The organism is Streptomyces sp. PA03-3a, assembly GCF_033792735.1.
Lineage (GTDB): Bacteria > Actinomycetota > Actinomycetes > Streptomycetales > Streptomycetaceae > Actinacidiphila.
Genome location: NZ_JARAVM010000006.1, coordinates 1 through 55,939, shown reverse-complemented (window position 1 = coordinate 55,939; position 55,939 = coordinate 1). Strand labels below are relative to the sequence as shown.

Sequence of the window (55,939 nt, the reverse complement as noted above, 5' to 3'; positions counted from 1 at the left end):
CGCGACCCCCCTGCGCGGCCTGGACAGCGACGCCGCCTACCTGGGCGACTACCTCAGGACGATCAAGGGTCCGGTGGTCCTGGTCGGCCACTCCTACGGCGGCGCCGTCATCACCGGTGCGGCCACCGGCAACGCCGACGTCAAGGCCCTCGTCTACGTCGCCGCATTCGCTCCCGACAAGGGCGAGAGCATCGCCGACCTGGTGGGCAGGTTCCCCGGCAGCCACCTCAGCGACGACCCGAACGCCCCCGTGCCGACCGCCCTGAACGCCGTCCCCTTCACGCAGGCGGACGGCGGCACCGGCGTCGACCTCTACATCAAGCCCGACAAGTTCCGCGACGTCTTCCTGAGCGACCGCGTCAGCAGGAGCAAGGCCGCCGTACTCGCCGCCACGCAGCGCCCCATCACCGCGCAGGCGGTCGGCGAGCCCTCCGCGGAGGCTCCGGCCTGGAAGACCATCCCCTCCTGGTACCTCGTCGCCCGCGGCGACCGGACGATACCCGCGGCGGCCGAGCGGTTCATGGCGGCGCGCGCCCACGCCCGCACCTCCGAGGCCGACGGCCCGCACGCCGTCCACGTGACCGACCCCGGGGTCGTGACGCGCCTCATCGAGGAGGCCGCGGCGGCCACGCGCTGACCCACCCGCTGTCCCGGTGTCCTTCCTATGGGGGAGGCCGGGCCGCGGAGGCCTGGACGCCTCGCGTGGCGCCCGAATCAGGCGGCGGCCACGAGCGCGGCGACGCAGTGCTCCAGGACGGCACGCGCGGCCCGGGCATCGCCCAGGTGGTCGGCCACCATCGCGCGTCCCGCATGGCCGCCATGGCGTCGGCCGACTGCGAGGGATCGGATCTCCCGAGCCGCCGGAAAGCCTCCCGCAGCACCTCGCGGAACCAGGCGCGGTGCCGCAGCACCGCCAGGTCGACCGGACTCTCGCGGTCCTCCCAGGGCCAGGTGCCATGTGTCCGGCGGCGTCGCGGAGTTCGGCTCCAGGCCTGGCACCGGCTCCAGCCGTCCCTCGCGCAGTTCGGACAGAAGGCGCTGGGCAGCGAGGGAAGGGTAGTTCCAGGTAGCCGCGATCGTCACCACCGAAGAAGGCGGGCCGCAGCGCCTCGCGCGGCTCCGCGTCGCGGGCAAGGCGCTCGGGCAGGTCGGGGGGGTTGGCGATGAGGTCGCGCCCGAAGCCCACGGCGTCGACGGTGCCGTTCTCGACGGCGCGCAGGGCCTCCTCGCGTCCGTAGCGGCCGGTCGCGATCAGGCGGCCCGGGTAGCGCCTGCGGGCCCAGGCGCTGGGGATGTCGTCGGCCGGCCGCCGCTCGGCGGTGTGGGCGTCGGCGATCTCCAGCAGCAGGCGTGCGCGGTTCTCGACGTCGCCTCGTGGGGGAGGGCGGAGCGGAGGTGTGACCGCCGCGCCCGACCCGAGCCGGAAGGTACTCCGGGGGTTGTCGCACGCGAGGCGGCGGGGCGGTGAACGGACGGAGGCGGGGGAGGGGCGGGAGGGGGCCGATGTCCCGCGGACGTCACGGAAGAGCAACCACCCCATCCGCGGGCCCGGAAGACGCTGGTGAGGGGCCACATCATGGAACCGGCGGAGTACGACAAGGGGGGTACGGCGCAATGGAGTTCACGGTCGGGCGCACGCTGCGAAGACGAGGGAAGCGGTGGACGTTCTGGGGGCTCGTCGTCCTGGCGGGCGCACTCGTCTGGCTGCTCGGGCCACGCGGCGGCGAAGTCATCGGCCCGGTGTCCGTGGGGGCCCTGGCCGTGGTGGCGGTCTGGCACGGGTGGAGGGACCTGCGTGATGCACGGCGGCCGTTCCGGCTGCGGATCGACGAGTTCGGGATCACCTTGCACGACGCTGAGCTGTCCTGGGAGCAGATCGACGCGGCAGCCCTGTGGCACTATGCCGCACCGGACAGTGAGAGCGCGGCGCCCGAGCCGCGGCTGGTGCTCTGGACGGCGCCGGGCGTGACACTGCCGCGCCGGCGCGACCGCACCGCGGACGCGCGGACCCGCTACACCCTGGTGAAGTGCGCGGACCTGGACCAGAGCGTCCGGGAGCTCACCGCCGCGCTCGCCGAGCACGGCGGCGCCCACTTCGAGACGGCGCCGCGCGCCGTGCGAGCGCCGATCCCGGTGGCCGTCGCGGGCCCCGGGCCCGGCGTGCCCGGCGGGGAGCGGGTCTTCACCGCCGACGACGGCGCCGGCCGCCGGACGGCCACCTGGGCGTTGTCGGCGCTGGCGTGCAGCGCGGTGTTCGGCTCGCTCGTGCTGTACCTGGTCCTCCACCCCGAGCGGGCCGACTACGACGCGGGGACCGGGATCCCCGTCACGGTGGCGTTGCTCGCGGCGATCGTCTGCTGGATTCAGACCGCTTCCTCTTATGTCCGACTGCGCAAGCCGCTTCGGCTGCGGATCGGGCCCAACGGCATCGGCATGCGCGAGGTGGCCGGTGAGGAGAGCTACTTCCGGTGGGCGCAGATAGCCACCGTCACGGTCGGCCCGCATCCGAGCGGCCTCGACCCCCGTCCCTGCCTGACGGTGTGGCCGCTGCCGGGCGCCTACGGGCAGGAGGAGCCCAGCCACCTGGTCGACGGCCACCGGGCCTACGTCCTGGACCGGGTGGACCGGCTGCCGGGCGGCGCGGAGGCGGTCGTGCCGGTGCTGCGGGCGTTCGCGGGGGAGCGGTACGCCGGGACGGCCTGACCTCCCCCGGTCGCGGTGGGGAACCGGCCGCCCAACCGCCCGCTGCTTCCGACCTTGCTTCACCTATCGAGATTCGATAGATTCCCATCGTAACTCGATGTAGGGATGGGGTCATGGGAAAGCTGACAGTGTGGGCGTTGCGCGCCGTCCTCGTGGTGGTGCTCGCCGGCACCGTGTTCGTTCAGGTGGGGATGGTGTGGGCGCTGGCGAACGACCCGGAGGACGGGTCGCTCCCGCTGACCCCGCTGCGCCTGGTCACGATCCTGGGCATGGTGTCGGCCCAGGTCGCCCTGGTCTGCGTATGGCGGCTGGTGACGATGGTGCGACGCGGCACCGTGTTCTCCCACGCCGCCTTCCGGTACGTGGACGTCGTGATCGGCGCGATCGTCACGGCCGCCCTCGTGTGGTTCGCGGTCACGGCCATCAACGCGCCCGGCCAGAGTGAAGACCCGGGCGTCACCGTCATCATGGCCGGCATCGGCGTGGCCATCCTGGGGGTCGCGCTCCTCGTGCTCGTGCTGCGGATGCTGCTCGCCCAGGCCGTCGCGCGCGACGTCGAGGCGTCGCAGCTGCGGGCCGAGCTGGACGAGGTGATCTGATGCCGATCGCCGTCGACATCGACGTGATGCTGGCCAGGCGGAAGATGTCCGTGGGCGAACTCGCGGACCGCGTCGGGATCACCCCCGCCAACCTGGCGGTGCTCAAGAACGGCCGCGCCAAGGCGGTGCGCTTCGCGACGCTCGCGGCGCTCTGCGAGGTCCTGGAGTGCCAGCCGGGCGACCTGCTGCGCTGGGAGAGCGAGGGCGGCACCGTGGAGGGATGACGTGCCCGAGGGCGGGCGTGAGGGTGCCTGGCGACCGCGATCGGCACCCCGCTGACGGGTCGCACCGGTGGCCCGGCCGCGGGCCACCGCCGGAACGACACGCGGGACGCGCCCGTAATCACTGGCGCTGGGGGTGGGTTATCGGGTAAGTAAAGCCGGGGCCCAGCAAAGGGGTCCGACGGCGCACCAGGCGGTGCGCCGGCATCAGCAGCATGTGAGGGACGAACACAGTGGCATCTGGCGTCGTGAAGTGGTTCAACTCGGAGAAGGGCTTCGGCTTCATCGCACAGGACGGGGGCGGGCCGGACGTCTTCGCCCACTACTCCAACATCTCGGGCAACGGCTACCGCGAGCTGCAGGAGGGTGAGCACGTCACGTTCGACGTGACCCAGGGGCAGAAGGGCCCGCAGGCGGAGAACATCGTCCGCGGCTGACCGACGCAAACGCAGGCGTGATCCCGCCGTCGCACCCAGCGGCGGCGGCTGCTTGCAGGCCCGAGGGCGGTACCGATCGCGATCGGTACCGCCCTCGGGGCCCTCGGGCCAGTGAGCCGCGGAACGGCGCACCGGGCGCGCAGCGGCCTTCCGTGGTCCCGGTCCTGCCCGGGACCGCCCATCGCCGGGAAGGACGCCCTTTCGCGGACGCCGGTGGTCAGCGCTGATCGCCGCTCGGCAGGTGGCGTGTTCGTGGTGGGGGAGTACCGGGCGGCGCGTCCGTGGGCCGTGGGGCGATCGCCCGGTCCGTGAGGTGCCGGGTCACCACCTGGGCCAGGATCCGGAACGCGGCCTGCACCTCCAGGTGGTCGAGGGCGCTCACGGCATCGCCCACCAGGTCGCCGGCGCCGGCCATGGTGGTCCAGCCCGTCGCGTCGCTGCCGAGGTCCACCGTGACCGTCTCGCCCGTCGGCACGGTCACCGTGAGCGTCACGGCGTCGGCGACGGCGTTCCGGCCGGAGTGCAGGAGGCCGCGACGCCGGAACTCGGCGGCCGCCGCGAGCTCCGTCCGGTCGGCGAGTGCGGCCAGTGCCTGATGGGCCTGGTGCGAGACGGTCTGCCCCCGCTCCGCGAGGTGGGGCAGGGTGTCCTTCGGATCCCACCCGGGCCCCTGGTCCGCCGGTGGGTCCAGCACGTCGGCGACGGCGCCCAGGGCCCCCGACGCGGCGAGCGCGGCGCGTGTGACGGGGTCGGCCGGATCGTGCGCGTAAGCCGGCCGCGTGACGGCGTCGGCGATCCGCGCGACCGCACGTACGGATTCCGCGTCGAGGGGTGCGCCCCGGCCCGTGAGGGGCCCGGTGTGGCGCTCGCCCCGCCTGCTCACATCGATGCCGCGCGCAAGGAGATCGGCGTAGACGGTGTCACGTGAGACCCGTGCCGCCCTGGCCAGTTCCATGACGCTCCGAGTGCCGGTACGCCACGCGTCGGCGACCAGGTCGGCGCGATCGGAGGCGATGCGTTCCCTGCGCTCGGCCCATCCGATGAGGGCGGACAGCGCGGTGACGCGCTCGGGCCCGGAACGCTCGGGGTGCTCGGAAAACTCGGCGTGCTCGGCGTGCTCGGTCATCCGCCGACCCCTATGTCGACTGACTCGACATGTCGAGTCAGTCGACAGCGGCTTTGCGGTCTCCTCCCAGACGCGCAGATACCGCTGGAGATGGGTGCCCTGCCCCAGCTGTTACTGTAACGTCTCAACCACGCTGCTCAGGGGCCTCGTTGGTCATCTATCCTGCCGCACTCGACCTGCCACATGCGCTCGTGGAGTGGGTCACCATGCTCATCGTCACCCGTGAGGGTGACCGGCGCTGCAAGCTCCGTCCGTCCCAGCGCGCGATAGTGGCACTGGTGTACCTGCGCGAGCACACCACCCTGGCGAAGGTCGCTGCCGGTTTCGGGATCAGCGAGTCCACCGCCCACGCCTACACCAGCGCGGTCATCGACCTCCTCGCCGACCGTCCACCGGGCCTGCTGAAGGTCCTATGCGAGCAGGATCCGGACTTCGTCCTCCTGGACGGCACGCTCGCCGAGTGCGACCGGGTCGGCGACGGACGGGCCGACTACTCCCACAAGCACCCCGGCACGGGGTGAACGTGCAGGTAGTCACCGATCCGGACGGCCGGCTGCTGTGGCTCTCGCCCGCGCTGCCGGGCCGCTCCCACGACCTGACCGCCGCCCGCACCCACCGGATCATCCGCATCTGCGAGCGCCAGGGCGTCCCCATCTTGGCCGATCTCGCCTACCAGGGCGGTGGCCCCTGGCTGACCACGGGCATCAAACGCAGGCCCCTGCGGGAACTCACCCCTACCGAGAAGACCGTCAACCGGGCTCTGGCCGCGGCACGGGCACCAGTCGAACGAGCCGTGGCCTGCCTGAAGTCCTGGCGGATCTTCCGCAGGTCCCGCTGCAGCCCCAACCGCATGACGTCAATCGCCAAAGCCATTCTCACCCTGGAGCGGCAACGCTGAAGAGCCTCACTGAGGGCGACTCGCGGGGCCTGCTTGGCGCCGAGGCGCCAAGCAGGCCCGTCCTCAGATGGCGAGGGCCCCGCCGTCAACGGGCAGGAGGACACCGTGGATGTGCGAGGCCTCTTCACTGGCGAGGAAGATCACAGCCGCGGCGGTATCCTGCACGCTGCCCGTACGCCTGTCCGGGTTGCTCTCGGCGAGCCGCTCCAGGAGGGCTCGGAGTTCTTCGTTCCCCTCCGTGATGGTGGGTCCGGGGGCGACGGTGTTGACCCGCACACCGTCGGCGGCCAGCTCCGCTGCCCACGACCTCGTCAGCGAGTGCAGAGCTGCCTTGCTGGCGCCGTACAGCGAGGTGAACTTGATTCCCTCTACGCCGCCGATCGAGCCCATGTTGATCACCGAGCCGCCGCCGTGCTCCACCATGCCGGGCACCAGGGCCGCCGTCAGAAGGAACGGGGCCTTGATGTTGACCTCCAGCACCTGGTCGATCTGTTCCTCGGTCGACTCTGTCATGGGGTGAGGCGGCACGAGAAAGGCCGCATTGTTGACCAGGACGTCGATCGGCCGGCCCGCCAGGGCCGTCGCCTCCTGTGCAAGGCGGCGAACCTCGGCGCCACCCGCAGAGAGGTCTGCCTCCACGAAGTGGGCGACGCCGCCCTCCGCGAGGATTCCGTCGACGACCTGAGCACCGCGCTCCGCGCCAAGTCCGGTCACGACGACGATGGCGCCCTCGCGGGCCATCGCCTCCGCAACACCGCGCCCGATTCCGCTCGTCGAGCCTGTTACCAGGGCAGCGCGCCCCTCGAGACGATTCATGTCAGTACCTCTGGTTCTTGCCTTGATGTCGATGGACGCGAGAGGGCTGGATCTCTCGCTGAACCCATCAAATTTGCTTGACGCAACAAATATATCGGGTGATTGCTCAAGCAAGTAGGGGGTCCGAACCGCCCCGAGGGCTCGTGGTGATCTCAAGATGACGGGTGTGACCTGGGGTTTCGTGCCTCCCAGGTAGTGGTTGGTCCCGTACGCGACGGGCGGGACGTGGCCGACCTCACCGTGGAGTCAGCGGTGGTTGCACCGGTCGATCCACTCGGGAGGAGGTGGCGCTCAACCTGGAAAAGCGTCTGGCAGGGCCAGCGGGGCCCCGGCGGCATGCTGTGGGCCCGCACGATGATGAAGTCGACCGACACCATCGAGTCGACGGCATGGGCCGCATCCGCCTTCGCCTGGTCGGGCTGCCTGTGCAGCAGCGCGTTGTGCAGCACATGTGGGTCGACGAGGTGCGCCCCGACCAGCGGACGAATCCAGTGCGGCGCGGGCGGACACTGTTTCGTGGGCGCTGGGACGATCACAGGTCCGCATCCGCCGGCCTGCCGCTGATCGAGAATCCTCAGCAGGGTGTTCCCCGTCTCGCCTCCGACCGTCATGACGACGTCCCACCACCGCCCGACTGGCAGCACCTGCGGCCCGTGCCCCTCAGCCGCGATCCAGGCACGGACCAGCTGGGCGAGCCGCCGGTCGAGCTCCGCTTCCCTCGAGGGAGAACCCGGCGCGTTCATGACGCGGTCGCCCGGCAGGCGCAGCCGCAGGCGGTCTTCACGACGGCGGGTTCGTAGGAGGGGGCTCCAGGCGCGCGAACTACTTCGACGCCGCGGCAGTGGTTGTGTCCGTCGGGGTGGATGTCGGGGCGTTCGTGGGCGAGCTGGCAGTGTTCGCACCGCGGGACCTGTGGCCCGAACAGGGCGCGGTACCTCGTCTGCAGCGCCGCTTTGAGCCGGTCGGGGTCGGCGAGCCGTAGCGGTCCGGCGGGGCACGGCAGCCAGTGATCGGTCGGCGCTTTCACATGGCCTACACGATCCAGGGCGTGCGGAAACTGCTGGCGCGTAACGGCTGGTCCTGGCAGGTCCCGGCCCGACGGGCCATGGAGCGGGACGACGGGGTGGTGGCCGGGTGGGTCAAGGAGGTGTGGCCCTGCGCGGAATGCTCGCGGCGGCCCGTGGAGCCTGGCTCGTCTTCGAGGACGAAGCCGGATTCTCCATGACGCCGCCGCACGCGAAGACCTGGTCACAGCGCGGCCGGACCCCGGTGGTGCGGGTCCGCGGCCGCTCCCGCAGACGGATCTCCATCGCCGCGCTGACCTGCTACAAACTGGGTCACCGCTCCAGGCTCATCTACCGGCCCCGCCATGACGACGGCCGTCGCGATGGGCGCAAGAGCTTCTCCTGGCGCGACTACCGCCGACGCGGTGATCGAGGCGGTAGGGGTCCCCGAGAGCTTCGAGCTGTGCACGCGCATCGTCCGACCGGGCGGCCGCCTCGCCAACGTCGGCGTCCACGGCGCGCCGGCCACCCTCCACCTGGAGGACCTGTGGAGCAGGAACGTGACGATCACAACGGGGCTGGTGGACACCAACTCCACCCCTACCCTGCTGCGCATGATAGCGGCCGGACGCCTTCCGGCCGCGTCCCTGGTCACCCATTCCTTCGAACTCCACGACAAGTTCAACCTCAGTCATGCAGGGCGGCCGCGAGTGCCTCGGCCAGGGTCACGGGCGGGCGGCCGATGAGGCGGCGCAAGTCGCCAGAGTCGGTGTACATCTCGCCGCGGTTCATGCCGCGGTCAGCGTCAGCGAGGACCTCCGCCAGCTCGGCGGGTAGGCCCGCGGCGGCCAGTACCTGGGCGAAGTCGGCCACCGGGAGGTCAGCGTAGGTAACCTGCTTTCCGGCCGCAGCGGAGATCGCGGCGGCGAGCTCAGTCAGGGTGAAGGATTCGTCGCCGCCGAGCTCGTACACGGCGCCGGTGTGGCCTTCAGCGGTGAGGACGACCGCTGCGGCCTCGGCGTAGTCGGCGCGGGACGCGGCGCTGATCCGCCCCTCGCCTGCGGCGCCGACGACCGCGCCGTTCTGCAGGATCTGCGGCAGTTGGCTGGTGTAATTCTCCAGGTACCAGCCGTTGCGCAGCAGCACGCTGGGGATTCCGCGGTCCCGCAGATACGCCTCGGTCTCGCCGTGCGTGGCACCGATGACGGTGGTGGCCGTATCCGCGTGCGTCGTGCTCGTGTACGCCACTAGCGACACGCCTGCGGACGCCGCGGCGTCGATCACGCGGCGGTGGTTGGCGACCCGCTCGCCCACGGGGACCGAGGCCGAGATCAGCAGCAGCCTTTCCGCCCCCGCGAATGCCTCGGCCAGGCCGTCGGTGTCCGCGAAGTCGGCGCGGCGTACCGTGATGCCTCGGTCGGCCAAATCCTTAATCCCGGCGATGTCCCGGCCGGTCGCGATGATGTCCGCGGCCGGGATCCCGCGCCGCAGCAGTGCCTCGACGGTGAGCCTGCCCAGCTGGCCGGTGGCTCCGGTGACGACGATCGGCATGATGGTCATTCCTTCCTTCCGCGCGTGGCTTGCACGCCTGCCGCGGTCCGTCTGCCGCGGGATGGAACACAGAATGACCTGGACACTCTCTCTTGGGGAGTAGCCACTTCTTGGTAGGGTACTTACCGCAGCGAAAGCAATGAGGTGAGCCGTATGGCTGCTGTCGAGAAAGTGACGGGCCCATGCCATCATTCGATCCGTACGAGCGCGGCTGCCCGTCGCGGGACCTGCTCGACCAGATCGGCAGCAAGTGGGCGGTCCTCGTGCTCGGCGAACTCGGCCGGAACGGGACCTCCCGGTTCGGCCAGCTCCGGCAGGCGCTGGCGGGCGTGAGCGAGAAGATGCTCACCCAGACGCTGCGCACCCTCGAACGCGACGGGCTGGTCAGCCGGACCGTCTACCCAGAGGTGCCGCCGCACGTGGAGTATGAGCTGACCGCGCTGGGCCAGACGCTACGGGAACCGCTGAAGGCGCTCACGGAGTGGTCCGTGCTGCACATCGAAGAAGTCATCACCGCCCGCGAAGAGTACGACGACCGCACTGAGCGCACCAGGTAGTCAGCGGCGGCCAGCGGTCTGGTCATAGACGGCCGCCTCGCCGAGACCGGCCCGACAATCAGACCCACCTAAGCCAGGCGACATCACGAGTTCAACCTCAGTAGCGGCGACCGAGCCCGGTCTCGCCGGCGGCTCCTAGGTCGGACCCGACGGCCGGGGCGGACGGTCCGGACACCCCGTCACCGGGCGACTGTCCGCGGTGGCCCGGGATCCGGAACTCGGCCGCCGTCTGTGGGAGCGCTCGCAGCAGCTGACCGGCGTCCGCCGGGGCGACGCCTAGGAGTTGTGCGCGCCGGCAGGCCTCAGGCACGGCCTCCCGTCAGCCTTCCGGCCGCGCCTGGGCGTGCGAGATCTCCCGTTCGCCGGTGGAGGAGGTGACGGACACGGGGCGGTGCTTCCGGTGCCCGAGGCGGGCGAGGCGTTTGCCGGGGTCGGGGAAGGTCGGGATCATGTGCCGTCCCCAGGTCGTGTTGATCACACCGGCGAAGGACGCGTACAGGGCGAGGGCCGCGGTGACGAGTCCGGTGGCCCCGCCGATCCGCCTCGCGGGGTCGGAGTCCACGAACTCGGCGATGGTGAGGACGGTGAGCGTCGTCGTGGCGCTCCCGAAGAGGGCGAGCAGGACGCCGGTGGTCCGCAGGGTCGCGACGGTCAGGTAGAAGGAGATGATCGTCCAGGGGAGCGCGAACATACCCGTGGCCAGGTGCGCTTGGCCGGGCGGCAACGTCGGTTCGACGAAGTGGCCGTAGACGGCGTAGGCCATCCAGAACGCGCCGAAGGCGGAGAACGCCGTACCGCCGAAGGTTCCCCCCTGTTTGAGTTCGAAGACGCCGGCCACCAGCTGGATGACGCCGCCGAAGAGGAAGGCTGTCGGGAAGACCGCGGCGGCCAGTTCCGGCCGGACTCCGGCGTTGAACAGGCTGACCATCAGGGTCGTGGCCCCGAAGGCGGCCAGTCCCAGCGGAGCGGGGTCGGCGACGGCACGGGCGGGGGGTGCGGACATGGCGACTCCTGTGTAGGCGACTTCGGCAGGATGGCACCGGCGATCAGGGAACCGCGCTCGCTCCTTCGCGTGGCGCATCGCTCCAGTCCTGATGGCCCAAAGGCGCTCGGCGGCACCGTCGCGGTCACTGGCGGTCGACGTTCGGGCGTGCCTCGTCCGCGGGATGGCACCCCCGCGGGGCCGAGGGCACCATGGAGAGCGGGGCGGGTCCGAGCCGGTACCTCGCGGACGGGAGGCACGCGCATGCTCACGCACCAGCCCGGCCAGGAGGTGTTCAGGTCGATCCTTCCGCAGGACCTCGACTGGCAGCCGTTTCCGGCGTTCCCGCCGGCGGCGCGCCTGGCCGTCGTCGTGGGGAACCCGTCCGAGCCCGCTCCCTATGTCGTCAGGGTCAAGCTGCCCTCGGGCGAGAGGCTGATGCCGCACCGGCACACGGAGGACAGGGTCTACCTGGTCGTCTCGGGCGTCTTCTACATCGGCCTCGGCGACACCTTCGACGAGGAGAGGCTGCGGGCGTATCCGCCCGGGGCCGTCATCGTGCTGCCGGGCGGGACCTCGCACTTCCACTGGGCGAAGTCCGGCCAGTACGTCACGCAGGTCACGGCGATCGGTCCGATCTCCCTGGAGTACGTCGACCCAGCGGACGATCCGCGGGCGGCCTGAGCGCCCACGTCGCGCCGACCCCGCCGGCATCAGCCGTTCAGCCGGCGCCGCGCGATGGCACGCCGCACATCGCCCGCCCTTGCTCTGTCGAGGGAGGGCGTACCGGCCGCGCGTGCCATCGCCGCCAGACGTGCGAACTGCTCGCCCATGCCCTTCGTTCCGTCCAACGGGGTCCGGGCGTGCGGCCACAGGGTCCTGGCGAGAGCGACGTGACGGGCACCGCCGAGGACGACGACGGGGTCGAGTCCGGTGATCCGCAGATCGGCCGCCTGCGTGTGGAGGAGGGCGGCGGTCACCGCTTCGGCGTGTCCGTGCGGGGTGTCGTAGGGCTCGATCTCGTCGTCGAGGTCCAGCAGGCCGTAGTGGGCGGAAAGGATCATGAGCCGGTCGGGGTGCAGTGCCTCGGCCGCCCTTCGGCACGCCCGGTGGTAGCTGCCCGTGTACATGTCGGCCACCCTGGCCCGGTGGTCCAGTTTGCGAACGCCGCAAGGGACGACGACCAGTTCCGGTCGGAGGCCGCTGGTGTTCCGCGTCGAAGTCATGTGGTTCCTTCCGGGGCGTGTGGCGGTCCTGTCCGTGAAGGTGGAACGCGGCCGGGGACGGCCCCCGTGGCGGCATCGGAGGACATCGAGCCCTCAGATGTGGACGTGCCGTCGAGTGGACGGGAGGGCACCATGCGGCGGACGGTCCGTCAACCGGCCTGGTCAGGCGGCGAGTTCGGCCCCGGTGCCATCGCTCCGGAGTCAGGTTCGTGTTCCGCTTCCCTTAGGCGACCGGTCGTATAGTCGGCGTCATGGGACACACCAGTGATGCCGGAGAGAAGATTCTGCGCGCTGCCCACTCGCTGTTCGGCCAGCGCGGATACGCGGCGCTGGGTCTGGCGGAGATCTGCAGGGCCGCCGGGGTGCCCAGGGGCAGTTTCCACTATTTCTTCGCCTCCAAGGAGGCACTCGCGCTCAGTGTCCTCGACGCGCACTGGGCCGCGCAACGGCGCGTCTGGCTCCGCCTTCTCGGCACCGGCGCGGAGCCCCTGCCGCGCCTGCGGGCGCTGTTCGAGGCCACGGGCGTCCCGCAGCGTGACGGACGACCGGATCGCGGCACCGTCGCGGGCTGCATGTTCGCCAACCTCGCGGTGGAGACGGGTGAACAGACCGAAGCCGTCCGTCAACGGCTGCGCGAGATCTTCGAGGCACAGGTCGGCATGGTCGAGTCGGTCGTCAGCGAGGCCCGGCGGCGGGGTGAGGTGAGCGTCCCGGACCCGCGCGAGGCCGCCCGGTCCGTGATGGCCCAGCTCGAGGGACAGGTCCTGTTCGCCAAGTTGTACGACGACGCGGCGCGACTCGGCCCCCTGTGGGCCAACTGCCTTGCCCTGCTGGGTGCCCGCTGCCCGCAGGCGTCCGGCGCGGGAGACCTCGTACCCGCGGTGCCGGTGTGACGACTGGGAGGTTCAGCCTCTCAGGAGGGAGCCGGCCGGTCGTGGCATCGGAGCCGGCGGCGGGCGCACGATGAGGGGTGGAGAGCCGGGGAGCGGCCCTGGGTCCGGTGTGGCTCGGGGGACTGGGGTGACGCGCCGCGGCGAGCGTTCGCCCGCCGCACGACCGAGAGGTGGCTGATGGTGCACAAGCGCCCTGGAGCGGGTCCGCTCACGGTGAGGGTGTTCGTCTTCCCGGGGGTGCGCCTGCTCGATGTGACGGGCCCCATCGAGGTCTTCGCGTCGGCGAACGAATGGGGCGGAGCGTATCGGGTGCAGGTCGTGTCCGAGGACGGTGCGGAGGTGGTCACCGCCGCCGGGACGCGTCTCGGCGTCGACCTGTCCCTCGATGACGTACGTGACTCCTGCGACGTCCTGGTGATCCCGGGCGGCCCGGAGTGGGAGACCGTGATCAAGGACGACGCGCTGCTCGACACCGTACGGGAACTGAGCGGGAAGGCCCACTGCACGGCATCGGTCTGCACGGGCGCCTTCCTGCTGGCCGCGGCCGGGCTCCTGGACGGCCGGCGGGCGGCGACCCACTGGCGGCAGACGCGCGAACTGGGCCTGCGCTACCCGTCCGTGGACGTCGACCCCGACGCCATTTTCGTGCGCGACGGGAAGATGATGACCTCGGCCGGAGTCACCGCCGGGATCGACCTGTCGCTGGCCCTCGTCGAGGAGCACCACGGGGCGGAGGTCGCCCGCGCGGTGGCCAAGGACATGGTCGTCTTCATGCAACGACCGGGCGGCCAGTCCCAGTTCAGCGCCCGGTCGAGGCTTCCGCAGCCGCGTCAGGAGATGCTCCGCGGGGTCCTGGACTCGGTCGCGGAGAACCCCGGGGACAACCACTCGCTGTCGGCGATGGCCCGCCGGGCGGGCGTCAGCGTGCGGCACGTCACGCGGCTCTTCTACGACGAGGTGGGCACGAGTCCCGGCCGGTACGTGGAGGAGGTCAGGCTGGAGGCCGCGCAGGCGATGCTGGAGACCGGTGACGACCCCATGGCCGTCGTGGCGCGGCGCGCGGGCTTCGGCTCACCCGAGTCGCTGCGCAGGGCGTTCGTACGCCACCTGGGTGTGACGCCGGCAGCGTTCCGGGCCGGCTTCCGGACGACCGGCCCGGGCACCTCGGGCGTGCGGGAGTCCGAGACCGTGCCGGCACGTCACTCCTCCTGAGGGGGGCGGGCCACCCAAGCGGACGAGCACGCCGGGGCCCTGGCATCGATGGCGTCGCCCTGCCGACCCGGCAAAGGTCCGGCCCGTATCGGACCGCGATGCCGGTCACCGCCGATGAGGAACTGGCGCGGCGCACGTCGCCGTGGCCGGCGGTGCGGCTGCGCCGCCGCTGCGCGGACGAGCAGATCGGCGCCGTGCACACCACGCCGAGCCGCCGGTGACCGCGGCCGATCCGGTGGTGGTGCCCGCGGCGCAGGAAGAGGTGGCGGCCGGTGCGGTCTACGGTGTCGTCTGCGACCGGCTCTGCGGCAGCCGGCGCCGGGACGAGATGGCCGGCGCTCCACGCGCGCTCCGCCACGTACCGGCCCGCGCCGTGCCGATCGGCCTCGCGACGCCCGCAGCGTGCGCTCTCACCAGTGACGGCCGCCGGGGCGGGGCTCGGGGGGCGGGATCCCGTGCTGGACAGGGCGGCCCCGATCCGCCGGGCACCCCGCCGAGCCGGCCACACTCTTCTCATCGGCCCCATCACCGATGGGGCGCTCCCGGCGGTCCAGGTCCTGGGACCCGAACCGGCCCCGACCACCGTCATCCTCCGCAACATCCTGCGGGCCCGACCGGCCTGGATCGCTCTCGGCGCCGTGCTGTGCGGGGCACACCACGCATGGACACCGCCGACCACACAGGCTCGGTTCCGCCCTCCGCTTCCGAGAGCGGTCCAAGGAGCGGGAGGGCGAAACCGACCGGACTCGAACCGGCGTCCTCGCGATTGTGGAGACCGCGCGCGACTGCCTCTGCGCTACGGCTCCGCCCCGGTGCGACATGCTAGGCCGTGTCGTCACATGCCCTCCCCCAACCTTCGGCTGGGGGTGCCCCCACGCTGCGTTGTCGAATCGTCCGAGCAGCCCACTACGAGGACGATCCTCCGCCTTGCGATGCACCGCACCGGGGGCCCCTCCCAGCGTCAGCTGGGGGAGCCGCCGAGCCCGCCCTTCGGGCGGTGGGGGCCCCTCCCAGCGGTAGCTGGGGGAGCTCATGTGACGACACGGCCTAGCCCTGGCCTAGCCCCGTACGGGGAGCCGGCCATCAGCGGAAGGCCGCCTCCACGAGTTCCCGCTGCTCTGCGGCGTGCCGCCGTGCGGAGCCCACCGCCGGGGCCGAGGCGGACGGCCGGCTGATCCGCCCGAGCGGGCGGTCCGCCAGGTGCTCCACCCGGTGCCTGACGAAGGACCACGCGCCCTGGTTCTCGGCCTCCTCCTGCACCCACCGCACCTCGGCGTCGGCGGGGAACCGGGCGAGCTCCGCGCCGAGTTCGGCGTCCGGGAACGGATACAGGCGCTCCAGCCGCACGATCGCCGTGTCCCGCAAGCCGGCGTCCCTCCGGTACGCGTCCAGGTCGTAGAACACCTTCCCCGAGCACAGCAGTACGCGCCGGACCCCGGCAGCGTCGACCGCCCCGTCCGGCAGGACCGGACGGAAGGAGCCGGTGGTGAAGTCCGCCAGCGCGGAGGTGGCCTCCTTCAGGCGCAGCATCGACTTGGGGGTGAACACGACCAGCGGCCTCCTGCGCTCCCCGAGCGCCTGCTGCCTGAGCAGATGGAAGTAGTTGCCGGGCAGCGTCGGGACGGCGACGGTCATGTTGCCCTGCGCGCACAGCTGGAGGAACCGCTCGATCCTGCCCGAGGAGTGGTCGGGGCCCTGCCCCTCCAGACCGTGCGGCAGCAGCAGAGTGACCCCGGAGCGCTCGCCCCACTTCTGTTCGGACGACGCGATGTACTCATCGACGACGCTCTGCGCGCCGTTGGCGAAGTCGCCGAACTGGGCCTCCCACAGCACCAGCGCGTCGGGCCGCTCCAGCGAGTATCCGTACTCGAAGGCCAAGGCCGCCATCTCGGACAGCATCGAGTCGTAGGGGGAGAAGTCCGCGGCGCCCGGGCCGAGGGCGTTCAGCGGGGTGTGCTCCGCGCCGGTGCGCCGGTCGGTGAGCACCGCGTGCCGCTGGCCGAACGTGCCGCGGCGGGAGTCCTGTCCGGACAGCCGCACCGGCACCCCCTCCATCAGCAGGGAGCCGATCGCCAGGGTTTCGGCCGTGGCCCAGTCGATGGTGCCGGCGTCCGGCATCGCGGTGCGCCTGCGGAGCTGCGGCAGGACGCGCGGGTGCACGGTGAAGTCCGGGGGCTGAGCCGTCTGGGAGGCGATGACGTGCCGCGCGGTCGCCTCCGTGACGGCGGTCGGCACAGGAGGGGGCGTGCCGTCCCGCGGGACGGCCGCGGGGCCGGCGGGCTTCCGCGGGCCGGGCACCGGCAGGGCGCGCGTCTCGGCGAAGGCCCGGTCCAGCCGCTCCCGGTAGTCCCGCAGGGCGCCTTCCACCTGCCGTTCGTCGATTTCCCCGCGGTCCACCAGCGACTGGGCGTACAGCTTGCGCACCGAGGGCCTGGCGTCGATGCGGTCGTACATGGCCGGCTGGGTGATGGACGGGTCGTCGACCTCGCTGTGCCCGTGGCGCCGGTAGCAGACCAGGTCGATGACGACGTCCTTGTGGAACGTCCGGCGGTAGTCGAAGGCCAGCCGCGCGATCCGGACGACCGCCTCGGGGTCGTCCGCGTTGACGTGGAAGATCGGTGCCTCGACCGTCCGCGCCACGGCGGTGGCGTAGGTGCCGGAACGGCCGCTGGCGGGCGCGGTCGTGAAACCGAGCTGGTTGTTGATGACGACGTGCACCGTGCCGCCGGTGCGGTAGCCGGGCAGCTGCGACATGTTCAGCGTCTCGGCGACCACTCCCTGCCCGGCGAAGGCGGCATCGCCGTGGACGACGACCGGCAGGACGGAGAACACCTCGCCGCCCTCGCCGTCGGCCAGGTCCTGCTTGGCCCGCACGACGCCCTCGGCCACCGGCCCGACGATCTCCAGGTGCGAGGGGTTCGCCACCACGGAGACGGGGATCGCGCCGCCGTCCAGGGCGCGGTACGTCCCCTCCGCGCCGAGGTGGTACTTCACGTCGCCGGAGCCCTGCGCCGACAGGATGTCCGCGGCGTCCTCGAACTCGTGGAAGACGTCGCGGTACGACTTGCCGACGATGTTGGCCAGCACGTTCAGCCGGCCGCGGTGCGCCATCCCGATGACCGCTTCCCCCACCCCGTGCCCGATGCAGCGCTGCAGCAGGGCGTCGAGCAGCACGATCGCCGACTCGCCGCCTTCCAGCGAGTACCGCTTCTGGCCGACGTACTTGGTCTGCAGGAACGTCTCGAAGGCCTCCGCCGCTCCCAGCCGGTAGAGGACCTGCAACTGGTCGGCCCGGTCCAGCCGCCGCGAGGGCGCCTCGATCCGCTCCTGCACCCAGCGGCGCTCCTCGAAGGCCTGGATGTGCATGTACTCGGCGCCCACCGTCCCGCGGTAGGCGGTACGCAGGACGTCCAGCACGTCGCGCAGGGTCATCATGGACCGCCCGGCGAAGCCGTCGACGGCGAACTCCGCCTCCAGGTCCTCCTCGCCCAGCCCGAAGGCCGTGATGTCGAGCTCCGGATGACCGGACCCCGGCGCGGCGGAGAGCGGGTCGATGTCGGCCGCCAAGTGCCCGCGGACGCGGTGGGCATGGATGAGCGCGGCCACGCGGACGGCCTTGACCGCGGCCTCCCGCGGGTTCGTGTCCGAGGCCGGTGCGCCCGGGTGCTCCTGCCGGCCCGCCGCGGAAGCCGGGGAGACGAAGAAGTCCCTCCACTCCTCGTCGACCGATCCGGGATCGTGCAGGTAGCGTTCGTACTGCTCGTCCACGAGCCATTCGTTGAGTCCGAACTCAGGCCCGTGCAGTGCGGGCCCTTCGGCGCTGGATGTCGACGCCACTGGGTGGATCGCCTTCTTTCCTCGTTCGGGGCAGCCGATGGAGGGCGCGGTCGCAAGGGCCTCGTCGTCCGGCGCATCGCTCCCGGCGGGGGAGCGTCCCCTCCACGAGTCGGAGGGGGCAGCGCACCGCTGACCGTGTGGCACCTTCGACGCTAGGCCGGTGCGGGCCCGAAGCGGAGGGCGGGACATGCCGGGCAGGCGTCATATCAGGACCTTTCACCGCGCCCTCGGCCTGCCCCGCCCCAAATTTCGCCCCGGCGCGAGAGGCCGGGGTCCTGATGTGAGGGCGGCGTGGCACACGCTGTGATGCCGTGGGAGCCGGGCGCCACCGTAACGTCGTAGGGCCAACGAGCCGACGGCTTCGGCCGCGGTCCGTGAGCTGACGGGCGGGCGTGCCGGTCTGCCGATGCCGCGGTGCACACCGATCCGAGGAAGAAGCGTTCTCCGCCGTGACACCCCACCCCAGCGACACCCGGACCCTCCTGCCCCGAAGGGAGCCGGGACCTCGGCACGCCATGCACGTACGTCAGCGGCAGCCCGCGACGACCGGGACGCGGCGTCCGCACCTGACGCCCGGCTGGTTCGCCGCCGTCATGGGTACCGGGATCGTCGCCAACGCCGCCGCGACGCTGCCGCGCAGCTCGCCGTGGCTGCGCGACGCGGCCACCGTGGTCTGGGCGGGTGCGGCGCTGCTCCTGGTGCTCCTCGCCGGCGCGTACGGCCGGCAGCGGTCGCTGCGCTCGCACGCGACCGACCCGACGCAGGCGCAGTTCCTCGGCGCCCTGCCGATGGCGCTGCTCACCGTGGGCGCCGGGGCACTGCTGCTCGGCGGGCGGGTGCTCGGAGACCGCACGGCCCTGACCGTCGACTGGGTGCTGTGGTCACTGGGCACCGCACTCGGCCTCGCCACGGCCTGCGCGGTGCCGTACCTGATGGTCACCCGCCACCGATTCGCCCCTGACGCCGCCTTCGGCGGCTGGCTGCTGCCGGTGGTGCCGCCGCTGGTCTCCGCCGCGACGGGCGCACTGCTCGTCCCGCACGCCCCCGCCGGGCAGCCGCGGCTGGCCCTGCTGCTCGCCTGCTACGCGATGCTCGGGCTCGGCCTGGTGGCGGTCCTGCTGGTGCTGGCGATGGTCTACAGCCGCCTGGTCCACCACGACGCACCCACGGGGGCCGTGGTGCCCACGGTGTGGATCGGCCTGGGCGCGATCGACCAGGCGGTGACGGCGATGGGCACCCTGGCGGCGGCGGCGCCGAGCGCGCTGCCCGCACCGTCCGCGCGGGGCGCGGCGGCCTTCGCGCTGCTGGGCGGAATCGGGCTGTGGGGCTTCGCGACGCTGTGGCTGGTGCTCGCCGCGGCGCTCACCGTCCGGCAGTTGCGGTCGGGCCTGCCGTTCGCGCCCAGCTGGTGGTCCTTCATCTTCCCGCTGGGCGCGTGCGTCACCGGGACCGGCGTCCTCGCCACCCGCACCGGGTCCCAGCTCTTCGTCTGGACGGCCGTCGCGCTCTACGTCCTGCTGGTCGCGGCCTGGGCGGTGGTGACCTGGCGCTCGCTGCGCCACAGCGCGGTACACCTCGGCAGGCGGTAAGCCCGGACGCGGGAAGGGCCCGGGGAGCCGCCGGTCCCGGGGCGGGCGCGCGGCCTCCAGGCGGAGGATCCTTGGGGTCCCGGCCGCGAGGCGTTCGCAGTCCCCGGGTCGGTCTGCCGGGCGCAGGGATCCGGCGTGCCGCAGCGGGCAGGGGGCCGCCGGTCAGGCGGATGCCCTGTCGGAAGAGGCTGCCGAAGCCGGTGGGTGCCCCCTCGTCTGGAGAGGCGCGGCCCCCGGCCGCCTGCACGGTTCCCTCTTCTGCTGAGTGGTCGCTCGGCCCTCGCCGTCCGACACTGGACTGAGGGATCTGCCTGCCCTCGCGAGGCGCACATCGGACAAGGCGGATGACACCGTGGCTTCCTTCTCACCCGGATTCCGCGGCAGGGCTCACCCCCTGTCGGACCGGCTGCCGCCAGGCCAGTACCCGACCGAGTCGTTCCCCGTGCTCTCGACCGGCCCCACTCCCCGGATTCCGCCCGAGGAATGGACCTTCACCCTTACCACGGAAGAGGGCGAAAAGCGGTTCTGGACGTGGGACGAGATGATGGCAATGCCGCAGGACGACATCACGACCGACATCCACTGCGTGACCCGCTGGTCGAAGTTCGACACACGGTGGCGCGGGGTGCCGATCGAGGCGTTCCTCGAGAACGTGGACACGACCGGCCACTACGCGAGAGCGCACTCCTATGGCGGCTACAGCGCCAACTTTCCCCTGGAGGACCTTCTCAACGCGTGGATCGTCCACACCTATGAGGGCTACGCGCTGTCACCTGAACACGGCGGTCCTGCCCGCCTGCTGATGCCGCACCTGTACCTCTGGAAGTCGGCCAAGTGGGTACGCGGCCTGGACCTGACCCAACATGACGAGCCGGGCTTCTGGGAAACCGGGGGCTACCACAACTACGGTGACCCGTGGCGCGAGCAGCGCCGGTGGAACGACCCACCGTAGCCCCCTGCGACTGTTCGGCCAGGACTGGACGCGGTCGCTCAGGTCGAGTTCGGCGAGGGGCGCCCGGAGTCGCCGGTGCTCCGGGAGGGGCAGGGCCGGTGGCACCAGGCCGAGGCGGACGCGGCTCAGGTGCCGGCGCTCCGCACGAGGGGTTCTACGGGACCATACTGCGCGGCTGCGACGCTGCAGGCGGCGCGCACGAAGGCGGCGACGGCCGGTGAGCGTGCGTCCTGCGGCCAGGCGACGGCCAGGGTGGCGTCCGGGAGGTCGCTGACCGGCCGATAGGAGATGCCGGGTCGCGGGTGCCGCCGGGCTACCGAGGCGGGTGCGAAGAACACGATGTTGCCGGTCTCGACGAGACTGAAGATCTCCGACAGGTTCGTCGCCGGCCGTGTCGCCCCGGGCTGAGGGGTGTGCTCGGTGGGCCGGCCATGCGCGGCCGGGGAGCCGTCGGGGAGCTTGCGGCCGGCCAGGTCGTCCAGGCACAGCCTGGTCCGGGCGGCCAACGGGTCGGCGGCGGCCAGGGCGACCAGGACCGGCTCTGTCAGCAGCGGCTCGCTGTCCAGGTCGCGGCTGTCGAAGGGGCAGAGCACGAGTCCCACGTCAGCGAGGCCGTCGCGCAGTGCCTGCGGCTGCTCGCCGAACCCTCCGAGGACCAGCTCGGGCGGCAAGGACGCGTCGTCGGCGCTGTAGGTGTCCAGGACTTGCGGCAGCAGTCCGCCGTCGACGTCGGCCTTGAGAGCGATCCGCAGCCGCGGCGACGTACTGCCCGCCTGCCGGGCCCGGTGGGCGGCGGCGGTGACCGCTTCCAGGGCGGTGCGGGCATCGCGCAGCAAAACCTCCCCGGCCGCGGTGAGCTCTACCTGCCGGGTGGTCCGTCGGAACAGCGCCACACCGAGCTGCCGCTCGGTGTCCCTGATGGCTCGGGACAGCGGGGGCTGCGCCATGCCCAACCTCGCGGCGGCGCGGCCGAAGTGCAGCTCCTCCGCGACCGCGACGAAGTACCGCAGCTGCCGCACCTCAAGATCATTCATACCCCCAGGGTATCAATGGCGCCCGGATCGGTCCTTCACCCGCACCTTCGCGCCAGGTTGACTCGGAGGCGATCGGAAAGCCCCCCGCGCTTCCGCCGTCGACCGTCTTCCGTGGAGGAATTCATGATCGTCATCACCACGCCGACCGGTGATATCGGCCGACAGGTCGTGGGCCGCGTCCTGGATCGCGGCGAGGCGGTCCGTGTGATCGTCCGTGACCCGTCCCGGCTGTCGGCGCAGGTGCGTGCACAGGCCGAGGTGGTGCAGGGCTCCCACGGCGACGCCGACACGATCACGAAGGCGCTCGATGGCGCCGACCGGCTGTTCTGGCTCGTGCCCCCGGCCGGATTTCGCGATGCCGACAACGCCAGGCGCTACTACCTGGAGTTCACCCGGTCCGCCTGCCGGGAAGCCGCGAGCCGGGGCGTGCGGGTGGTGGGCGTCACCTCCCTGGGCCGCGGATACCAGGGCGAGGCGGGGCTGCTGTCGGCCGCGCTGGCCATGGACGAGCTGTTCGAAGCCGGCGGCGTTGCCTACCGGGCGCTGGCGCTGCCGTTCTTCATGGAGAACCTGCTCCTCCAGGCTTCGGCGATCAAGGAACACGGGACGTTCTCCATGGCGAACGCCGCAGACCGGCCGCTGTCGACCGTCGCCACCCGGGACGTCGCCGCCGCGGCGGCGGCGCTCCTCCTGGACACCTCCTGGAGCGGGCAGGCCCGCGTTCCCCTGGCCGGACCCGACCGTCTGACCCCCGACGCCATGGCCGAGGTCATCTCCGACACGGTGGGCCGCACCGTCCGCTATCACCAGGTCCCGCTCGCGGACTTCCGGGCCGCGATGATGCGGCGCGGCGCGAGCCCGGCGCTGGCGCAGGACATGGCGGACATGGTCGAGGCGCAGAACAACGGGATCTACGACGCCGAACCCGGCAACCCGGGCTCTGTCACCGTCACCGGCTTCCGCCAGTGGTGCCAGGACAACCTCGAGCCGGCCGTCCGGTCCTGACGTCGCGCTGATCGGCCTTCGGCGCGAACGGCCCGGCCGCCTGGTCGGTCAGGTCCCGTACCAGGGCGCGGTTCCGCAGCGCGTGCTTCAGGTAGGCGACCGTCACCAGCACCCACACGGCTGCCGAAAGGATCAGCAGCGCGTCCCCCACCCCCCCCCGCGGCACCCGACCCGCGTCGGCGGCGGTCAGCCAGGCGTCCGCCAAGCCGACGAGACCGAAGGGCATGCCGAACAGGTTCAGGGGGATCGGTCGCTTCGTCATAGTGCGGGCAACTATCTCACTGTTTGTCGCCGTGGGTTCCCCCGGCGGGCGGCCGCACAACGCCGTCCGCTCGGTGAGTACGGCCCGGACGCCGCCCGGACCGCGGGTGCGGAGCCGCGTCCGGGCACTCCGCTCGGGCTACCTCCGGGTCGTGCCGGACGCCGGCCGCGGCGCCGGAGGGGCGGCGCGTGGCGCGTTCGGCGCGTCGGGTGCCGCCGCCGTCGTGGGAACGCGGTCGCGGCGCCGGAGGGGCAAGCGGTGGAGCCCTGCCCCGAGTGCCGCTCCGAGGACCGGCGCGACCATGTAGCTCACGAAGTCGGTGGTCCGGCCGGAGAGGACCGCGGGACCGAACTGCCGGGCCGGGTTGACCGAGCCCCCGCTGAGCGGACCGAGTGTGGCGATCACCAGCCCCACCGACAGGCCGATGACGGGGGCCAGCCCGCGGATGAAGCGGGGGTACGCCACGAAGAACGCGATGACGAGCGTCAGGGCGAACATGCCCCCGACCTCCGCGAGGAAGACCGGCAGCGGCCGCCACGTCGGCGCCGGCCGGATCGCGGCGTGCGAGACCGACGGGAGTGCGACGGCGGAGCCCCACACAAGGCGCGCGAGGCCCGTCCCCGCGGCCGAGCCGGTCAGCTGGGCGAGCACGTACGGCAGGACGCGCCGCCCCGGGAAGGCCCCCATCAGCCACAGGCCGACGGTGACGGCCGGGTTGGTGTGGCCGCCGCTGCGCCTCCCGGGCGGGCTGAGGATCAGCCCGGTGAGGATGGCGCCGCTGATCGCGCCGATGACGACCAGGGCGGCGCGCAGGTCCGCGATGTACAGCGGCGAGCCGGGGTCGCGCAGCCACCGTACGACCGTCACCGCCAGGAACAGCAGGGCGGTGGTCAGGACGAACTCGTCGGCGGCACGGGCCAGGGACACCCTGCGCGCGGGAGGGGGAGCGGTACCCACCGTGATCTCCTCGTTGGTGTGGTCGCCGGCGGGGGCGGAGCCGACCACCGGTCCGGACGCTTCCGGTCCCGGCGGTGGCACCGCCGCCCGCCCGGCGGGTCAGGCGCTCGGCGTGTAGTGGCCGGGCACCATGCGGGTGGAGATTCCGATGCGGTTGAAAGCGTTGATCGCGACGATCGCGGCGATGAGGTGCGCCAGCTCGGTCTCGTCGAACTGCTCGGCGGCCCTCGCGTACACCTCGTCCGGCACGGCTCCGTCCGTCACGAGGGTGATCGCCTCGGTGAGCTCGATCGCGGCCACCTCCCGCGCCGTGTAGAAGTGCTTCGCCTCCGTCCAGGCCCCGAGCTGGATGACGCGCTCCGCCGACTCCCCGGCGGCCAGCGCGTCCTTGCTGTGCATGTCCAGGCAGAAGGCGCAGCGGTTGATCTGCGACGCGCGGACCTTCACGAGGTGCAGAAGGCCCGCCTCGACCCCGCGGCCCGCCGACGAGTCCAGCCGGATCAGCGCCTTGAAGGCCTCGGGAGCGAGCTTCGCCCAGTCCATGCGCGCAGGGTGCTCCGGGAGGAGGGTGGTGTTCCCATGTGCTTCGTTCATCGTCATGACCACAACGCTACGTACGCGGTGGTACTGGAGTATGGTCCAATTTCATGAGTGATATTGGGACCAATTCCGTCGCTGACCGGCCACCGTCCACGTTCGGTGCCGACCTCCATCTGGAGCTGCGCGGCACCGGGCTGCGCACGGGGCTGACGGACGCCCTGCGCGAGGCCGTACGCACGGGACGCCTGGCGCCCGGCACCCGTCTGCCGCCCTCCCGGACGCTCGCCGTGGACCTCGGCGTCTCCCGCAACACCGTCGTGGAGGCCTACGCGGAGCTCGTCGCCGAGGGCTGGCTCACCGCCCAGCAGGGCTCCGGGACCCGGGTGGCCCCCAGGGCCGAGCCGCACCGCCCCCCGGCCGGCGCTCCCCGTACAGGCCCCGCCCAGGCCGCTGCCCCCCGCACCGGCCCCAGGTACGCCATGCAGCCCGGCGCACCGGACCTCGCGAGGTTCCCGCGCACCCAGTGGCTCGCCGCCGCCCGCCGCGCCCTGACCGCCGCGCCGAACGCCGCCCTGGGCTACGGCGACCCCCGCGGCCGTCCGGAACTGCGCACCGCCCTCGCGGACTACCTGGCGCGGGCCCGCGGGGTGTACGCCGAGCCGGAACGGATCGTCGTCTGCTCCGGTTTCCACCACGGACTGGCACTCATGGCGAAGGTGCTCAGGGCGCGTGACGTCCGCGCGGTGGCCGTCGAGGCGTACGGTCTCGACCTCTACCGCGATCTGCTGACCAACGCGGGCCTGTGGACCCCGCCCCTGTGCGTCGACGAGCACGGCGCACGCACCGGCGACCTGCCGCGCCTGCGGGAAGCGGGCGCGGTGCTGATGACCCCCGCGCACCAGTACCCCACAGGTGTCGCCCTCTGCCCGGAGCGGCGCACGGCGGCCGTCGCGTGGGCCCGGGACACGGGCGGCCTGCTCCTGGAGGACGACTACGACGGCGAGTTCCGCTACGACCGCCGGCCCGTCGGCGCCCTGCAGGGGCTCGATCCGCAGCGGGTGGTGTACTTCGGCTCGGCGAGCAAGTCGCTCGCGCCCGGGGTGCGGCTCGGCTGGATGGTCCTCCCGGACGCCATGGTCCCGGAGATTGTGGAGGCCAAGGGGTACGGCGACTACATGTCCAGCACCCTCGAGCAGCTGACGCTCGCTGAGTTCATCGTCTCGGGTGCGTACGACCGGCATGTGCGCTCGATGCGGCAGCGCTATCGCCGCCGCCGCGACCAGCTCGTCGCGGCCCTGGCGGAACGGGCCCCGGGCGTCCGCGCGGTCGGCATGGCGGCGGGGCTGCAGGTCGTCCTCGAACTCCCCCGGGGGACGGAGGAATCCGTCGTCCGGGCCGCGGCGCGGCAGGGACTCGCGATCAGCGGGCTCAGGGAGTTCGCCCACGAAGGGGAGGGCGCCGGCCGGCGACTGCCCGCACGCGACGCCCTGGTGGTCAACTACGCGGCGCCCTCGGACAGCGCGTGGGCCGGCGCGCTGGACACCCTGTGCGGCGTGCTGCCGTAGGCGTGCGGGCACTCCGTGCGGGCACTCCGTGCGGGCACTCAGGCGGAGACGCTCTCCGTGGTCTCCAGGCAGGCGAACGCGGCGGCGCCGGTGTCGGCGACGCACACCAGCTCGGCCAGGGGCAGCGGCAGGAAGCCCTCCGCGTCCATCCGCCGGAGCTGGAGGACCAACCCGTCATAGAAGCCCGCGGTGTTCAGGAGCACGACGGGCTTGTCGTACAGCCCGTGCTTCCTCCGCTCCAGGACCTCCGCCACCTCGTCCAGGGTCCCCACGCCGCCGGCCATCACGACGATCGCGTCGGCGGCGGCGAGCAGCAGGGCCTTCCGTGAGGCGAGGTCCTCGGCGAAGACCATCTCGTCGGCGTCCTGCCTCGCCCACTCCCGGAGGAATCCGACCGAGACCCCCGCGAGCCGGCCTCCTGACCCCCGCACGGCGTCGGCGACGACCTTCATCAGCCCGGTGTCCGAACCGCCCCACACCAGGGTGTGGCCCGCCTCGCCGAGGAGCTCCGCGAACTCGCGGGCCGGCCGCGTGTAGCGCTCGTCGAGGTCGGCGGCGGAGAGGAAGACGCAGATGTTCATGGGGGCGGGAGCTTTCGCGGTCATGGCACGAACGTAAGCGGGGCCGCGTCCTGACCCGCGGTCCAATCGCGGGGCGGAACGCCGTACCAATCCACGGCGCGAGCCCGTCCGGCCGTCAGGCCCGCGGGCCGTCCGCCGGGTGGGCCGTCGCGCCGTCAGGCCGTCTGCGCCGCGAACCCGGAGCGCCACGAGGGGTGTCGGGGTCGCCACCCGCGTGAACGGGCGAGTCCGTTGGACGCGCCGCGCGCCCACTCCAGGCGCCCCGCCACGGGTTCCGGGGCCGGAACGCGCAGGGTGCGGGCCAGCGCAGGCAGCCACTCGCGGGCCTGCGCGGGTTCGTCGTCGACGATGTTGACCGGACCTGAGGGCCAGCCGAGCGCGGCGACGGCGGCGCGGGCGGCGTCGAGGACGTGGAGGAACGACATCACGGAGAAGTCCGCCTCCACGCTCCCGAGGAAGCGCGCCGAGGCATCTCCGGCCAGAGCCGCCGCGACGGGCCCGCCTGGCGCGTACCAGGTGCCCGGGCCGTACAGGATGCCGTACCGAAGCAGCACCGCCGTCTCGACCTCGGCGGCCTTCTCCTCCAGGGCGCGGACGCCCTCCACCATCCCCAGGCGCGGCGGCGCCGCCCCGAGGTCGAGAGGCGCGCTCTCGTCCGCGGGCCCCTCTCCGGGTGCGTAGGCCCAGGCGATCGACTGGGCGACGATCCTGCGCACGCCCTCGGCCACCGCCGCGTCCACCAGGTTCCCCGTCCCCTCGCGCCGCAGCCGGTCGGTCGCCTCCCCGTCGGCATCCGACAGGTCGGTGAGCTGGTGCACCACCGCGTCGGGGGCGGCCTCCGCCATGACGCGGCGCAGCCCCTCCCGGTCGAGCACGTCCGCCCGCACGGCTGCCGCACCCTGCCGCCGGATGCGCTCGACTCCCGCGGCGGTGCGCGAGATTCCCGTGACGTGGTGCCCTTCGGCCAGTAGCAGCGGAACGAGCCGGCGGCCGACCGCGCCGGTGGCGCCGGCAACGAAGACATGCATGGTCAATGCTCCTGTGATCGAGCGGGGCCCTCCCTCGGAGCGGACGGGCCCCTTGTCGTACCGGCAACGCTACGGCGTCAGTGGTACCGGCAACGGATCCATTCGGGCCATGAAATCGCAGACCAATATGCGCTCGCGGTACGCCGCCGACCTCCCCGGGTGTGATCCCGGAGCCAGGCGAGGCCGACAGGGCGGATGCGAGGCCCGGCCGCCTGTGCCGGCTGTCACAGATCGCGGCGCAGCGTTGTCCATACCCGCGAACCGGACACAACGTACGAATCCTGACCTCCCCCCTGTGTCTGCTGAGGAGCGCATGCCGATGACCACCGCTGAAACGGTCTCTCCTGCTGAACGCGTGGACGCGGGCACGACGGCCGAGTGGGCCCTGATGGTGGTCGACCAGCGGGCGACGGTGGTCGCCTGGACCTCGGCCGCCGAACGCCACGTCGGGTACTCCGCCGGGGAGGTGGTCGGCCGGTCCGCGGCGCTCGTCCTGCCGTTTCCCGAGGACGCGCCGACCATGGAGGCGTTCATCGACCGCTGCCGGGCGCACGGCGGCTGGTCGGGCCCGATGGCCGTCCGGCACCGCGACGGCAGGGTGTGCGAGGTCAGCCTGCGGATCTCGATGCTGCGGGGGCAGGGGACGCCGGCCCGGTGGCTGGTGTCGATGGCTACGGTGAACGGGACCGTCACCGAGTCCCGGTTCGACCACTCACTGTTCGGCATCTCCGTCCGGGACCCGCACCTGCGGTGCACCTGGGTCAACGAGGCGATGGGGCGCCACGACGCCGTTCCCCGTGACCGACGGCTCGGCCGCCGGCTCACCGAGACCTGGCCGCACGCCCAGGCCGAGATGTTCGAACAGGAGATGCTGCGGGTTCTCGGGCACGGCGGCGCGAGCGTCAGGGAATACCGCACCTGGCTGAGGACCGGACCGCGCCGGGGACACGTGTTCGCCATGACGTTGCAGTGCCTGCAGGACGCCGACGGTCAGGCGCTGGGAGTGTGCGTCATCAGCGTGGACGCCACCGAGAGCCGGCAGGCACAGGAGCGCATGGCCGTCCTCGGCCGGGCCGGGTCGCGTTTCGGGAGCACCCTGGACGCGATGCACACCAGCCAGGAACTGGCGGACCTCGCAACGTCGTTGTTCGCCGACTGCACGGCCGTCGACCTGGAGCGGTCGGTCCTGCGCGGGGAGCCGGCGTTCCGCATCGGGCAGCAGGGCCGGCGCTCTCCGGTCCTCTTGCGCGGCGGTCTGGCGTCGATCCGCGAGGGCGCCCCGGAGTCCCCTTGGCGGCGTGGCGAGAAGATCGTCCTACCGCGGCCCTCACGCCTGACCGACCACGTCCTGAGCATGGGCAGGTCCTACGTGGAGCCCGTCCTCGACAGCGCTCCCGCGGCCTGGGCCGGCCAGGACGAGGCAAGGGCACCGAAGATCCGCCAGAACGGCGTCCACTCGCTGATGATCGTGCCGATCCGGATCCGCCGCACCTTGCTGGGCGTCGCCGTGTTCCTCCGTACCGGCAATCCCGTGCCGTTCCAGGACGCCGACCTGATCCTGGCGGAGGAACTCGCCGCCCGGGCCGCACCGGCGCTCGACAGGGCCCGCCACCATGTGCGTTCGGCCGCCCTGATGCTGCGTCGCAATGTGCTGCCGCAGCGGGCGAGTGCCGGCACAGAGCTCGAAGTGGCATCGCGCTACCTGCCGGCCGACAGGGACCACGGCGTCGGCGGCGACTGGTTCGACGTCATCCCGCAGGCCGCCGGCCGGGTAGCCCTCGTCGTCGGTGACGTGGTGGGCCACGGCCCCGACGCCGCGGCGACGATGGGCGTACTGCGCACCACCGCCCGCATGCTGGCCGACATGGACCTGCCCCCCGAGGACGTACTGGCACATCTCGACGACACGGTGCAGGGGCTCGCGGCCGGCAAGGACACGTCGAACCACGCCTTGATGGTCTTCGGCGCGACGTGTCTGTACGCCGTGTACGACCCGGCCACACGCCGGTGCACCGTGGCACTCGCCGGCCATCCGCCGCCGGTGCTCACCGACCCGCAGGGACGGGTCACCTTCCCGGACCTGCCGACAGGAACCCCGCTCGGCATGGGACTGGGCAGCCTGTTCCGGTCCGCCGAACTGGAACTGCCCCAGGGGAGCGTGCTCGGCCTCTACACCGACGGCCTGGTCGAGGCCCGCGACCACGACATCGAGGACGGGATGAACCGCCTGGGCGGTGCCATGGCCCAGCCGGGCCTGCCCCTGGAGGACCTGTGCGCCCGCGCACTGGAAACCGTCCGCGGCCGGGCCGCGTCCGACGACGTCACCCTGCTCCTGGTCCGGACGCGGCTGCCGGGGGCGGCCCATGAGAGAGCGGGCATGTGACGAGCCTCGGCGCACGACAAGGCCCAGGCCTTGTCGTCAATTGAGCTCCCCCGGCTGACGCTGGGAGGGGCCCCCTGGTGCGGTGCATCGCAAGGCGGAGGATCGTCCTCGTAGGGGGCTACTCGGACGATGCGACAACGCAGCGTGGGGGCACCTCCCAGCGTCAGCTGGGGGAGTGCCGTGCCAGGCGTCGCGGGGTGGGGGCACCCCCGGCCGAAGGTTGGAGGAGGGCATGTGGCGACACGGCCTAGGCCGAATCGGTCCGCTGCGCGGTTCTGAAGCGGCGCTGATAGGCGGCCGGGCTGATCGCCATATTCTTGACGAAAACCCTTCGCATGCTTTCGTAACTCGGGAATCCGGCGAGTGATGCCACCTGGGTCGCGGTATGCCCTTGGTCGAGCAGGGCTTTCGCCATGTCGAACCGAATCGTTTCCACGTACCGGGCCGGCGTGGTGGACATTTCCTCGCGGAAGAGGCGGGTGAGATGCCGGGAACTCACATTGAGGTGCCTGGCGAGCTCGCCGACCGAGTGGTTTCCCGTGGGATCGGCCGTCACCAGGTCGGCGATCCTGCGGACGGCGGGAGACCGCGGCGGTGGCCCCTGCAGCGGGGCGGAGAACTGCGACTGCCCGCCCGAGCGCTGCAGATAGACCACCAGGGAGCGGGCGACCTCGCGGGTCAGATCGGCGCCGTGGTCCTCCTCGACGAGGGCCAGCGCGAGGTCGATGCCCGCGGTCACGCCCGCCGAGGTGTACGTGGTGCCGTCCTGGACGTAGATCGCGTCGGGGACGACGCTGCTGGACCGGCACCTCGCGGCGAGTTCGTGGGTGACCTTCCAGTGCGTGGTCGCACGCTTGCCGTCCAGGAGGCCGGCGGCGCCGAGGACGAACGCCCCGGTGCAGATGGACGCGGTGCGCCCGGCCCGCCCGGCCAGCGTCAGCGCGGCCTCGACCAGGTCACGGGCGACGGCGTTGCGCGGGTAGAGGTCCGCGCCGGCCACCAGGAAGGTGTCGGGCTCCGGTTCCGAGGCGGCGCCGTCGACCGCGATCCTGACCCCGATGGACGAGGTGACGTCGGCCCCGGTCGGTGACACCAGCACGACCCGGTAGTCGGCGCCGAACCGGTTGGCCTCCGCGAACACCTCCGCGGGTCCGGCGACGTCCAGCAGCGTCACCCCGTCGAAGACGAGGATCACGACCCGGTGCGCGGTGGGGCTCACACCGCCGTTCTCCGCCTGTCCGGATTCGCGGGACTCATGGCGGGACCGAGGTGGCGAGGAACGCCCGGCGGACGGCATTGTGGAAGACGGAAACACCTTCCATTCATAACACGCCGATGTCAGAGAGTACGGAGCAATGACCGAGATCATCGCCGGGGTGGAGATTCCCGAAACAGCCGCGGCCGCCGAAGCCACCCGTCACGTTCAGGAGATGACCAGCCCTCTCATCTACCACCACTCGCGGCGCGTTTTCGTCTTCGGCGCCATTCACGCCCGCCGACTCGGTCTGAAGCCCGACCCGGAACTTCTCTACCTGTCCGCCATGTTCCACGACACCGGCCTGATGACGCCCTTCTCCGACGCCGAGCAGCGATTCGAGGTCGATGGGGCGGACCACGCGCGCAAATTCATGCTCGACCGCGGATTCACGCCCGCCGCCGCCGATGTCGTGTGGACCGCCATCGCACTCCACACGACGCCGGGAATTCCGCATCGGATGGGCCCGGAAATCGCCATCACGAATCTGGGCGTTCTGACCGACGTGCTCGGCCTGGCCCTGGACGAGCTGGACAGCGTCCAGGTGGACGAGGTCACCGCCGTCCACCCGAGGGGCGACTTCAAGAACCAGTTCCTGCAGGCATTCGTCGAGGGACTCGAGGACCGCCCGGAGACCGCGAACGGAACCGTGAACGCGGACGTGCTGGAGCACTTCGTACCCGGCTTCCAGCGCACGACCACGGTCGAGCGCATCATGGGCGCGCCCTGGCCGAGCTGACCGGAGCCTCGCGGGGCGGGTCGTCGCGGGGCTGTTCCTCGCGTGGGCCGGGTGTCGGCCTGACGTTCAACGGCGGCCCGCGCGCGGTCACCACGGCGGACGCGCGCTCGGAGGCCTTCTCCGCCGTCCACCTGATCATCACGCGGTGTTGATTCTTCCCGCCCTCCCGCCCGGGCTCGCGGCGCCCGCATGGGGCCCGGAGACCACAAGCTGCGTGTACAGCGGGCGTCTCGGCATCGCGGCAAGGGGATCCGCGGCTGCGCGCACCGCGGCGGGCGGGCCGCGATCGCCCGCCCGCGCCGCACGGCTTGCGGGACCCGTCCCGCCCGCCGAACCTTCGAAGATCGCCCCGGAAAGGATCCACCATGCAAGCCATCACCGTTCGAGACCGTGACGCCGGTGCCGGCGGGCTCACCCTCACGGACATGCCCTACCCGCACGCCGCCGAGAACGACGTGGTCGTGCGGGTGCATGCCGCCGGCTTCACGCCGGGGGAACTCGACTGGCCGGGAACCTGGTCGGACCGGGCCGGCCGCGACCGGACGCCGACTGTGCCCGGGCACGAACTGTCGGGCGTGGTGGCCGAACTGGGCTACGGGACCACGGGCCTGACCGTCGGCCAGCGGGTGTTCGGACTGGCCGACTGGACCCGCAACGGCTCGCTGGCCGAGTACACCGCGGTGGAGGCCCGGAACCTCGCTCCGCTCCCCGCCGACGTGGACCACACGGTGGCCGCCGCACTGCCGATCTCCGGGCTGACCGCCTGGCAGGGCCTGTTCGATCACGGAGGTCTCACCACCGGCCGGACCGTTCTCGTCCACGGTGCCGCCGGCGGGGTGGGCTCGATCGCCGTGCAACTCGCCCACGAGGCGGGCGCCCGGGTGATCGGCACCGGCCGGGCCGCCGACAGGGACACGGCACTCGGCCTCGGCGCGGACGCCTTCGTCGATCTGCAGAACGACCGGCTCGAGGACATCGGCGAGGTGGACCTCGTACTCGACGTCTTCGGTGGCGACATCCTCCGACGCTCGACCGCGCTGGTCCGCGCCGGCGGCACGCTCGTCACCGTCGCCGAGCCACCCGTGGACCAGCCCGACAAGGGGCGGGCCGTGTTCTTCGTCGTCGAGGTCGACCGGGCTCGCCTGGCGGACCTCGTCCGGCGTGTCCGGGACGGACGGCTCACGCCGCGCATCGGGGACGTGCGACCCCTGGCCGAAGCTCCCGAGGCCTACAACCGGATCGGGCGCCGCCTGCCCGGCAAGACGATCATCCGGATCGCCGAGGACTGAGCGCGAGCGCCGGACACTGCGGGCCGTCGGTCCCCGATCAGGGCCCGATCAGGGCTCGCTCCTCGTCGGCGAGCCGGTCGCGACAGGCCTCGTCCCTGGCCACGACGTTCACGCGATCGAACAAGGGCATGCCGGTGCGCGCGCCCCGCCGGCACGCCCCGTGGGCCGCGTCCTCAGGGCGTGGCGACGGGAGCGGGCGGCAGGTGCACCGTCATGATCAGGTGGCACGTCCCGGTGCCCGAGCCGCGGTAGGTGTGGGCCGCGTCGCCTTCGAAGGTGGCGGTCTGCCCGGCTTCGACGGTGTGCTCGGTGCCGTCGACGACGAGGGTCATCCGGCCGCGGGTGACGCTGACGGTCTCCACGACACCCGGTTGATGCGGGTGGCTGGGGTACTCCTCGCCCGGCTCCAGCTGCCAGCGCCACACCTCGACGGGCGCCGGCCCCGAGGTGGTCAGCATCAGGCGGGCCTGACTGCCCAGCGCGCCGGTCCACAGCGGGGTCAGCGCGTCGGCGGACACGACGCGGACGCGGCCTTCGGGCTTGCCCTCCATCAGCGCGGAGACCGAGACGCCGAGGGTGTCGGCCAGCCGGACCAGCGTCGCGAAGTTCGGGTTGCCCTGCGCCTTCTCCAGCCCCACCAGCGCGCCCTTGCTGACCTGGGCGCGGCGGCCGAGCTCATCGAGGGACAGGCCCGCGCGGGTACGGGCGGCCCGGACGTTGTGTGCGAGCGTCCGCAGTGCGGTCTCAGCGTCGGCCATCCGCTTTCCGTCCTCGTCGGTGTACCAGTGGAATGAACCGTCCGGTCGGTTGACTGGCTGGGCGGTCGATCCGATGTACGGTTCAGTCGTTCCATTGAATGGTAGGGGATGTCCTGTGATCGCTCTGCTGCTGGCCCTCGGCAGCTCGCTCGCCTACGGATGCGCCGACTTCCTCGGCGGTCTCGGCGCCCGCAAGGCCCACGTACTGCGCACCGTGACGGTCGCGGCCCCCGCCAGCCTCGCCGTGGAGCTGCTGCTCTGGCCGATCCTCGACGCCTCTTTCAGCGGCGGGGTCCTGGTCTGGGGCGCGGCGTCCGGGGTCGCCTCCGCCGCCGCGTTCGCCCTGCTCTACCGCACCCTGGCGATCGGCCCGATGAACGTGCTCTCTCCCGTGACCGCCCTGGTCTCCGCGGTGCTGCCCGTGGGGGTGGGCCTGCTGCAGGGGGAGCGGCTGGGCGTGGCCGGCCTGGTGGGCCTGCCCCTGGCGCTGGCGGCCGTGGTGCTGGTCAGCGCAGGCCACGGGGCCGGTGCCGCGCGGCCCTCGCGCACCGCCCTGCTGCTGGCCTTCGGCGCGGGCGCCGCCATCGCGCTCCAGTTGGTCTTCCTGCACCAGGCGCCGTCCGGCAGCGGCATCGGTCCCCTGATCGTCGGCCGGGCGGTCTCCTCCGCCGTCACGCTGGCCGCGGCGGGCGCGATGTTCCGTCGCCTCGGGCCCGAGCGGCCCGCGTACGCGATCTCGGCCACCGCCGGCGTGCTGGACTCGCTCGCGAACCTGCTGTTCCTGCTCGCCGTCCGCAGCGGCGATCTCGCCGTCGTCGCCGTGATCACCGCTCTCTACCCGGCCGGGACGGTCCTGCTGGCCCGGGGCGTGCTCGACGAGCGCATCCACCGCGGCCAGCTCATCGGACTCGGCACCGCCGCCGCGGCCGTCGGCCTCCTCGCCCTGACCTGACCGGGACCCGCCCGGCGGCGCCGCCGCATCGAGCGCGTCGGCGCCTGGAAGCCCCGCCCGACTTCGTCCTGACGCAGGAGACGGAAGCCCCGACCATGACCACCTTCAGCCTCGCCCCCGCCGTCGCCGACGCCTTCCCCGACACCCTCGTCGCCCTGGTCATCGCCACCGGTCTGCGCGGCCACGAACCCTGGCCCGGGTCCACCGAGGCCCTGGCGGACCTGGAGCAGCGGTTCGCCGACGGCACCTGGCGCCCCGCCGACGAGACCGACCCCCGCATCGATGCCTGGCACACCGCCTACCGCTCGTTCGGCACCAACCCCCGCCGTATCCGCCCCAGCGTCGACGCGCTCGGCCGGCGCCTCGCCAAGCGCGGTGCCCTGCCGCGCATCAACCCGGCCGTCGACTCGTACAACGCCGTCTCCGTCCACCACGGCCTGCCCGCCGGGGCCTTCGACCTGGACAACGTCACCGGCGACGTCGTCATCCGGCACGCCGACGGCACCGAGACCTTCACCCCGCTCGGCGAATCGGACACCGTCGAGCACCCCAGGCCGGGCGAGATCATCTACGCCGACGACGCCCAGGTCCTGACCCGCCACTGGAACCACCGCGACGCCCACCGCACCCGCGTCACCGAGGACTCCACGAGGGTCGCCTTCATCCTCGAGACCGTCCACGCGTCCCGGGACGGCCGCCTCCTCGAAGTCGCGGCGGACGAACTGCGCGGCCTGCTCGCGCCCCACGCCGGAGGAACCGCCGTACGGTACCTGGGCGCGGCACGACCGCAGGTCTCCGTCCAGGGGCCCCGGGCGGGCGCGAGTGCGGTGCCGAGCCGGACGCCGGTACGGCCTAGAGCGCGGTCATGACCCGGGCCGCGGCCTTGTCGCTGGCGTGGCCCTCCAAGGCGGCCCACTCCGCGACGTCGAAGGGCCAGCGCGTGTTCGCGTAGGCGATCACGACATGGCGGCCGTCCTGCCGGACGGTGTGCTGCGGGTCGCCCGGTCCGGCACCGGCCGCCACGACAGCGGCGGCCGAGGAGGAGTTGCGGCACTTGAGGCGGGTCTCGGGCATGGTCAGCGCTCCATGTTCGCTGGTCGGCATGGTGAACGTTACTTCTGGGGAGCCTAACCCGAGGGAAGATCGACTTCTGCCCGTAAGCCGCATTCGGCGCAAAAACATACCCCTGGGCCGCAGGAGCGGTCACCGTGTGGGCTCAGCAGCAGGCGCCGACGACGCCGGGAGCCACCGGCGGAACGCTCGGGAGGATGCGGAACAAGTCCCGCGTCCCCGTCAGGGCTAGGACGCGCTCCGCCTGGTGCTGCAGGCCGGTGAGTTCGAGCGTGCCCCCTTCCGCTTCTGCGCGCAGGCGGAGGCTCAGCAGCATGTTCAGACTGGTGGAGCCGATGAACGTCACGCCCGAGAGGTCCACGCGAAGGGTCGTGCCCCGGAGCCGCAGTTCGTCGGTGACCGTCGTGACCTGGGGGCACGTCTCGGGGTCGAGTTCCGGTGAGAGCGATAGTCGTCCGCGAGGGTGCTTCGCTGACATTGATGCCGAGGGGCCGACATGGGAAGCCACCGATCGGGTCGGAGCCCATCACGGTCGGCTTCGCGCGAGAGCGGCCGCCGAAAAGCAGGCGGCGACAGGCCGCCTACAGTCGAGTAAGACCACCCGCACCATCCGTCGGCCACCCGCGGTGACCGCTTGGTGGCGCGGGGTCTCTCACCAGGCCAGGCTGGTTGTCTCGAGCCTCGCACACCGCCACCGCAAGGACCAGGCCCGCGCCCGGACGGGGTGGCCCTCCCGGACGGATCCGGCCATCGCCCCAGGGGGCACCGCCCGGCGCGGTCCGGCGGAGCGGGGGCCGCGCGCGGGTTGTCCACGGCGCTCGGCCTCCTCGCGGGCTCCGGCTGCGTCCGCGCCGCGGGGGTCGTTCCGGCGGATCACGTCACACGGGGAGTCGGTGGTCGCGGCGCGGCCCAAGCGCGTCAGAGCGGCTTGATGCGGGCCTTCAGCAGGCAGAACTCATTGCCTTCGGGGTCGGCGAGGACGTGCCAGTGCTCGTCCCCGGTCTGGCCGATGTCGGCCCGGCGCGCACCGAGCTTCAGCAGGCGTTCGAGCTCGGCGTCCTGGTCGCGGTCCGTGGGGTTGAGGTCGATGTGCAGCCGGGACTTCCCCGGCTCCGGCTCTTCCCGGACGCTGAAGAAGATCGTCGGCTGCGGACCGCCGAAGCCTTCGGGGGTCCCGATCTCGACGCAGCCCTCCTCGCGGCCGACCACTACGTAGTCCAGGACCTCGCACCAGAACCGCGCCAGCAGTTCGGGGTCTCGGCAACCGAGCACGAGCTCGCCGATACGACATGCCATGTGGAGACCTCCCAGTCGGCGAACAACCCCGCGACCGTACCGGACGGGGTACGCAGGGAAAAGATCTTTACGACTCCACCACCTGGCCGGGCCTCGGGCCGCGAGCCGATGCTGCTCCGACTCCGGTCGAGGTCCTCCGCGGTCGCGAGGGGCCGCACTGAGAGATCACCTAGCATTGGCCCATGCCCCTCACGCCGTCACGGGTCGAACTGTGCCCGCTCACCCTCGCCGACCAGGACGAGTTCTGCTCGCTCGTGAGAGCCAGCAGCGAGCTCCATTCGCCGTACATGCAACTGCCCGCGACCGCGGAGGCGTTCCAGAGCTGGATGCACCGCTTCAGCGACGGCACCAACCGGGGCTATCTGGCGTCCTGGAGACCGGTGAGGCCGCCGGCACGGTCAACATCAACTCGATCATCCGGGGCCGCTACCAGGGCGCGTCCCTCGGCTACGCGGCTTTCGCCCCCTCCGCGGGGCGGGGTTACATGACCGAAGGGCTCACCGCCGTCCTGCGGCATGCCTTCGACGACCTGCGGCTCCACCGGCTGGAGGCGAACATCCAGCCGGGCAACGAGGCGTCTTCGGCCTTGGCCCGGCGCCTGGGCTTTCGTTACGAAGGTCTGTCGGCCGACTACCTGTACATCAACGGCGCCTGGCGCGACCACGAACGCTGGTCCATCACCGCCCCCACTCCGTGGACGCCGGACCCCTCCCTTCCCGAGGTCTAGGCGCGGGCGCGGGGATCAGAGGGGCTGCAGGCGTCGACGCAGGAGGCAGAACTCGTTGCCCTCCGGGTCGGCGAGGACGTACCAGCTCTCCGTGCCGCTCTGTCCCACGTCGGCGTGCCTGGCGCCGAGGGCGAGCAGCCGCTCCAACTCGGCGTCCTGGTCGCGGTCGGTGGCGTTGACGTCGAAGTGCAGGGGGAGCTTCGCGGCCCGGGGGTCGCCGCCGGAGCTGAGGACGAGGGTGGGCTGCGGTCCGCCGAACCCGGCGTCGGGCGGCCCGATCTCGATGCTCCCGTCGTTCTCCCGGCCGAGTTCCACGTAGCCGAGGACCTCGCTCCAGAACGCGGCGAGCCTTTCGGGGTCGGAGGCGTCGATGACCAACTCACTGATACGGCATGCCATGCCCCGCAGTGTAGGCGGGCATCGGATGCCGGGGCGGGGCATGCACGAGGGCGGCCGCCGCCGCCGACCTGTCGCCCGCCCCTCGCGGAATCCCTCGGCGGCCGAGCGCCTCTGTGTCGAGGGCCTCGGTCCGAAGCGCTGTGGCGCACAACCAAGCGCCTCTGCGGCGCGCACGATCTGGTGATGCCCGGGCGGCTCCCGGCACTTCGAGCTCACGCGCGACCCCGAACGGGCGCTGAAGCCCGCACTCGCAGTGGACGACCTGTTCGTCCTCCCTCTCCTGGTGCTCCGCCCGCGCGCCTGGAACGCCTGAAGTCCGCTGCCGACGGACGAGCCGGGTCGCGGCGACGGCAGAGCAGGTGAGCCGGGACGCGACCGCGTGATGTGCGCGGTGCGCGCCCTGGCGCGATGCCTCGGGCCTACTTGAGGATCTCGAGCATCCGGTTGCCCAGCACTGCCGCGGAATGCGGGTTCTGCCCGGTGACGAGGTTGCGGTCCTCGACCATGTACGGCTCCCACATCGGGCCGCGGCTGTAGTCGACTTGGACCTGCTCCTTCAGATCCGTCTCCAGCAGCCAGGTCGCCAAGGGCGCCAGCCCGACGGCTTCCTCTTCCTCGTTCGAGAAGGCGGTGACCCGGTAGCCCTTGAAGGGGGACACGCCGTGGATCCTGGTCGCCAGGATCGCCGCGGGGGCGTGGCAGACGATGAAGAGCGGGTTGCCCGAGGCGAGTTGCGCCGTCAGCAGGCGGCCCGCGTCGGCGTCGAAGGCCAGGTCCGACATCGGGCCGTGGCCGCCGGGGAGATACACGCCGTCGTAGTCCTCCAGCCGGACGTCCGAGAGCTTCAGGGGGCGCCGCATCACCTCTGCCGACCGGATGATCCTCTCGAGCTCCAGGGCTCCGTCCTCGCCGCCGGCCATCGAGGGACGCAGGCTCATCATGTCGACGTTCGGGGTGACACCGCCGGGAGTCGCCACCACCACATCGTGGCCGGCATCCGTCAGCAGCTTGTACGGACTCGCGAACTCCTCGGCCCAGTAGCCCGTCGCGTACCTGGTGCCGTCCTTCAGCACCCAGTACGTGGCCCCGCTCACGATGAACAGCACTTTCGCCACGGCGAGTCGCCTCCTCGTCCCACCCGAAGTTCGGGGACTGCGTGATTTTCAGGCTAATTGCTCCCGCGCCGCCTCGCATTCGGGTGACGTTCGGCCGCTCGATGAGGCGAACGACTCGGCGCGGTGACCTGGTGTGGTCGCGTCGGCACGCTCCGCGTCCGACCGCTGCTGCCGGGCGGCGGCGACTCCGCACACCGGGTGGGGCCTGCCGTCAGAGCCTGGCCCAGGTGAGGGCGGCGCTGCGCCTGCGGCCCCGGGGCGATAGGCGTTCCCCGGGGTCGCTCATCGTTTCCTCGCTCCGGTCCACGGCGGCTGATCGGCCACGGGCCCCTGGAAGATTCATTCGCCGGGAAGAGGCGAACGGGTTCCAGTGGTCCACTCCATGGGTCGTTGCGCACCTTCCACGGGGAGTCCGGAAGGGGGGCCGGCGCTGCTGCGAGCGCCGGCCCTCGGACCGTCCGCGCCGGCGGTCAACCGCGGCGGGTGTCATGGTGTGGCCCAGCACGTCGATGAGCGACTCCTTGCGGGCGTCGATGGAGGACGGCTCGATGCTGCTCCTGCGGATGTCGATCTTCCCGTCGGGCGATGCCTTGTCCATGACCTCGGGCAGCTCCGCGGCGAGCGCATCGGGTTTCACGCCCGCCTGCTTGCTCGCCTCGGCCACCTTGTCGGCGCCGAACGCGTCCTCGATCTGCCTCGTCGTCACCGGCTCGTTGGGGCCGTTGCCGAGCCATGAGTCGACGATGCCCTTCAGCCCGCTGTCGTTCAGGAGCTTCGTCGCGCCTTCGAGCAGCGCTTGCAGCTCGTCCATCATGCCGCCGCCGCTGCTCCTGGTGGGGTAAGCCATGGGTCACTCGCGTGGTTGCGGTCTGTGCGGGCGACGCGCGGCGCGATGGGATCCCGCGCCGGTCCGCCCAGGGGGCGGCCGGCATGCTGTTGTCGCAGGTCGCACGTGGTGTCGCCTCGCTCGTACACCCCCTTCCAGGCCAGCACGAGCCGCCCCGGGCCGCCGTGCCGATTAGGCCGAACGGGTGACGCGGGCGCCGGGAGGCCCCTGGCTCCGGGCCTGCGTGATCTCGCGCCGTTCAACTGTCGGAGCCGTTGCCGCCACCCAAATGATCTCCCGCGGATAAGGTCAGCACTGACGCAGGGGTGGTCGATCGAGGGGGCGCGGCGGTGGTTGGACGGGCCAGTACCGATGCCGGCCGGCTCCCGGCGCTGTCGGCGCCGCGGTTCGTCGGCCGGGGCGGGGAGTTGGAAGCACTGGGGTCGGCGCTCGGGCGGACCCCGGCGGTGGTCCTGCTCGACGGTGAGGCGGGCATCGGCAAGACCCGGCTGCTGCGCGAGTTCCTGGCGTCCCAGGCGGAGCAGGGCCGGCGCGCCCTGGTCGGGGCCTGCCCGGAGCTGCGGGTGCCGTACACGCTCGGGGCGGTCGTGGACGCGGTGCGGGACGGCGTCGACAACGTTGTCGGGCTGCGGCTGAGCGGGCTGGGCGGTGCGTTGCGGCCGCTGTTCCCCGAGTGGGCCGACGACCTTCCCCCGGCCCCGGAGCCGCTGGAGGACGCCACCGCGGCCCGGCACCGGCTGTTCCGGGCCTTCGCCGAGGTCCTCGGCCGGCTCGACGTGACCGTCCTCGCACTGGAGGACGTCCACTGGGCGGACGAGGCGACGCTCGAGTTCCTGCTGTTCCTGGTCTCCCGCCGACCCCAGCCGGTGAGCGTGGTGCTCACCTACCGGCGGGACGAAGTGCCGCCCGGCTCACTGCTGTTGCGGCTGCTCTCCCGGACCCCGGCCGACGCGCACCTGGTCAGGCTGACGCTGGATCCGCTGGACGTCGGCGAGACCGCCGCGTTCGTCTCGTCGATGCTGGCCGGCGGCCACGTCTCCACCGAGTTCGCGGCCTTCCTGCACGCACGCACCGAGGGCGTACCGCTGGCGTTGGAGGAGTCGGTGCGGCTGATGCACGACCGGGCCGACCTGGTCCGCCAGGACGGTGGATGGGCGCGGCGGCGGCTGGACCGCATCGACGTCCCGCCCACGATCCGCGACGCCATGCTCGAACGCGTCGGACGTGTCGGGCCCGACACCCGCACCGTCCTGTACGCGGTGTCGGTGGTGTCCGGACCGGCCGACTACACGACCCTGCGCGTGGTGAGCGGCCTGCCGGAGGAGCGGTTCGCCGCGCAGGCGGCCGAGGCGCTCGGCGGCGGCCTGCTGCGCGAGGGCAGGCCCGGCCAGTGGTCGTTCCGCCATTCGCTGGCGTGCCACGCCGTGTACGACGCCATCCCGGCCGAGGAACGGCGTGCCATGCACCTGCGGGCGGGCCGGGCGCTGGAGCGGTGGCCGCGGCCGCCCGTGGCCCAGCTCGCCCGGCACTTCCGGCTGGCCGGTGACGCCGAGGCCGCGTGCCGGTACACCGAGCAGGCGGCGGACCTCTGCGTCCAGGCCGGGGACGTGGCCACCTCCGCGCTGCTGATGCACAGCCTGGTCACCACCTTCGCCCTCCCGGCCGAGACGCTGGTACGACTCGTGACGAAGATCCAGTTCCAGGCGCTGTCCGGCTCCGATCCGCACTCGCAGATCATCGAATCGCTCCGCTCGGCGCTCGGCGGCCAGGTACTGACTCCCGCCCAACAGGCTCTCGTCCGCTTCCAGATCGGCCGGGTGCTCATGGTGGCGGGCGAGATCGAGGCGGGCCGCGGCGAGATCCTCACCGCGGTGCCGCATCTCCCCCCGGACTCGCCGGAGGCGGCACGTGCCCGCATCCTGCTCGCCCTGCCCCTGGGAAACGCGCGGCCGGTGTCGGAACACCTGCGGTGGCTTCGGGAGGCACCGCCCCCGGACCGGTCGATGACCTCCCTCGACCGCCTGCGCCTGTCGGTGGAACGCGCCTTCGCGCTGCTCATGCTCGGCGAGGAGGCCGGCTGGGAGGCGGCGCGGCATTTCCCGGAGGACGTCTCCGACCCGCGGGAGGCGTCCATCATCGCGATCGGCCACACGAACGTCGGCGAGGAGGCGACGCGGTGGGGACGCTACGACGAGGCGAGGGCGCGACTGGCCAAGGCCCAGGCCCTCGCCGAGCGCCATCAGTTCCTGGACTACCTCGACAGTATCGCCTCCTCCAGGGCCCACCTCGACTGGTTCACCGGCGCCTGGCCGGGACTCGCCGAGCGGACGGCGCGCCTGCTCGACGACGACGGCGGGGTACGGCTGAAGGACCGGTGCGAGGCGGCCCTGGTGGCCGGGCTGATGCAGGCCGCCTCCGGTGACCTGGGGACAGCGCGGGAGTGGCTGCGCTTCGCCGGGCGCGACGACCAGCAACGCATCGAAGCCGCGGCCGCGCTGGCCCGGTTGTCCCTGCGCGAGGGCGACGTTGACGAGGCACTCCGCCTCACCGACCAGCCGGCCGAGATCGCCGTCGGCGGCGGAATCTGGTCCCGGGCCGTCGACTTCGCCCCCGCACGCATCGCCGCCCTCGCCGCCGCCGGCCGGCTCGACCGGGCCGCGGACCTCGTCGACACCTTCGAAGGAGCCCTGGGCGACAGGGAAGCCCCCGCCCCGCAGGCGTCCCTGGTGCTGTGCCGCGCGATCCTGGCGGAGGCCGAGGGGCGCTTCGCGGACGCCGCGACGCTGTTCGCCGGCGCGGCCGCCGCGTGGGAGGCGCTGCCGCGCCCGTACGACGCCCTGCTCGCCCGGGAACGTCACGCCCTCTGCCTCCTCGCCGACGGCCGGGAGGAGGACGGGCTGCCGGTGCTGTCCGACGTCGCGCGGGCGCTGTCGGGACTCGGCGCCCTCAACGACGCCGACCGGATCGCGCGGTTCCTCGGCACGCGGGGAGGGGACGTTCCCGCGCCGACGCGTGGCCGGGGACGGCCCGGATACGGCGACCGGCTCTCGCCGCGCGAACTGGAAGTGGCCCGGCTGCTGGTCGAGGGCCTGACGAACCGCCAGATCGCCGACTCCCTGGTGGTGTCCGTGCAGACCGTCGCCAGTCAGGTGAGGTCCGCGATGCGCAAACTGCACGCGACGTCGCGAACGGCGCTCGCGATGAGGGTCGTCGAGTCGGGTCTCGTCGGCGAGGTACGGCGCCCGCCGCCGGGCGACGAGTAAATTCCGCACGCCGTCGCCGGGCACGAAGAAAAGCCGGCGGGTCGGGCGGCGGGATTAAATCCCGCATCTGACCGATAGAGCCGGCAGCCCGCCCGAATCCACACTCGTCACCATGCTGCCCGCCGAACCTCCGACGCCCGCGCCGGAAGGCAACCTGCCCGAACAGGGGCCTCGTTCCCCGGACGGACCGGTGCCGGCCGGACCACCACCCGACCCGGCGGACGCCGCGACCACCCACAGCGCGGGCACCGGTGCCGACGACGTCGGCGAGTACGAACCGCTCTAGGCCGTGTCGTCACATGCCCTCCCCCGACCTTCGGCCGGGGGTGCCCCCACTCAGCGACGCCTGGCACGGCACTCCCCCGGCTCCGCTGGGAGGTGCCCCCACGCTGCGTTGTCGCATCGTCCGAGTAGCCCCCTACGAGGACGATCCTCCGCCTTGCGATGCACCGCACCTGGGGCCCCTCCCAGCGTCAGCTGGGGGAGCTCATCTGACGACACGGCCTAGCAGACAGGCCCCGTGCTGCCGTGCGGCGGCCCCGGGGCGCATCCCGGCAGCAGTTCCCCGACTGTCACTCTCACAGGAGACCGAACATATGAGGCGAAGGGAAACGAGGCGTCCCAGAGGACGCCTGGGCGCGGTGACCGTCGGCCTGACCATCCTCGGGATGGTCGCGTCGGCCACGGCGACCCAGGCGGCCGAGCCGAACCGGCAGACGTCGCTTCCAAAGGCCGTACAGGCCAAGGAGACCACGGAGATCGACAAGGCCGACCTGGCGCGGACCCTGCCCGGGTCCGGAAGCACCGTCCCGGTGACACTGGTCACCGGGGACAAGGTGAACGTCGCCCTGGATGCCCAGGGCAAGCCTGCCGTCCGTGACATCGAAAGCGCGGCACGACCCGACGGATCCCCTGTCGTGTTCCACACCATCACCCGCATGGGCAAGGTGTACGTCGTCCCCAATGACGCCCTCGGGCTGATCGACGACGGACTGCTCGACTGGGGGCTGTTCGACCTGTCCGAGCTGGTGGCGCTCGCCGCGGCCGGCAGGACCGGCGAGGTGCCGGTCCTGATCACCTACACCGGGAAGTCCGGTGCCCGGAATACCGGCAAGGTCGCGGGTGCGACCGTGGGCCGGACGCTGCCCAGCATCAACGGCCGCTCGATGGAGATCACCGATGGCGGACGCTGGTGGCAGGGAGTGCGGGGGAAGACGGACCCCGGCACCGCCGCCGCCCGGTCCGCCGGTTCCCTGGCCGGGGTCGCGAAGGTGTGGCTCAACGGCCTGGCCAGGGTCAGCCTCGACACCTCCGTCCCGCAGATCGGCGCGCCCGTCGCCTGGGACCGCGGGTACGACGGCAAGGGCGTGTCCGTGGCGGTGCTCGACACCGGCATCGACGCCGGCCACCCTGACGTTTCCGGACACCTCGTCGAGAAGGTCGACTTCACCGCCAGCCCCGGTGGGGCCCGCGACGGGCACGGGCACGGCACCCACGTGGCCTCCACGATCCTGGGCACCGGAGCCGCGTCCGGCGGACAGCGCAAGGGTGTCGCACCCGGCGCGGAACTGAGGGTCGGCAAGGTCTGCGACGACAACGGTCAGTGCTCCGACGACGCGATCATCGCGGGCATGGAGTGGGCCGCCCACTCCGGGGCCAAGGTCGTCAACCTGAGCCTCGGCGGCGACCCCACCGACGGGACCGACCCGCTGAGCCAGGCGCTCAACGAGCTGAGCCGCGACACCGGGACGCTTTTCGTCGTCGCGGCGGGCAACTCCGGCCCGAGCAGCGGGACGGTCGGCAGCCCCGGCTCCGCCGACGAGGCGCTGACCGTGGCGGCGGTCGACAAGCAGGACCGGATGGCCGACTTCTCCAGCCGCGGACCGAGGGTCGGGGACGGCGCCGCCAAGCCGGACATCGCCGCTCCGGGTGTCGACATCGTCGCGGCCCGCGCCGCCGGCACGGCGATGGGCACGACGGTGGACGACCACTACACCGCCGCCGACGGAACCTCCATGGCCACCCCGCACGTTGCCGGGGCCGCGGCGGTCATCGCCCAGCAGCATCCGGAACTGACCGGGCGCGAGATCAAGGCGCTGCTGATGAGCACCGCCACCGACCTGGGATTCGACCGGGACTCGCAGGGCGTCGGCCGGGTGGACATAGCCGCCGCGATCGACCCGCGGACCACGGCGAACGGCAACCTGGGATTCGGCCGCCTCGCCTTCCCGCACGCGCCGCTGACGCGCAAGGTCACCTACACCAACCACACCGACGAGGCGACCACGCTGCACCTCGCGGCCTCGGTCTCCTCCGCGGGCAAGCCCGCTCCGGCCGGTCTGGTCGCCCTCGGCACCGATGAGGTCGTCGTGCCCGCGGGCGGTTCGGCCGACGTGGCGGTGACGCTCGACGGCGGGGTGCTGGGCACCGACGGGGCCTTCGGCGGCTACTCCGGCCTGCTCAGCGCCCGGGACTCCGCCGGAGCGCTGCGGGCGGCCACACCGCTCACCGCGTTCCTGGAACCGCAGAAGCTCCCGCTCACCGTCAACGTCATCCGCCCGCCGGGAGCCACCGACGTCCAGTACGGATCCGCATCCTTCCTGCCGGTGGACGGCGACGACATCCCCGGCCTGGGCAAGGACGTGACGGGCAAGCCCGGTGCCGACACGGTCACCATGCCGCTCTTCCGCGGCACCTACTCGGCCTCCGTCGCCCTCAAGTGGCGGAACAAGGAAGGTGAGTGGCAGCAGGCCACGCCGATGGTGGGGGAGGTGGACCTCACCAAGCCGACCACGGTCACGCTGGACCTGCGCAGGCTCAAGCCGGTGAGGGTGCGGTTCCCGGAGACCACCGAGGTCTACGAGATGACCGACTACACCCGGCGGGTCTCGGCGAACGGCGCGAGGGAGATCGCGACGCTTTCGACGTCCGGATACGGCGACGAGCCCGACTGGTGGGCGCTGCCCACCGAGAAGGTGCGCACGGGCACTCTCACCCACGACACCTACAGCGTGCGGACGACTCCGGTCGTCACCATGCGCGCCACCGGCGTCGGCGCCCCCTTCGACCTGACCCCCCGCTACCGGACCCCGGACGTCTCGCTCGTCGGCTCCCAGATGTGGCAGGAAGAGGGGAAGTCGGTCTACCGCGAGCTCTCAGTCCCGATCGCGCGACTGCCGCTCAAGGGACGCGTCCCGGTGGTCTACGCGGGCACCGGCTCCGCCGCGGATCTCGCGGGCGTCGACGTCCGGGGCAGGCTGGTGCTGCTGACGCCGACCGACATCTGCGACACCACCTGCGACTTCCCGAAGCTCCGGGACGAGCGGGTGGCGGCCGCTGCCGCCGCAGGCGCGGTCGGCGTGCTGGTCGCGGCTCCGGAGCTCACCTCGGTGGGCGGCTCCGCGGAACTCTCCCTGTGCACGGACGGGCTCGAGAGCTGCCCGGCCGTCGGCCCGTACGCGGCGCTGCCGATCGTGAAGGTGCCCTACGCCGAGGCGGACCGCCTGATCAAGATGATCAGGACACACCGCTCGAACGTCAGGATCGAACTCGGCGGCAGCGCCTCACCGAGGACCTACGCCGCAAGGTTCCACTCCGACGGTCGGATCGCCCCGGACCCGGACCACCGCGTCGGGAAGGGCGAACTCGACCGGGTGGACCACCACTTCCACGCCGACCGGCCCGGAGAGGTCACCAGGATGTACTGGTGGCAGCAGTCCGAGTCCGCTCCGGGCGCGCTCGGCGACCCCCTGCCGCGCACGGCCACGCAGCAGATCATGACCACCTTCATCAAGCGGCAGCCCGACGCCATCAACCAGTTCTTCACCGCCTGGGCCGACCATGGTGAGGACTCCGTGCTCCTCCAGGCGCGCGGTGAGAGGCGGGAGACGCTCCTCACCGGGAAGGACGAGGTCCACTGGAACGAGGGGCCCGCCGTTCCGGGCGCCGTGCCGCAGGTGCGCACCAGGTCCGGGTTCACGCTCGCCACGGGGACGCCGTGCTCGGGGTGCCGGCAGGGTGACACGTTCTACCCGACCTTCCAGCTGACCAGCAGCGGCGGCGCCCGCCAGGCCGTGGTCGGAATCGTCGACAACGACAACCTCGCGGAGTTCCTCTTCGGCGCCTCGGCCTGTGGCCCGAAGGTCTCGCCCACGGTGCCGACCCTCGGATCCCTCTGCGACTTCAGGCTGCGGGACCAGTCCGGTGACGAAGTCCAACGCCGCCTGCAGCGCCTCCACGCCGGCATCTTCGCGAGCCGTCGATGACGGCCCCGACCGCTAAGGAGACCAACGCGATGAACACGGGAGTGCCGCCGACACGGCGCCGGAAAGTCGTCCTCGCAGGCCTTGCGGCCGCGGCGTCGCTGGTGCTCTCCGGCTGCGCCGGTGGCACCGGTGACCTCGTCGCCTACGACCTGCCGGCGAAATCGGCCCGGTACACGTTCGAGGCGGACACCAACGGGGTCAAGACGGTGTGGGAGTACAGCTCCGACAAGCCCACCAAGGGTGACGCCCCGCAGCTCCAGCCGTGCATGGGCGACGTGGTCGGCGACAACCGGGCGGCCTGCCGGCCCGAGCCGCTGATCTTCCTCCGGTACGACCTCGGTCTGGGCCTGGACAACACCGCCAAGGCGGGGGAGACCCACCCGATCACCGTCGTCGGCTACTACCAGGAACGCCTCACCACCCCGCCCAAGCTGAACTCACTGCAGGTCGAGGCCACCTTCGACGGGGGACGCACCTGGCAGACGGTGTCCAGCAAGGCCGCCGGGACGAACACGTTCACCGCCAGTATCAGGCACCCGAAGCGGGACCGGGCCGCCCGGGGCGTCGGCCTGCGGATCAGCGCGACCGACACCGGGGGCAACACCGTCAGGCAGACCTTCCCCACCGCCTACAAGCTGCGCTGACGGACGCCGGCGCGGACGCCTGACAGGGCGGACGGGGCGAGACCGGATCTGGCCCCGTCCGCCCGTTCCCGTCCGGGTTCACCACACGACGGGAAGGGCCTGCAGGCTGTACACGTTCGGGCCGTCGCGGTGGAAGACCAGCTCCTCGTCCGGGACCGCGGGCCGCAGGCCGGGGAAGCGCCGGAAGAGGGCGGGAAGCGCCAGTTCCAGTTCCAGGCGGGCCAGGTGCTGCCCGGGGCACTGGTGGCTCCCGAACCCGAACGCCATGTGCGCGGCCGCCTCACGGGTCAGGTCCAGCCGGTCCGGGTCCCGCACGAGTTCCGGGTCGCGGTTCGCGGTGAGCGGCGACACCAGCACGCGCTCGCCGGCCTTCACCCGCGTCGTGCCGATCGTGAGGTCCTCGGAGGCCGCGCGGGGGAACGTGCCCGAGATGCTCATGTAGCGCAGAAGCTCCTCCACGGCGTCCCTCGTGGACCGCGACTCGTCCAGGAGCACGGCGAGTTGGGCGGGCTGCCGCATGAGCGCCAGCGCGCTCACCCCGATCATCGACGCGGTCGTCTCGTGACCCGCGACGACCAGGGCGCTGGACAGGCCGATGACCTCCTGGTCGCTGACCTCTCCGGGGCGTTCCCGCAGGAGGCTGCTGATCAGGCCCTCGGTGGGACGCCGGCGGATCTCGTCGACGAGGTTCTTCATGTACTCGCCGAACTCGCCGAGCAGGGCGAAGTATTCGGCGGGGGAGTTGGCGAAGTTGACGACGCCCGCGCTGATGCTGTGGAACGCGCGGTGCATCGAGGAGGGGACGCCGAGCAGTTCGCCGATCACGATCGAGGGCACCGAGACGGCGTACGCCTCGACGAGGTCGACGCCTGGTCCGGCCTCCTCCATGGCGTCCAGACGCTCGGAGATGATCTGCTCGGCCATCGGGCGCAGCGTCTTGACCCGCTTGGGCGTGAAGGCGCCGGCGATCATGCGCCGCAGCCTCGTGTGCTCCGCGCCGTGGAAGTCGGGGAGGAAGCCCGGCATGTAGGTGCGCGGACTGCCGTCGGCCAGGGGGAGGTGCCCGTACTGCAGCCGGGCATCGCCCAGCGCCGCGCGGACGTCCGCGTAGCGCGACAGGACCAGCACGTCGGCGTCCCCGAACCGCGGCTCGTACATCGGGACCCGGGTCGGCTCCTCCTGCCGGCCCATCTCGGCGAGCCGCGACGACGGGTCGAACGGGCATCCGGGTTCCCGGTCCGTGACGACGAAGCCGCGCGTCATACGTTCGGTCATGATCCTCTCCTCGGGTAGACGTCGCCAGGGAGTGCCGGGAGTGCTGGGAGTGCCGGGCGGGGGCGCGTGGTGGTGAACGCACGAAGTCCTTGCCAAGACAAGCACTTAATGCTTGACGTGTCAATTTTCCGGCTCCCGGCGGACTGCGCACACGGCGACGGCCGGGCGACGGCCTGCGGTCGTACCCGCCCCGGACGCCTGAGGTTCCCTACGGCTGCGGCCAGAGCGGCTTCTGCACCTTGAGGTCGACGACCGACACCCACTCCGACGACGGGATCGCCCGCTCCACGACGAACCACTCGTCGGGCCGCTCACCGAAGTGCGTCGCCGTCAGTACGTGGACGGTCTGGGCCGGCAGCCTGGTGCCCGCCCACGCGTGCCATCGCTGCGCCTCCGGAGCCGGCACCTCCACGGTGAACCGCACCGTGCAGTCCCGGAACGGTTCCGGGAGCGAGGCGGGGCTGGGATCGGACGTGAGGTGCACCGTCCGCGCCAGCTCCGGCATGTCCTCGTGATCCGTCGCCCAGGTGGCCTTGATCTCTGCGTCTGCCAGGATCAGCGGCCACCGCTCCGGCCGCGTGAAGTGGAAAAGCAGCATGCCAGGACTGTACTGGGAGGCCGCCGCTCTTGGTCACGGGGCGGAGAGCCGTACGCACCTCCCCGATCCCGGCCATGGCACGCTGCGAGGACCTTCGCAGCTCCCTCCGGGACCCCGGGAACCGCCTCGGGGTGCAGCCGCCCCTGAGCGGCCGGCTCATCGCGGAGGCCGAACGCCCGCTGCGTTTCGCACTCCCCGGTTCCCCGCTCGACCTGCTCCGCCACCGGAACGGGGGCGTGGTCTCGGCCGACCGGGACGCCTTTCCCATGAGCCGGCCGACCTCGTGGGGCGCCGACCACGTCCCGTTCGAGACGGTCATGGGAATCGGCCGCGGACTTCGCCTGACGGCGGGCGCGGGGCGCCTGCCCGCACAACCCGCACAACAAGGCGGTAGGGCCCGCCGGTTCCGCCCGGCGGGCCCTGCCGTGCCGTTCGGGGCTACTTGAGCAGGTAGGCCTTGACGACGGTCTGCTTGAAGGTGTTGCCCGCGGCGTCCTTGACGTAGGTGCGGAGGCTGACCGAGCCGCCCGAGGCGTGGCGCGGGTGGTCGACGGTCACGGTGCGCTCGGTGCCGGAGCCGGTGACCTCGGCGGGGCGCCAGGTCCTGCCCTCGTCGTAGGAGACCTCGGTGGTGAAGGTGCGGATCGCGATCCTGGTGGCACCGACCGGGCGCTGGATCAGGACCGGGATGCGGAACTCACGTCCGGACCGGGCGCGGTTCCACTCGTCGAGCTCCGGGGCCATGCGCACCGCGTACAGCGGCAGCGCCTGCGGGGTCGCCGTGGTCTGCGACCGGAACCGCCACTCGGCCCGCAGCTTCGTGGAGACGGAGCTGAGCGGGGCCAGGTCGCGCTCCTGGTCGATGGCCAGGCGGTAGTCGGCGGGGGCGGGGTCCCCCGGGACCGTGGCGTAGCCGTAGAAGTCCGGGACGGCTTCGCCGTTGCGCCACAGCTCCCACTTCGGCTGACGGCTGGTCGACGTTCCGGCCACCAGGTCCATGCCTCCGTTGGCGGCGTCCTGGACGCCGATCCACAGGTCGTCGCCGTCGCGGAAGTTGTCCATGTACTCGGGCGAGAAGCCGACCGCCTGGACCCCCTGGTTCCAGCGCTCCTCGAACGCGGCCCCGCTCCGGTAGCCGCGGAGGGTGCCGAGGTACATCTGCCCGCGCGGGCTGTCGGGGTCGAAGATGTTCCACTGGTCGAAGCCGGTCTGCCAGCGCAGGCCGTCGGCCGACGAGAAATAGTCGACCCGCCGGTCGGGTACGCGGAGCCCGTCCATCCTCTGCAGGGCGAAGCGGACGTTGTCGACGTACATGTAGAGCAGGCGCGTCGCGGTGGTGCCCGGGGCGGTGGCGGCGAAGGTGGTGTTCACCTCGGCCAGTTCGGACCTGCGGGGCCGGTAGCCGGGGTCGGCCGGGATGGCGCCGTGCACCGGCCGGGTCAGGTAGTAGGCGGACGGGGGGTTGCCGCCGCCGGGTGAGGGCTCGCCCCAGACGGAGTTGACCAGGTAGGTGAACTTCGAGTCCTTGTACCGCGCCGTCGGGGTGGCGTAGAGGTTCTCGATGTGGTCGTCGCCGACCGCGTCGTTCACGGTGACCGACAGCAGCCCGTCGCCCTGGCTGATGGTGCCGATCTCCGTCGAGATGATGCGGGCGGTGCGGCTGGGGGCGGAGATCGCGACGGGCTCGGCGGCCCGGGCGTCGATGGTGGCCGAACGGTCGGCGGTCGTGACGACCTTCGGGACGCCCACGACGGTGGCCTCCGTGAAGTCGCCGCCGAAGAAGAAGCCGCTCACGGAGTACGTGCCGTTCGGCAGGCGCAGGGTGGTGCCCGCCTCGCCGAGCAGCTCCCGCTCGTAGGTCCTGCCGTCGGCGGAGTCGATCAGCAGGTACGCGTACTCCGGGGCCTTGCCCGCGCGGTCCTTCAGGTTCAGGCGCAGCTCGTGGGAGGGCTGCTCCAGGTCCATGCCGAACGGGACGCGGACCGACACGCCGCCGTCCGCCGTGGTCGCGCGGACCACGCCGCTGTAGGCGGCGTACTCCGTGGTGGCCTGCGGGTCCACGGTGAAGGTGACGTCCGAGGTGCCGCCGGCGGGCACGGTGACCTGGTCGGCGCCGAGCCGGAACAGCCCCTGGGGGGCGGGCTCGTCGGTCGCGCCGCGGGCGGCGTTGTGCGTCAGGTGCAGGGTGACGGGCGCGGCGCCCGGGTTGCGGTAGGTGATGGTTTTGGTCACCGGGGGCCGTTCGCCGTCCGTCCACTCGACCAGGCCGAAGTCCACGGAGGCCGGCTCGGCGGCCACCTGCTGGTCGACGGCGCGGGCGACGTCGACGCGTCCGGCGCCCTGGTAGTAGGCGCCGTGCTCCTTGGCGCCGGTCGTGGACTGCATCAGCTGCCGCTTGACCTGCTCCGGGGTCCAGTCCGGGTGCTGCTGGAACACGATGGCGGCCGCGCCGGCGACGTGCGGGGTGGCCATAGAGGTCCCGCTCATCATGGTGTAGCCGTCTTCGGCGGTGGTACCGCCGGCCATGGCGGCGGTGATGTTCACGCCCGGGGCGATGAGGTCCGGCTTCAGTCCGGAGTCGCCGGTGCGCGGGCCGACCGAGCTGAACTCGGCGCGGTCGTCGTCGGCCTCGGCGGCGCCGACGGCCAGCGCCCGTCCGGCGGAGGCCGGCGAGGAGACTCGGCTGCCCGAACCGTTGTTGCCGGCCGCGGCCACCACCAGCGTGCCGTAGTCACGCGTGACGGTGTCGACCATGGCCTCGACCGCGTCGGTCTCGGGGGTGTCGGTGTCGCCCAGACTGAGGTTGATCACCTTCGCGCCGTGGCGGGCCGCCCAGGCGAGTCCCTCGATGATGTCGGAGTTGTCGCAGTTGCCGTCCGCCGTGCAGACCTTGCCCGCGATGATCCGCGCCCCCGGTGCCACACCCTTGTACCGGCCCCCGGAGGCCGCACCGGAACCGGCCACCGTCGAGGCCACATGGGTGCCGTGACCGTGCCCGTCGGCGGCGTCCGGCTCGTCGGTGAAGTTCGCCGAGTCCACCACCAGACCCTTCAGATCCGGGTGGCCGGGGTCGTAACCGGTGTCCAGCACCGCGACCTCGACCCCGTCCCCCGTCAGGCCCTTCTCCCACGCGTGCGGCGCGCCGATGCGCGGCACTGTCCTGTCCAGCTGCACCTTGGCGCGGCCGTCGAGCCACACATGCTGCACACCGGCGCCGAAGGCCGTCGCGCCCGCCCTGCCGGGAGCGATGCCCTTCCAGAACGCGCCCGCGTCCTGGCGGCGTTCGGACAGCGTCGCGAAGGAGGTGCCGTCGATGGTGTCGACCCCGCCGGCTCCGGCGGCGGTCAGCCGTCGCTCGGCGGTACCGGCGTCACCGGTGTACCGGACGATCAGCGGCAGGCTCTTCCGTTCCGCGTACTTGCCCTTCACCAGGGCCGATACGTTGAACAGCGCGCGGTCCACACGCCCCGCCGCGAGCAGCGGCAGCGCGTCGGCGGGTATGACGGTCCACTCCCCGCCGTCCTGGCGTTTGATGAACCTGATGTCCTCGCGGCCTTCCGCGGGCTGGACCGACACGCTCCGCCCGCCCGCCGGATCCGTGTCCAGCGTGACCCTGTCGCCTGTGATGAGGGTGACCTGATGACGCGTGATCCCCTCGGCGTCGGCGGCGCGGCTCTGCGCCGCCACGTCGCGGGGCTCGGTCCCGTGGGCGGCGCCCGGGGTCACGGTCAGACCCGCCAGCAGAGCCGCGAGTGCGGTGGCCGCCACAAGTTGCGGCCGGGGGCTTGTGACGCCCGCCCGCCATCTGTTGTTCATGTGCATGGGGGGCAGCCTGACGCCGGTGCCGCCCGAGGTCAGCCCCGTGGCCCTGGCGTTCTGAGGACAAGTCACCTTTGCGCCACGACGCGGTGCGGCCGACAAGCCTCAAGCGGTCGGTAAGCCGACGCGGTCGGGTGTGCCGCCGCCGACGGCGCCGAGCCGTCACACCCGTGCGGGCGGCCTCGTCTACGTGACGTCAGGGCCCGCCGCGGACGCGCGCCCGTTCCCCCTACCGGAAGAGGACGCACGATGACCGGCCAGTCGACCACCGAGGGCCGGATCGACCCGGCCGACGTGGAGGAGTCCGCGATCGGCGACCTCACCCGCCTCGTGGAAGCCGTCGCGCGCTCCACCGCCGAGTCACCGGGCTCGATCCTGGCGGACCTGTCGGACGGCATCGTGGACGGGCTGTTCGTCTTCCTGCGGGCACACCACGAGGACGAGGCCCGCCGACGAGTGGTGCGCCGGCCCGGAGCGCTGTGAGAACCGTCCCGTCCGGGCCGTCGCGACCCCTCCCATACAGCGCGTGTATGGGAAGATGATATCCATCATCTACATCCGGTGATCCGGAGAGGGGTGAGACAACGTTGTCAAGCGCGGGGAGTCAAGCGGTGAAGGACCTCGAGGCACTGGTCGGCGGCCGGGTGGAGGGCACGTCGTACGACGATCGGGTACGTCTTCGCGTCGGCGCCGCGAGCGGGGACGGGGGATCGGGCGTCGTCGCGGAACTCGTCCTGGAAACGGAGTTCCGCCTGCGGGACACCGACGGCGAGTACCACGAGATGTGCCCCGGGACGGGTTCGGCCCTGGCCCCGGTCCTCGACCTCTTCGGGCAGTCGGTCACCCGAGTCGGCGTGAGTGCCGACGGCTCCTTCGTCGTCGACTTCGACGCCGGTTCGCTGCTGTGGATCGGCGCGGACGCGGGGTTCGGCGTGCGCCACGCGCCGAGCGCATGAGGCGCCGACGGACCGTCCTCGGTCCCGCGCCCGGCATGCGGCGGCGAAGTGACCGCCGCCGCAGCCGCTGGGTCCGCGATCAGTCGAAGAGTCCCTCGACGATGTCCTCGGCGACCTCCCCGCCGAGCTCCTCGGCGGTCTCCTCCACGATCTCTTCCACGATCTCCCCGAAGATGTCGTCCATGTGCTGAACCCTCCCTGACTGTCACGCGATGCGCTGGCCGTCGACCCGGACCGTGCCGGTCCCCGGGGCCCGCGGCACCGTGAAGGGGTGCGAGCCCGTGGTCATCCGCTCAACGTGCGCTTTCCGCGGGGGAGTTCCCGCATCCGGGCAGAAGATCGCGAGAGTCGCGGGGGTGCCCGGCCTCGGGCGGCTGCTCATTCGGTGGTGGTGGTGGGTGGGGTGGTGAGGAGGGGGCGGAGTTCGAGCCATTCGTGGATGGGCTTGCCGCCGGCGCCGGGGGCTGCGGAGAGTTCTGCGGCGAGTTCGAGGGCGCGTGGGTGGGTGTCGACGTCGATGATCATCCAGCCGGCGATGAGGTCCTTGGTCTCGGCGAAGGGGCCGTCGGTGACGGGTGGGCGGCCTTCGCCGTCGTAGCGGACCCAGGTGCCTTCGGGGGCGAGGGCCTGGGCGTCGACGAACTCTCCGGTCTTCTCCAGTCGGGCGGCGAAGTCGTGCATGTACTGGATGTGGTCGGTGATCTCCTGGGGGG

General features: G+C 72.2%; 49 protein-coding genes, 1 tRNA gene and 5 pseudogenes (1 of these 55 cut by a window edge). 30 read left to right on the top strand and 25 right to left on the bottom strand.

Features of this window, described 5'->3' with window-relative positions:
• The 5 genes from PV342_RS09055 to PV342_RS09035 form a co-directional block, all read left to right on the top strand.
• Positions 1-637: the 3' portion of an alpha/beta fold hydrolase gene (locus PV342_RS09055; protein WP_400809208.1), read on the top strand. It extends 239 nt beyond the left edge of the window; only the last 637 of its 876 coding nucleotides appear in the window; its start codon lies off the left edge, out of view; its stop codon occupies positions 635-637.
• Positions 638-1,614: 977 nt separating this feature from the next.
• Positions 1,615-2,703 (top strand): hypothetical protein, encoded by a 1,089-nt coding sequence (locus PV342_RS09050; RefSeq protein ID WP_400809205.1) that lies wholly within the window; start codon positions 1,615-1,617, stop codon positions 2,701-2,703.
• 113 nt (positions 2,704-2,816) lie between these two features.
• Positions 2,817-3,302 carry a DUF2975 domain-containing protein gene (locus tag PV342_RS09045; RefSeq protein ID WP_018561950.1) on the top strand — a complete coding sequence of 162 codons (486 nt, stop codon included), beginning with the start codon at positions 2,817-2,819 and terminating at the stop codon, positions 3,300-3,302.
• Complete coding sequence (locus PV342_RS09040; protein ID WP_018561949.1) at positions 3,302-3,526, top strand: helix-turn-helix domain-containing protein; 225 nt, start codon at positions 3,302-3,304, stop codon at positions 3,524-3,526. Before PV342_RS09045 ends, PV342_RS09040 begins: the two co-directional genes overlap by 1 nt.
• 230 nt (positions 3,527-3,756) lie before the next feature.
• Positions 3,757-3,960, top strand: a complete 204-nt coding sequence (locus PV342_RS09035; protein ID WP_018561948.1) for a cold-shock protein — start codon at positions 3,757-3,759, stop codon at positions 3,958-3,960.
• Between the two features lie 217 nt (positions 3,961-4,177).
• Here PV342_RS09035 and PV342_RS09030 read toward each other — a convergent pair whose 3' ends face one another.
• On the bottom strand, positions 4,178-5,086 hold the full coding sequence (locus PV342_RS09030) for a hypothetical protein (RefSeq protein WP_400809200.1): 909 nt from the start codon (positions 5,084-5,086) through the stop codon (positions 4,178-4,180).
• Between the two features lie 149 nt (positions 5,087-5,235).
• On the opposite strand from PV342_RS09030, the pseudogene PV342_RS09025 reads away from it, so the two are divergent.
• Positions 5,236-5,984, top strand: a pseudogene (locus PV342_RS09025) (transposase).
• 63 nt (positions 5,985-6,047) lie between these two features.
• Here the strand turns inward: PV342_RS09025 and PV342_RS09020 are convergent.
• The gene (locus PV342_RS09020) at positions 6,048-6,800 is read right to left on the bottom strand and encodes an SDR family NAD(P)-dependent oxidoreductase (RefSeq protein ID WP_400809197.1); all 753 of its coding nucleotides are present in this window, start codon (positions 6,798-6,800) and stop codon (positions 6,048-6,050) included.
• Positions 6,801-7,084: 284 nt separating this feature from the next.
• Here PV342_RS09020 and PV342_RS09015 point away from each other — a divergent pair, with 284 nt between their 5' ends.
• From PV342_RS09015 to PV342_RS09005, 3 genes and pseudogenes are all read left to right on the top strand, one after another.
• Entirely contained in the window at positions 7,085-7,600 is a 516-nt protein-coding gene (locus tag PV342_RS09015; protein ID WP_400809194.1) for a hypothetical protein, read from the top strand.
• Between the two features lie 206 nt (positions 7,601-7,806).
• Positions 7,807-8,222: pseudogene (locus PV342_RS09010) on the top strand (winged helix-turn-helix domain-containing protein); the annotation flags it as partial.
• Positions 8,221-8,475 (top strand): annotated as a pseudogene (locus tag PV342_RS09005) (zinc-binding dehydrogenase); the annotation flags it as partial. The pseudogenes PV342_RS09010 and PV342_RS09005, both read left to right, overlap by 2 nt.
• A 16-nt stretch (positions 8,476-8,491) precedes the next feature.
• Here PV342_RS09005 and PV342_RS09000 read toward each other — a convergent pair.
• A complete protein-coding gene (locus PV342_RS09000) occupies positions 8,492-9,364 on the bottom strand; it encodes an SDR family oxidoreductase (protein ID WP_500316482.1) in 873 nt (290 codons plus the stop codon).
• A gap of 173 nt (positions 9,365-9,537) precedes the next feature.
• On the opposite strand from PV342_RS09000, the gene PV342_RS08995 reads away from it, so the two are divergent.
• Entirely contained in the window at positions 9,538-9,912 is a 375-nt protein-coding gene (locus tag PV342_RS08995; RefSeq protein WP_053212341.1) for a winged helix-turn-helix transcriptional regulator, read from the top strand.
• Between the two features lie 319 nt (positions 9,913-10,231).
• Here PV342_RS08995 and PV342_RS08990 read toward each other — a convergent pair whose 3' ends face one another.
• Positions 10,232-10,915, bottom strand: coding sequence for an acetate uptake transporter (locus tag PV342_RS08990; RefSeq protein ID WP_018561947.1), 684 nt, complete (start codon positions 10,913-10,915; stop codon positions 10,232-10,234).
• 243 nt (positions 10,916-11,158) lie between these two features.
• Between PV342_RS08990 and PV342_RS08985 the strand changes: the two genes are divergently transcribed.
• A complete protein-coding gene (locus PV342_RS08985) occupies positions 11,159-11,578 on the top strand; it encodes a cupin domain-containing protein (protein ID WP_386997146.1) in 420 nt (139 codons plus the stop codon).
• Positions 11,579-11,607: 29 nt separating this feature from the next.
• On the opposite strand, the gene PV342_RS08980 is transcribed toward PV342_RS08985, so the two are convergent.
• Positions 11,608-12,120 carry a DUF6884 domain-containing protein gene (locus PV342_RS08980; protein ID WP_500316479.1) on the bottom strand — a complete coding sequence of 171 codons (513 nt, stop codon included), beginning with the start codon at positions 12,118-12,120 and terminating at the stop codon, positions 11,608-11,610.
• 251 nt (positions 12,121-12,371) lie between these two features.
• Here PV342_RS08980 and PV342_RS08975 point away from each other — a divergent pair, with 251 nt between their 5' ends.
• The 3 genes and pseudogenes from PV342_RS08975 to PV342_RS08965 form a co-directional block, all read left to right on the top strand.
• A complete protein-coding gene (locus PV342_RS08975; protein WP_400808968.1) occupies positions 12,372-13,013 on the top strand; it encodes a TetR/AcrR family transcriptional regulator in 642 nt (213 codons plus the stop codon).
• A gap of 177 nt (positions 13,014-13,190) precedes the next feature.
• Positions 13,191-14,225 carry a GlxA family transcriptional regulator gene (locus PV342_RS08970; protein ID WP_078620096.1) on the top strand — a complete coding sequence of 345 codons (1,035 nt, stop codon included), beginning with the start codon at positions 13,191-13,193 and terminating at the stop codon, positions 14,223-14,225.
• A gap of 98 nt (positions 14,226-14,323) precedes the next feature.
• A pseudogene (locus tag PV342_RS08965) lies at positions 14,324-14,529 on the top strand (RNA polymerase subunit sigma-24); the annotation flags it as partial.
• 427 nt (positions 14,530-14,956) lie between these two features.
• Here PV342_RS08965 and PV342_RS08960 read toward each other — a convergent pair.
• Together PV342_RS08960 and PV342_RS08955 are read right to left on the bottom strand one after the other, a co-directional pair.
• Positions 14,957-15,031: transfer RNA gene (locus PV342_RS08960), tRNA-Trp, on the bottom strand.
• A 277-nt stretch (positions 15,032-15,308) separates the two neighbouring features.
• Positions 15,309-18,251: a multifunctional oxoglutarate decarboxylase/oxoglutarate dehydrogenase thiamine pyrophosphate-binding subunit/dihydrolipoyllysine-residue succinyltransferase subunit gene (locus PV342_RS08955; protein ID WP_400808972.1), complete on the bottom strand. Its 2,943-nt coding sequence runs from the start codon at positions 18,249-18,251 to the stop codon at positions 15,309-15,311.
• Positions 18,252-18,577: 326 nt separating this feature from the next.
• Between PV342_RS08955 and PV342_RS08950 the strand changes: the two genes are divergently transcribed.
• Together PV342_RS08950 and PV342_RS08945 are read left to right on the top strand one after the other, a co-directional pair.
• Complete coding sequence (locus PV342_RS08950; protein ID WP_400808974.1) at positions 18,578-19,651, top strand: TDT family transporter; 1,074 nt, start codon at positions 18,578-18,580, stop codon at positions 19,649-19,651.
• Between the two features lie 352 nt (positions 19,652-20,003).
• A complete protein-coding gene (locus tag PV342_RS08945) occupies positions 20,004-20,603 on the top strand; it encodes a molybdopterin-dependent oxidoreductase (RefSeq protein ID WP_400808976.1) in 600 nt (199 codons plus the stop codon).
• A gap of 125 nt (positions 20,604-20,728) precedes the next feature.
• Here the strand turns inward: PV342_RS08945 and PV342_RS08940 are convergent, their stop codons facing one another.
• Positions 20,729-21,637, bottom strand: coding sequence for a LysR family transcriptional regulator (locus tag PV342_RS08940; protein ID WP_500316475.1), 909 nt, complete (start codon positions 21,635-21,637; stop codon positions 20,729-20,731).
• 123 nt (positions 21,638-21,760) lie between these two features.
• On the opposite strand from PV342_RS08940, the gene PV342_RS08935 reads away from it, so the two are divergent.
• Positions 21,761-22,642: an NmrA family NAD(P)-binding protein gene (locus PV342_RS08935; RefSeq protein ID WP_400808980.1), complete on the top strand. Its 882-nt coding sequence runs from the start codon at positions 21,761-21,763 to the stop codon at positions 22,640-22,642.
• Here the strand turns inward: PV342_RS08935 and PV342_RS08930 are convergent.
• The 3 genes from PV342_RS08930 to PV342_RS08920 all read right to left on the bottom strand — a co-directional run bounded on the left by PV342_RS08930 (position 22,587) and on the right by PV342_RS08920 (position 24,461).
• Positions 22,587-22,904, bottom strand: coding sequence for a hypothetical protein (locus PV342_RS08930; protein ID WP_500316473.1), 318 nt, complete (start codon positions 22,902-22,904; stop codon positions 22,587-22,589). The two genes, PV342_RS08935 and PV342_RS08930, sit on opposite strands and share 56 nt — an antisense overlap.
• A gap of 138 nt (positions 22,905-23,042) precedes the next feature.
• Positions 23,043-23,909 (bottom strand): MIP/aquaporin family protein, encoded by an 867-nt coding sequence (locus PV342_RS08925; RefSeq protein WP_400808982.1) that lies wholly within the window; start codon positions 23,907-23,909, stop codon positions 23,043-23,045.
• A gap of 51 nt (positions 23,910-23,960) precedes the next feature.
• The gene (locus PV342_RS08920) at positions 23,961-24,461 is read right to left on the bottom strand and encodes a carboxymuconolactone decarboxylase family protein (RefSeq protein ID WP_500316471.1); all 501 of its coding nucleotides are present in this window, start codon (positions 24,459-24,461) and stop codon (positions 23,961-23,963) included.
• A 47-nt stretch (positions 24,462-24,508) separates the two neighbouring features.
• Here PV342_RS08920 and pdxR point away from each other — a divergent pair, with 47 nt between their 5' ends.
• On the top strand, positions 24,509-25,966 hold the full coding sequence (gene pdxR / locus PV342_RS08915; RefSeq protein ID WP_500316469.1) for a MocR-like pyridoxine biosynthesis transcription factor PdxR: 1,458 nt from the start codon (positions 24,509-24,511) through the stop codon (positions 25,964-25,966).
• Positions 25,967-26,004: 38 nt separating this feature from the next.
• Here pdxR and PV342_RS08910 read toward each other — a convergent pair whose 3' ends face one another.
• A complete protein-coding gene (locus PV342_RS08910) occupies positions 26,005-26,547 on the bottom strand; it encodes an LOG family protein (protein WP_500316707.1) in 543 nt (180 codons plus the stop codon).
• Between the two features lie 155 nt (positions 26,548-26,702).
• Entirely contained in the window at positions 26,703-27,575 is an 873-nt protein-coding gene (locus PV342_RS08905) for an NAD-dependent epimerase/dehydratase family protein (protein ID WP_400808987.1), read from the bottom strand.
• Positions 27,576-27,894: 319 nt separating this feature from the next.
• On the opposite strand from PV342_RS08905, the gene PV342_RS08900 reads away from it, so the two are divergent.
• Complete coding sequence (locus PV342_RS08900) at positions 27,895-29,958, top strand: SpoIIE family protein phosphatase (protein ID WP_500316467.1); 2,064 nt, start codon at positions 27,895-27,897, stop codon at positions 29,956-29,958.
• Between the two features lie 247 nt (positions 29,959-30,205).
• Here PV342_RS08900 and PV342_RS08895 read toward each other — a convergent pair whose 3' ends face one another.
• On the bottom strand, positions 30,206-31,177 hold the full coding sequence (locus PV342_RS08895) for a GlxA family transcriptional regulator (protein WP_400808992.1): 972 nt from the start codon (positions 31,175-31,177) through the stop codon (positions 30,206-30,208).
• Between the two features lie 136 nt (positions 31,178-31,313).
• Between PV342_RS08895 and PV342_RS08890 the strand changes: the two genes are divergently transcribed.
• Positions 31,314-31,952, top strand: a complete 639-nt coding sequence (locus PV342_RS08890; RefSeq protein WP_500316465.1) for an HD domain-containing protein — start codon at positions 31,314-31,316, stop codon at positions 31,950-31,952.
• A 365-nt stretch (positions 31,953-32,317) separates the two neighbouring features.
• Positions 32,318-33,241: an NADP-dependent oxidoreductase gene (locus tag PV342_RS08885; RefSeq protein ID WP_400808994.1), complete on the top strand. Its 924-nt coding sequence runs from the start codon at positions 32,318-32,320 to the stop codon at positions 33,239-33,241.
• Between the two features lie 173 nt (positions 33,242-33,414).
• Here PV342_RS08885 and PV342_RS08880 read toward each other — a convergent pair whose 3' ends face one another.
• A complete protein-coding gene (locus PV342_RS08880) occupies positions 33,415-33,999 on the bottom strand; it encodes a helix-turn-helix domain-containing protein (protein WP_500316463.1) in 585 nt (194 codons plus the stop codon).
• 115 nt (positions 34,000-34,114) lie between these two features.
• Here PV342_RS08880 and PV342_RS08875 point away from each other — a divergent pair, with 115 nt between their 5' ends.
• Together PV342_RS08875 and PV342_RS08870 are read left to right on the top strand one after the other, a co-directional pair.
• Positions 34,115-34,951 (top strand): EamA family transporter, encoded by an 837-nt coding sequence (locus PV342_RS08875; protein ID WP_400808996.1) that lies wholly within the window; start codon positions 34,115-34,117, stop codon positions 34,949-34,951.
• 95 nt (positions 34,952-35,046) lie between these two features.
• Positions 35,047-35,820: a B3/B4 domain-containing protein gene (locus tag PV342_RS08870; protein ID WP_500316461.1), complete on the top strand. Its 774-nt coding sequence runs from the start codon at positions 35,047-35,049 to the stop codon at positions 35,818-35,820.
• Here the strand turns inward: PV342_RS08870 and PV342_RS08865 are convergent.
• The 3 genes from PV342_RS08865 to PV342_RS08855 form a co-directional block, all read right to left on the bottom strand.
• On the bottom strand, positions 35,804-36,025 hold the full coding sequence (locus PV342_RS08865) for a hypothetical protein (RefSeq protein ID WP_361003410.1): 222 nt from the start codon (positions 36,023-36,025) through the stop codon (positions 35,804-35,806). The two genes, PV342_RS08870 and PV342_RS08865, sit on opposite strands and share 17 nt — an antisense overlap.
• A 142-nt stretch (positions 36,026-36,167) precedes the next feature.
• The gene (locus PV342_RS08860) at positions 36,168-36,500 is read right to left on the bottom strand and encodes an STAS domain-containing protein (protein WP_400809001.1); all 333 of its coding nucleotides are present in this window, start codon (positions 36,498-36,500) and stop codon (positions 36,168-36,170) included.
• A 440-nt stretch (positions 36,501-36,940) separates the two neighbouring features.
• Complete coding sequence (locus tag PV342_RS08855) at positions 36,941-37,318, bottom strand: VOC family protein (protein WP_026251523.1); 378 nt, start codon at positions 37,316-37,318, stop codon at positions 36,941-36,943.
• Between the two features lie 182 nt (positions 37,319-37,500).
• Here PV342_RS08855 and PV342_RS08850 point away from each other — a divergent pair.
• A pseudogene (locus PV342_RS08850) lies at positions 37,501-38,045 on the top strand (GNAT family N-acetyltransferase).
• A 15-nt stretch (positions 38,046-38,060) separates the two neighbouring features.
• On the opposite strand, the gene PV342_RS08845 reads toward PV342_RS08850, so the two are convergent.
• The 3 genes from PV342_RS08845 to PV342_RS08835 all read right to left on the bottom strand — a co-directional run bounded on the left by PV342_RS08845 (position 38,061) and on the right by PV342_RS08835 (position 40,373).
• Positions 38,061-38,444 (bottom strand): VOC family protein, encoded by a 384-nt coding sequence (locus tag PV342_RS08845; protein ID WP_500316458.1) that lies wholly within the window; start codon positions 38,442-38,444, stop codon positions 38,061-38,063.
• 419 nt (positions 38,445-38,863) lie between these two features.
• The gene (locus PV342_RS08840) at positions 38,864-39,559 is read right to left on the bottom strand and encodes a type 1 glutamine amidotransferase domain-containing protein (protein WP_400809007.1); all 696 of its coding nucleotides are present in this window, start codon (positions 39,557-39,559) and stop codon (positions 38,864-38,866) included.
• A gap of 211 nt (positions 39,560-39,770) precedes the next feature.
• Positions 39,771-40,373 (bottom strand): YidB family protein, encoded by a 603-nt coding sequence (locus PV342_RS08835; protein ID WP_500316456.1) that lies wholly within the window; start codon positions 40,371-40,373, stop codon positions 39,771-39,773.
• Between the two features lie 338 nt (positions 40,374-40,711).
• Between PV342_RS08835 and PV342_RS08830 the strand changes: the two genes are divergently transcribed.
• The 4 genes from PV342_RS08830 (at position 40,712) to PV342_RS08815 (ending at position 48,578) form a co-directional block, all read left to right on the top strand.
• A complete protein-coding gene (locus tag PV342_RS08830; protein ID WP_500316454.1) occupies positions 40,712-43,669 on the top strand; it encodes a helix-turn-helix transcriptional regulator in 2,958 nt (985 codons plus the stop codon).
• Positions 43,670-43,781: 112 nt separating this feature from the next.
• Positions 43,782-43,955 (top strand): hypothetical protein, encoded by a 174-nt coding sequence (locus tag PV342_RS08825; RefSeq protein ID WP_386997106.1) that lies wholly within the window; start codon positions 43,782-43,784, stop codon positions 43,953-43,955.
• A gap of 355 nt (positions 43,956-44,310) precedes the next feature.
• Positions 44,311-47,934, top strand: a complete 3,624-nt coding sequence (locus PV342_RS08820) for a S8 family peptidase (protein ID WP_500316452.1) — start codon at positions 44,311-44,313, stop codon at positions 47,932-47,934.
• A gap of 29 nt (positions 47,935-47,963) precedes the next feature.
• Positions 47,964-48,578 carry a hypothetical protein gene (locus tag PV342_RS08815; RefSeq protein WP_400809018.1) on the top strand — a complete coding sequence of 205 codons (615 nt, stop codon included), beginning with the start codon at positions 47,964-47,966 and terminating at the stop codon, positions 48,576-48,578.
• Positions 48,579-48,656: 78 nt separating this feature from the next.
• Here the strand turns inward: PV342_RS08815 and PV342_RS08810 are convergent, their stop codons facing one another.
• The 3 genes from PV342_RS08810 to PV342_RS08800 form a co-directional block, all read right to left on the bottom strand.
• Entirely contained in the window at positions 48,657-49,853 is a 1,197-nt protein-coding gene (locus PV342_RS08810) for a cytochrome P450 (RefSeq protein ID WP_500316450.1), read from the bottom strand.
• A 208-nt stretch (positions 49,854-50,061) separates the two neighbouring features.
• Positions 50,062-50,451: a hypothetical protein gene (locus PV342_RS08805; RefSeq protein WP_386997101.1), complete on the bottom strand. Its 390-nt coding sequence runs from the start codon at positions 50,449-50,451 to the stop codon at positions 50,062-50,064.
• Between the two features lie 438 nt (positions 50,452-50,889).
• Positions 50,890-54,273 carry a S8 family peptidase gene (locus PV342_RS08800; RefSeq protein WP_400809027.1) on the bottom strand — a complete coding sequence of 1,128 codons (3,384 nt, stop codon included), beginning with the start codon at positions 54,271-54,273 and terminating at the stop codon, positions 50,890-50,892.
• 246 nt (positions 54,274-54,519) lie between these two features.
• Between PV342_RS08800 and PV342_RS08795 the strand changes: the two genes are divergently transcribed.
• Together PV342_RS08795 and PV342_RS08790 are read left to right on the top strand one after the other, a co-directional pair.
• Positions 54,520-54,753, top strand: a complete 234-nt coding sequence (locus PV342_RS08795) for a hypothetical protein (protein WP_500316448.1) — start codon at positions 54,520-54,522, stop codon at positions 54,751-54,753.
• Positions 54,754-54,881: 128 nt separating this feature from the next.
• Positions 54,882-55,226 (top strand): DUF6188 family protein, encoded by a 345-nt coding sequence (locus PV342_RS08790; protein ID WP_386997096.1) that lies wholly within the window; start codon positions 54,882-54,884, stop codon positions 55,224-55,226.
• Between the two features lie 378 nt (positions 55,227-55,604).
• Here the strand turns inward: PV342_RS08790 and PV342_RS08785 are convergent.
• Positions 55,605-55,939: YciI family protein (locus tag PV342_RS08785; RefSeq protein WP_500316446.1), on the bottom strand; the 335-nt coding region annotated here is incomplete at its 5' end.

What these genes read in the sequence shown, in the direction of transcription:
- PV342_RS08845 (WP_500316458.1), bottom strand. Translation starts at nt 38,444, where the DNA reads ATGGCATGCCGTATCAGTGAGTTGGTCATCGACGCCTCCGACCCCGAA.
- PV342_RS08890 (WP_500316465.1), top strand. Translation starts at nt 31,314, where the DNA reads ATGACCGAGATCATCGCCGGGGTGGAGATTCCCGAAACAGCCGCGGCC.
- PV342_RS08860 (WP_400809001.1), bottom strand. Translation starts at nt 36,500, where the DNA reads ATGTCAGCGAAGCACCCTCGCGGACGACTATCGCTCTCACCGGAACTC.
- PV342_RS08810 (WP_500316450.1), bottom strand. Translation starts at nt 49,853, where the DNA reads ATGACCGAACGTATGACGCGCGGCTTCGTCGTCACGGACCGGGAACCC.
- PV342_RS08815 (WP_400809018.1), top strand. Translation starts at nt 47,964, where the DNA reads ATGAACACGGGAGTGCCGCCGACACGGCGCCGGAAAGTCGTCCTCGCA.
- PV342_RS08800 (WP_400809027.1), bottom strand. Translation starts at nt 54,273, where the DNA reads ATGCACATGAACAACAGATGGCGGGCGGGCGTCACAAGCCCCCGGCCG.
- PV342_RS08805 (WP_386997101.1), bottom strand. Translation starts at nt 50,451, where the DNA reads ATGCTGCTTTTCCACTTCACGCGGCCGGAGCGGTGGCCGCTGATCCTG.
- PV342_RS08885 (WP_400808994.1), top strand. Translation starts at nt 32,318, where the DNA reads ATGCAAGCCATCACCGTTCGAGACCGTGACGCCGGTGCCGGCGGGCTC.
- PV342_RS08835 (WP_500316456.1), bottom strand. Translation starts at nt 40,373, where the DNA reads ATGATGGACGAGCTGCAAGCGCTGCTCGAAGGCGCGACGAAGCTCCTG.
- pdxR (WP_500316469.1), top strand. Translation starts at nt 24,509, where the DNA reads ATGAGTGATATTGGGACCAATTCCGTCGCTGACCGGCCACCGTCCACG.
- PV342_RS09040 (WP_018561949.1), top strand. Translation starts at nt 3,302, where the DNA reads ATGCCGATCGCCGTCGACATCGACGTGATGCTGGCCAGGCGGAAGATG.
- PV342_RS08865 (WP_361003410.1), bottom strand. Translation starts at nt 36,025, where the DNA reads ATGCCCGAGACCCGCCTCAAGTGCCGCAACTCCTCCTCGGCCGCCGCT.
- PV342_RS09030 (WP_400809200.1), bottom strand. Translation starts at nt 5,086, where the DNA reads ATGACCGAGCACGCCGAGCACGCCGAGTTTTCCGAGCACCCCGAGCGT.
- PV342_RS09020 (WP_400809197.1), bottom strand. Translation starts at nt 6,800, where the DNA reads ATGAATCGTCTCGAGGGGCGCGCTGCCCTGGTAACAGGCTCGACGAGC.
- PV342_RS08985 (WP_386997146.1), top strand. Translation starts at nt 11,159, where the DNA reads ATGCTCACGCACCAGCCCGGCCAGGAGGTGTTCAGGTCGATCCTTCCG.
- PV342_RS08825 (WP_386997106.1), top strand. Translation starts at nt 43,782, where the DNA reads ATGCTGCCCGCCGAACCTCCGACGCCCGCGCCGGAAGGCAACCTGCCC.
- PV342_RS08975 (WP_400808968.1), top strand. Translation starts at nt 12,372, where the DNA reads ATGGGACACACCAGTGATGCCGGAGAGAAGATTCTGCGCGCTGCCCAC.
- PV342_RS09000 (WP_500316482.1), bottom strand. Translation starts at nt 9,364, where the DNA reads ATGACCATCATGCCGATCGTCGTCACCGGAGCCACCGGCCAGCTGGGC.
- PV342_RS08910 (WP_500316707.1), bottom strand. Translation starts at nt 26,547, where the DNA reads ATGAACATCTGCGTCTTCCTCTCCGCCGCCGACCTCGACGAGCGCTAC.
- PV342_RS08900 (WP_500316467.1), top strand. Translation starts at nt 27,895, where the DNA reads ATGACCACCGCTGAAACGGTCTCTCCTGCTGAACGCGTGGACGCGGGC.
- PV342_RS08995 (WP_053212341.1), top strand. Translation starts at nt 9,538, where the DNA reads ATGCCATCATTCGATCCGTACGAGCGCGGCTGCCCGTCGCGGGACCTG.
- PV342_RS08795 (WP_500316448.1), top strand. Translation starts at nt 54,520, where the DNA reads ATGACCGGCCAGTCGACCACCGAGGGCCGGATCGACCCGGCCGACGTG.
- PV342_RS08855 (WP_026251523.1), bottom strand. Translation starts at nt 37,318, where the DNA reads ATGGCATGTCGTATCGGCGAGCTCGTGCTCGGTTGCCGAGACCCCGAA.
- PV342_RS08935 (WP_400808980.1), top strand. Translation starts at nt 21,761, where the DNA reads ATGATCGTCATCACCACGCCGACCGGTGATATCGGCCGACAGGTCGTG.
- PV342_RS08930 (WP_500316473.1), bottom strand. Translation starts at nt 22,904, where the DNA reads ATGACGAAGCGACCGATCCCCCTGAACCTGTTCGGCATGCCCTTCGGT.
- PV342_RS09050 (WP_400809205.1), top strand. Translation starts at nt 1,615, where the DNA reads ATGGAGTTCACGGTCGGGCGCACGCTGCGAAGACGAGGGAAGCGGTGG.
- PV342_RS09045 (WP_018561950.1), top strand. Translation starts at nt 2,817, where the DNA reads ATGGGAAAGCTGACAGTGTGGGCGTTGCGCGCCGTCCTCGTGGTGGTG.
- PV342_RS08920 (WP_500316471.1), bottom strand. Translation starts at nt 24,461, where the DNA reads ATGACGATGAACGAAGCACATGGGAACACCACCCTCCTCCCGGAGCAC.
- PV342_RS08905 (WP_400808987.1), bottom strand. Translation starts at nt 27,575, where the DNA reads ATGCATGTCTTCGTTGCCGGCGCCACCGGCGCGGTCGGCCGCCGGCTC.
- PV342_RS08990 (WP_018561947.1), bottom strand. Translation starts at nt 10,915, where the DNA reads ATGTCCGCACCCCCCGCCCGTGCCGTCGCCGACCCCGCTCCGCTGGGA.
- PV342_RS08880 (WP_500316463.1), bottom strand. Translation starts at nt 33,999, where the DNA reads ATGGCCGACGCTGAGACCGCACTGCGGACGCTCGCACACAACGTCCGG.
- PV342_RS08980 (WP_500316479.1), bottom strand. Translation starts at nt 12,120, where the DNA reads ATGACTTCGACGCGGAACACCAGCGGCCTCCGACCGGAACTGGTCGTC.
- PV342_RS08950 (WP_400808974.1), top strand. Translation starts at nt 18,578, where the DNA reads ATGCACGTACGTCAGCGGCAGCCCGCGACGACCGGGACGCGGCGTCCG.
- PV342_RS08940 (WP_500316475.1), bottom strand. Translation starts at nt 21,637, where the DNA reads ATGAATGATCTTGAGGTGCGGCAGCTGCGGTACTTCGTCGCGGTCGCG.
- PV342_RS08970 (WP_078620096.1), top strand. Translation starts at nt 13,191, where the DNA reads ATGGTGCACAAGCGCCCTGGAGCGGGTCCGCTCACGGTGAGGGTGTTC.
- PV342_RS08870 (WP_500316461.1), top strand. Translation starts at nt 35,047, where the DNA reads ATGACCACCTTCAGCCTCGCCCCCGCCGTCGCCGACGCCTTCCCCGAC.
- PV342_RS08955 (WP_400808972.1), bottom strand. Translation starts at nt 18,251, where the DNA reads ATGTCCCGCCCTCCGCTTCGGGCCCGCACCGGCCTAGCGTCGAAGGTG.